Origin of the sequence: Neptunitalea lumnitzerae, assembly GCF_027924185.1 — a bacterium.
In the GTDB taxonomy this organism is placed as follows: domain Bacteria; phylum Bacteroidota; class Bacteroidia; order Flavobacteriales; family Flavobacteriaceae; genus Neptunitalea; species Neptunitalea lumnitzerae.
Window position 1 is genome coordinate 1,326,258 of sequence record NZ_BRVO01000001.1, and the last position, 57,671, is coordinate 1,383,928.

A 57,671-nucleotide genomic window follows, 5' to 3' on the forward strand; every position below is an offset into this window, starting at 1 on the left:
GGGCTGGTTTAGAGTTAAGCTACATGAAGGAGATAAACTCATATAATAAGGAACAGCTAGTTACTAAAGATGAGGAGATAGAATACCTTAAAAGCGAGTTGGCCAAGACACGCTCTATAGTTGGTAAACAAATACCTTTTGAAGATGTGTCTAAAGAGTTAAAAATTAACTACCCTGAATTGGCTAAAATAACCTATGCAAATGTAGTGGCTAATAACTTTACAAAATTAGATACCCTTACTGTGTTTTCTGTTGAGTTGCCAAAAGAAAAAGATGCTTCTGATAAGCTGAAGAAGATTGAGAATTTTCTAAAATTACGCTTAAAAGATAGTTTAATAAAAGTAGAAGCAGCGAATTAATTTCGCTCTTCTATATACATTTGTCTAACTTTTTTAAATAGCTCAGAAGAATACACAAAGTCGGTAACAGCTTCGTTATCTGTTTTAAAAATTTCTTTATTAGAACCTTCCCATTCTTTAAGTCCTTTTCTTAAGAATACAATTTTTTCACCTATTTCCATTACCGAATTCATATCGTGTGTGTTAATAACGGTAGTGATACCATATTCTGTGGTAATTTCGCTAATTAAGTTATCTATAACTATAGCTGTTTTAGGGTCTAGTCCAGAGTTAGGTTCATCACAGAACAAGTATCTTGGTCTATTTACAATTGCTCTGGCAATAGCAACACGTTTTTGCATACCTCCGGAAATTTCCGCAGGTAATTTTTTATTAGCATCAACAAGATTCACTCTTTTAAGAACAAAGTTTACACGCTCTAACATTTCTTCTTTCGATTGAGAAGTAAACATTCGTAACGGAAACATAACATTTTGTTCAACTGTCATGGAGTCAAAAAGAGCACTTCCTTGAAAAACCATCCCCATTTCTTGTCTTAATCCTATGCGCTCATCAACGCTCATTTTGTCATAAGGTCGGTCGTTATATGAGATAATGCCCTGATCAGGGGTATGCAGCCCTAATAAAGATTTTAGAAAAACGGTTTTACCAGATCCACTTTGACCAATGATTAAGTTGGTTTTACCACTTTCAAAGGTAGTTGATATTCCTTTTAGAATATGTGCATCATCAAACGACTTATGTAAATTTTCTACTGTAATCATATCTTATTATCCTAAAAGAAGTTGTGTAACTAAATAATTAAGAAGTATAATAGCTATACTTGTCCATACAAATGCTGTAGTACTAGATTTACCCACTTCAAGTGCTCCACCTTTCATAAAATATCCGTGGTATGAAGGTATAGTAGCTAAAATAAAAGCAAAAACAATTGATTTTATAAAAGCGTAGGTTACATGAAATGGAATAAAATCACTAGTGATTCCTTGTATAAAGTCGGCACTAGTAGAGTAGCCTCCGTATACAGATGCTGCCCATCCTCCTAAAATACCTAAAAACATACTGGTTGCCACCATAAACGGGAATAACATTAAAGCTACTAGTTTAGGAAAAACAAGATAGTTTATAGGGTTAATACCCATTACTTCTAACGCATCAATTTGTTCGGTTACACGCATGGTACCAATACTAGAAGTAATATATGAGCCCATTTTACCTGCCATAATTATGGAAGTAAAGGTAGGAGCAAATTCTAAAATTACCGATTGTCTAGTTGCAAAACCAACTAAATATCTAGGTATTAAAGGGTTGTCTATATTTAGAGCGGTTTGTATAGCAACAACACCACCAATGAAAAAAGAAATAAATATAACAATACCCATAGAGTCATATATGAGATCTTCAATCTCTTTGAAAATAAGATCTCTAGTAATAGACCACTTGGTGGGTTTGTAGAAAACATTCTTGATCATCAAGAAATAACTTCCAATAGCATGTAAATAGTTCATCCTGTAAAATTACAACCACTAAAGTAAAAAAAAATAACAGTTTATCTCTTTTAACCTTCTTTTAAAGTTTGAGAATGTTTAATGGCCTATTTTTGCTTAAAATTATATTAAAATGCAAAGAAGTTTTTTAACATTTTTACTTGTACTGGCTGCTGTAGTAGGGCAAGCACAAGAGGAAACCTACCAAAAACCCAAACTAGTGGTAGGTATTGTAGTAGATCAAATGCGTTATGACTATATACCCAGATTTTGGGACCGCTATGGAGAGGGTGGTTTTAAAAAATTAATAAATGAGGGTTTTAACTGTAAAAACAATCATTACAATTACGCGCCAACTAAAACAGGTCCAGGACATGCTTCTGTTTATACGGGTACTACCCCAGCTACGCACGGTATCATTGCTAATGACTGGTATGATAAGGAATTAAAGAAGTACGTTTATTGTGCGGAAGATGATAGTGTACAGCCTATAGGAACAAAAGATGCTTCACATAAAATGTCTCCTTGGAGAATGTTATCTTCTACAATGACAGATGAGTTAAAGCTTGCAACACAGGGTAGGGGTAAAGTAATAGGTATTTCTGTAAAAGACCGTGGAGCCATTTTACCAGCTGGACATGCTGCAGATGCGGCATATTGGTTTCAGGGTAAGGATGAGGGTGCTTGGATTACCAGTAGTTTTTATATGAATGAATTGCCTAAATGGGTAACAAAATTTAATAAGTCTAAAGCTGCTGCGGCTTATAAAAAGTCATGGAATACGCTATATGATATTGAAACATATACCGCTAGTGGGCCAGATGATACCGATTTTGAAGGTAAATTTTCTGGGGAAGAACGACCAGTTTTTCCTCATGATCTTAAAAAGTTGTGGTTGTTAAATAAAGGGTATGATATTATTAAAGCTACACCTTATGGTAACAGTATTACTGCAGACTTTGCTATTGCAGCTTTAGAAGGTGAACAATTAGGAACTGATGATATTACCGATTTCTTAGCAGTAAGTTTCTCTTCTACTGATTATGTAGGTCATAAATTTGGAGTAAACTCTGTAGAGGTAGAAGATACCTACCTTCGTTTAGATAAAGATTTAGAAAGATTACTAAAGGCTTTAGATGAAAAAGTGGGTAAAGGTAACTATACTGTTTTTCTAACAGCAGACCACGCGGCTGTACAACCTCCTTCTTATTTAAAAACTAGAAATATACCTGCTGGTTATATTGATGTGGCTGGAATAAAAGAGGGGATTAGTGAGTTTTTAGAAACACGTTTTAAATCTAAAAATCTTATTGAGAACGTGTCTAATGATCAGATATTTTTAAACGCAGATGAGTTAAAAAAATTAAACTTAACTGCAGAAGAAGTAGAGAAAGCTTTAGCACAAGAGCTTTTAAATTATGATGATGTTGCACAAACCTATACAGCAACAGAAATGAGAGCTTATAATTATACAGAAGGCATACCTTATAAATTGCAAAAAGGTTTTAACCATAAAAGATCAGGGAATGTAATTATAGTATTTAAGCCTGCATACATAAGCTATAGCCCAACGGGTTCTACACATGGTTCTCCGTATAACTATGATGCTAATGTACCTTTCTTATTATATGGTTTTGGTGTAAATCATGGTAGTACGTACGAAAGAACTGAAATTACAGATATTGCACCAACAATTTGCGCGCTATTAGGTATTTCATTTCCTAATGGGGCAATTGGTAACCCTGTTGTAAAAGCGCTTAAATAGGTTAAAAAGGGAGTATCTTTTTTAAGATTCCTTGGTAACGATATTTTCTAATAAAGGCACCTTCTTGGGGAGTAACCATGAAAGGTGTCTTTTTTTTATAGTGTTCTAAAAAGCCACTTATGTTATTTAAAAAGGCTCTAATGCTTCTTTTTTGTAATGCCATTTTTAAGGAGGCTATGCAGGTAAGTATAAACCCATATCTCATTTTGTACATGGCTTCTCCTTGCATTTTTATGGCTTTCTTGTTATAAGAGCCTCCTGTTGGTCTAAGGTGTTTCACATGTAAGGAAGCGATGGTTTTTATTTGGTATCCGTTATATTGAGCTAAAAGTTCATCTACGGTGTCCCATCCTATAGATTTTTTTAGTCCCCCAATTTTTTTAAAACATTCAACAGTGTACGATTTTATAGGACCTCTTACGTGTTTTTTATCTGCAATAGTTTCATAAACCCATTCCTCATAACTATTTTTAATATAACAGAGTCCGCTGCACATGCCTAGCTTTTTGTTTTTTTGGTAGGCGTCTGCAATTTGCTCTAAATAGTTTTCTGGAAAAATAATATCTGCATCAAACTTGCATACAACATCATATTGGGTTAAGTCTTCTCCTGCTAAACCAGCATAAAAGGCATTGATAACCTTAGTGCCCGGCATGTGTGCATCTTTACTTTTTAAATTAATTTTTTTAAAGTAAGTGTTTCGTTCAACAAAGTCATCAATTATGTTTTCAGTACCGTCTGAAGAGTTGTCGTTTACAACAATTATTTTCTTTGCAGAAAGCGTTTGTTGCTGTAAACTAAGGAGTGTTTTCTGTAAATACTCCGCTTCGTTGTGAGCTGGTATGATAATTAAAATACGCATTGCTGTATGTGTTTTTTTATACTTTAAATGTTAATTTTTAAGAATTGTTAAGCTAATTTTATGAAAATGTTGAGAAATATTTTCTAATTGCTATATTTATGATGTCAAAAACTCAAAGCAATGATGAAAAAATACTTATTTATTTTATCCTTATTATTTCTCTGTAAATCAGTTGTATATGGTTTTAATGTAAATAAAAAGGAATCTGAAAATCCAAAATTATTAAAATCGTTCGCTATTAACTCAAAAGGGAGTGATTTTTTTAGTAAAATAATTTTGAGTGAAAGAGATGACCTTAATAGCGTATTAGTAACAAAAAACAGTGATTTTGTTTGTTTTGATGTTACCAATATTGTAGTTGATGCATTAGACCAAACTACAGTTGATTTTTCTTGGACGGCAGGCGGTACAGAAACCGATTGGGAGTATGTTGTACAAGCTGCCGGTACAGGTGTGCCAACTGCAAGCGGAACTGCGGTAACTACACTTACGGTTAATGAAACAGGATTAACAGCGGCAACTGATTATGAGATTTATGTTAGAGCAGATTGCGGTGCTGGAGATTATGGTGCTTGGGTAGGGCCAGTAGCTTTTACTACGGCTTGTACTGATGTGTCTAATGTTACTGTGAATAGTTTAACCTTTGATTCTGTTACTTTTACCTGGACGAATGGAGGAGCAGAAAGTAATTGGGAGTTTGTGGTTCAGTCTCAAGGACAAGGGGTTCCAACTGTAAACGGTACGGCAACAGCTAATACGTTTGCTTCTGAAACAGGCTTAACACCAAATACAAACTATGAAATTTACGTAAGATCTGATTGTGGTAACGGAAATTACGGTGAATGGATAGGGCCTGTTGATTTTTTAACGCCTTGTGCTAATCCAACAATTCTTTCTGTAGATTATATAACAGATGAAGAAGCTACTGTATCTTGGGCGCCAGGAGCAAATGAGACCGATTGGGAAGTTTCTATGAATTTTTCAGGAATGGGAGTGCCTACTACCAATATTTTTCCTACATCGGGAGCTACAGAGTTGCAATTTTTTAATTTAATTCCTGAAACGGAGTATGATGTTTATATACGAGCTAATTGTGGTAATGGGAATTATAGTGAATGGATAGGGCCGTTTGTGTTTACTACCATGATAGAAACAGATTATGTAATAGATTGTAATGCGGGGCCGCTAACATTAGATTTTTGTTATCTGAATAACCAACAAATTATGTTTTCTTTTACTAATACCGAACCATTAACAGTGCTTGATTTAGCATTTAACTCTGGAATGGTAGAAGATATGGTAGATGAAATTAGAGTATTTGATAGTGATGGTACAACTTTATTATATTCAGGATATGGAAACTCAGGTGATTTGTCGGGGCTTGAATTCACGTCTACAGATTCAGAGATTTTTTTACTTATAACAACCAATGAAACCAACAGTTGTGATACTGGAGAGATAACAGACTCAATGAACTTTACGGTAAGCTGTAACACATGTACTATTTTTCAAGATCCTACTTTTGAGTTGTACAGTAATTGTTCAAATGGTCAATCTGGATTTTATGTAAACGTTTTGGTGCCAGATATGGGATTAGCTGATTCTTTAAGTATTACCGATAATCAAGGAACACCGGCGGTGCCTGTACCGGCAACAGGTGTATACCAAATAGGGCCTTATGATAATGGAGATAATGTTGTGGTTACGGTAGCTAATAGTAACAATGCCTTATGTTTTGTGGAAAGTAGTGTGTTTACACAGACAGAATGCCCGCCAATGAGCATTAGTTATACCCAGTATACCCATGAGGAATTAGTAGAAGAGGTTTTAATAAAAAACGATTGTGCTCAAATAAGTAACGTGAATGCCTCCACAGGGATTAATTTTGGAGAGGAGTTTAATGGGGTAGCCTATTTTTATGATGCCCCTGGTTTTAATTTTAACTCTGGGTTAGTGTTAGTTTCTGGTGATGCTAGTAAAGTGCCCGGACCTAATGGCGGTACGGCTAATTCTGATGGTACAATGGCAGGATGGCCTGGTGATCCTTATATGGATACATTAGCTTCTCAGGTTTTAGGGACTTCTACTAATACTTACAATGAGTCGTATATTGAGTTTGATTTTGTTCCTGTAGACAATTTTATAAGTTTTGACTTTGTTTTTGCATCTGAAGAATATGGTACTGATTTTGAGTGTCAATTTTCTGATGTTTTTGCCTTTATATTAACGGATCCGTCAGGGGTTTCTACCAATTTGGCTATCATACCAGGAACAACGCCTCCGCAACCCGTTTCAGTATTAAGTGTAAATGGTGGAGGTTTTACTACTCCCACTACCTGTGGAGCTGCTAACCCTGGGTATTTCGGTGGATATTATGGATCCGGAACTGGAGTTATTGATTTTAATGGCTATACACAAGTGTTTACAGCGCAATCTCCTGTAGTATCAGGAAACACATATCATATTAAATTGAGTGTGGTAGATGCTGGAGATGCTAATTATGATTCTGCTGTATTTTTAGGAGAAGGAACTTTTAATATAGGAAATGCTTTAGGGGAAGATCTTACTGTTATAGGTCAGACAGCTCCATGTAAAGATGAAGAAGTTGTGTTGGAAGTTGATAACGACCCTAATGCAACCTATGAGTGGTATTTTGAAGGTACATTAATACCAGGTGAAGATACCTATTCATACACGGTTACTTCTATAGAAAATGGAGGGCTTGGTGCTGGAACATATAGCGTATATGCAGCTTTAACAGTTACTTGTCCTATAGAAGATGAAATTTATATTGAGTTTGCAGAAGACCCTATAATTAATACTATTGATCCTTATGTGCTCTGTGAAAACGCTCCGGTTGATGGTTATGATATATTTGATTTGACAACTCTTGAAACTGAAATTTTAGGAGGGCAAACTAACATTGATATAACCTTTTATGAAACTGAGCAAGGTGCAATTGATGGTACTAATACAGATTTAATTCCTATACCAGATAACTACCCTAATATGGTACCTTATGAGCAAACTGTTTATATACGTTTAGAGAATACTGTTTTTGGATGTACTTCTGTAAACGAGGTGAGATTAATAGTTTCTCATGTGGGGGTTAATGAACCTGATGAAACTGTAGAGGTTTGTGATGAGGTTACACCAGGAGATGGTTATGAAGAGTTTGACTTAACCGAAATGGGCGACTATATTATGGGGGGGCAAACAGCGCCTGATTATCTGATTTCTTACTATACTAGTTTTACGGATGCTTTAAACGGTTTTGCTGCAGATCAGATAGCAACTCCTGAAGCCTTTACCAATACAGAACAATGGGGGCAAACTATTTATGTAAGAGTAGATGGTACAGCTCATGGTTGTAATGCTATAGTAGATTTTGATATAGTTGTAAATCCGTTGCCAGATGTAATAACACTTGACCCTTATTATGGTTGTGATTATGATGGTACAGGAATTGTGACTTATTATTTGAATGATAAGACCGATGAAATTTTAAATGGTCAAACGGGTATTAGTGTAACATTCTATGACTCTATGGACGATTTGGAAGATCAGATTAATGCATTGCCAAATGCCTATGTGAATTCTGAAGTTACACACGATATATATGTGCGCCTAGAGAACCCTGTAACGGGTTGTTATAATACCACGGTGCTTACTTTAATGAATATGGATGTTCCTGTAATGAATGCACCAACTACATTAACTTTTTGTGATGATGATAATGATGGTTTTGGTGAGTTTTATTTAGAGCAAACGGCTTTAGATGTAGTGCCTGCTGATGGTAATGATTATACTGTTACGTTTCACGTTACTCAATCAGATGCTGAAAATGATGTAAACGTATTTACAAGTCCATATGAAAACATAGTACAAGATAACCAGACTATATATGTACGTGTAGAGAATGATTTGACGGGTTGTTATGATGTAGATCCGCTACCGTTAATTGTAAATCCTACACCTGTAGTGCCTTTTGATTTGCCAGATATGGAAATTTGTGATGATCAGTTAGCTGATGGTAGAGCTGAGTTTGATTTAAGTGAGCAAAATGTAAATGTATACGGTTCTCAAAGCACGGCAGATTTTACTATTAGCTATTATGAGACTGAGATAGAAGCAGTAGATGCAGTAAATGCTATATCTACTAATTATTATGTGAATCAGGTTGCTTTTCTACAAACTATATATGTACGTTTAGAAGATAATGTAACTGGGTGTTTTACAGTACGTGATTTTGATTTAATAGTGAATCCTAATCCGGTTATTAACCCAAGTTATGATTACGACTTAGCTTTATGTGATGATTTTGGTCAACCAGGTGATCAGATCACTGAATTTGATTTAACAGTTAAGAATGATGAAATTACTGGTGGTGTAAACGGATATATTGTTAGTTATTATGAGACAGAAGCCGATGCAGAGGTAGGTGTAAATGCTATTGCAGATGATACAGCTTATGAGAATACTGTAAGTCCATATACCTTACATGTGAGAGTAGAGGATGCTAATACAGGTTGTTATAGCTTAACTACGTTAACGTTGAGAGTATTAAATAACCCATCACCACAAGAAGTTAATCCTGAATTGGAGGTTTGTGATGATGATTCTGATGGTGATAGCACCAACGGGCAAGCAGAGTTTGATTTAACCTTAAACGAGGAAGAATTATTAAATGGTGAGTTAGGGGTAACTGCAACGTACTATGAAACCTATCAAGATGCTTTTGACGGTACCAATGCAATACCAAATCCTGAGGCTTATTATAACACGGTTCAGTTTGCGCAAACCATTTATGTTGGTGTAACTAATGATGATACGGGTTGTTTAACTATTGTAACTATTGATATTAATGTGAATTCATTACCAGAGGTAACGGATGAGCCTACATATTTCCTTTGTGAGGTAGATAATGATGATGTGGAAACAATTCTGTTAACTGATATGGATAGCTTTGTATTAGATGAAGGTGATGCTACCGGTTTAGAAATTACCTATTATGAAACGGAAGCGAATGCAATAGATGATGAGGAAGAGTACGTGAATTCAACCATTACTATAAATGGCACCGAGCAAATTTATGCAAGAGTTGAAAATACCGATACTGGATGTTATAGCGTTGTAGGTTTCTTAATTGATATTGAACAAGCGCCTTTAGCCTTTACGCCAGACCCAATTGTATATTGTGAAAGCTTAGGAGCAGACGGATATTATAACAATGATGGAGTTGAGGTATTTAACTTAGAAGAGGTAATTGAAACCATTAGAGGTAGTCAAGACCCTGATACGTATCCTGTAGCTATCTACACAAGCTTAGCAGATGCAGAAGCAGGTATAAACGCTATTCCTACAGATGAGTTAAACCCATATACTAGCGGAACAGCTACCTTATATGCAGTGGTAACTAATGTAAATACAACATGTACTAATGGAGACCCTATAGTGATTGAATTAATAGTAGAGCCTATTCCTGAAATATCATTAGAAAATGCTGAAGGTATTATTTGTACCGATGCAACTAACAACCCTGTAATAGGGACTGATTTAGGAGCTGAGTATATCTACCAATGGAATACAGGAGAAACTACTCCTACCATTGAAATTACAGAAGCTGGGGAATACTATGTTACGGTTACAGATCCAACAACAATTAATCAGTGTGCTTATGAAAGTAACCATGTGTATTACGAAGAGGCTTCTTTACCAGCAGTAACACCAACCGTAGTACAATCTGAAATATTTGACGGACAGAATTCTGTACAGGTGACTGCTAATGGAGCTGGTGTATCTGAATACGGATATCAATTAGACAACGGCTCTATGCAATACTCAGGAACGTTTAACAACGTAGAACCAGGTATTCATACGGTTACTATAACAGAATTGAATGGTTGTGGTAGCCTAACATTAGAAGTGAGCGTAATAGACTATATGAAGTACTTTACACCAAACGGAGATGGTGTGAATGACACTTGGAGAGTAATAGGCTTAGAAAGCCAAGAAAACGCTCAGGTGTTTATTTTTGACCGCCAAGGTAAAATGGTAAAACAAATGAACGCTACTAGCGATGGGTGGAATGGTACTTTTAACGGTAATCTATTACCATCTAGTGATTACTGGTTTAAAGTGGTGTATACAGAACCATCAACAGGTGAAGTAAGAGAATTTAATAGTCACTTCTCGTTAAAACGATAGTGAGTTTATAAATCATAAAAAAGGGATGTTTTAATTAAAACATCCCTTTTTTTATATCCTGTATTTATTCGTAAGTTTTCAAAATTCAAGAAACTTTTTCTGCGTAGACAATATAATATCTATTGGTAAAAAGTCTTAAAAACGGTCGTATACCAATTTTTTTTACTGGGTTTGTCCATTTTTTAGAATCAATAATTTCCCATCCTGTTTTTTCTAAGAGCCAGTCTAACTGCCAGTCTTCAAACTCATGGTAATGTCTGTCCCATTTATCCGTTTTACTTTTATAAGCCGGGGAGAACCATAGTCTTAAAGGTATAGAAATAATAATTTTATTAGCCTTAATATTTTTTAAAAGTGTATATGGGTTTAGTAGATGCTCCAGTATTTCAAAAGCAGTAACCACATCACAATCACTATTTATTATCGGTGCTAAATTTTCATCTAAGTCTTCACCAGAGGTATTGGTTACTTTAAAGCCTTCTTCTTTCATAATTTTAGAAAAAGGATTCTCTACCCCCAAATCTAATAAGTTACTATTAGTAGGGACGTGTTTTTTTAAAAAGCGCAGGGTTTCATTATATCGCTTTTTAGGATAATATTTATACATAGTTAGTTTATGAGGTTTTATAAACTTATACTTTGTAGGTAATGGCATTAATATTCATTCCGGCACCTACGCTTGCGAATATAACAATATCTCCTTTATTGATGTCATGATTTTCTATTTTACCTTGCTTTACCATATCTAGTAGGGTAGGAATGGTTGCTACAGAGCTATTTCCTAATTTTTGTATGCACATAGGCATAATGTTTTCAGGAGGTAATTGTTTGTAAAGTTTGTAGAACCTTTTAATAATGGCTTCATCCATTTTTTCATTTGCTTGGTGGATGAATATTTTTTTTACATCATCAATTCCGTAGCCAGATTTGTCTAAGCACTCTTTCATGGCGTGAGGTACTTTAAGGCAGGCAAATTCGTATATTTTTCTACCGTTCATTTTAATATATCTGGTATCTCTGCAGGAGTCTTGGTTGAATGATGCGGCTAAGTTTAGATAGTAGGTTTCATTGTTGCTAGAGTAGGTAGCAGATTCATGAGATAGAATTCCACCTTCATCAGAGGAAGCTTCAATAATAGTTGCACCTGCACCATCTGAAAAAATCATGGAGTCTCTATCATGTTTATCTACCACTCTAGAGAGTGTTTCTGCACCAATGACTAAGCATTTTTTAGCCATACCAGCTTTTATAAAAGCCTGTGCTTGTATAACACCTTCTAACCATCCTGGGCACCCAAATATTAAATCGTAAGCTACACATTTAGGGTTTTGAATACCTAATGAATGTTTTACTCTTGCAGCAATGCTAGGTACCATGTCTGTTTGTACAGTGCCACTTTTTACATCGCCAAAATTATGTGCTACAATAATATAATCTAATGTTTCAGGGTCTATTTGTGCATTGTCAATAGCTTTTTCAGCAGCAAAATAGGCTAGGTCTGAAGTATGATGGTACGGCTTAGCATACCTTCTTTCGTAAATTCCCGTGATAGCTTTGAATTTTTCAATGATTACTTCATTTTCCTGATCGAATTTGGTTCCATCATTGTTTAAGAATTCATGATTATTAAACTCTTGGTTTAATTGTATTGTGGTAGGAATAAATGAACCTACACCTGAAATTTTGATATTCATAAGATCACAAATTTATACATCATCTAAAGGTAAAATAAATCAGTATTGTTAGCCTGTATTTTTAAGAAATGCTACGATGCCCAAATTAGTAAAATTATATAGGTATAAAAAAAAACGGGTTGCCAAATTTTTGGCAACCCGTATGAATAAAGATATTTTTTTAAAAAATTAATTACATGTACGATTCTATAGGAGCGCAAGTACAAATTAAATTACGATCTCCATACGCATCATCAACCCTTCTTACAGCTGGCCAAAATTTATTTTCGGCAATGTACGGTAGCGGGTAAGCAGCCTTTTCTCTTGTGTAAGGCAAGTCCCAAGTTTCAGCAGTTAACATCCCTAATGTGTGAGGTGCGTTTTTAAGTACATTGTTAGCGTCTTCTACAGAGGCTTCATCAATCTCTTTTCTAATAGAAATTAGTGCGTTACAGAAGGTGTCTAATTCAGCAAGATTTTCACTTTCTGTAGGTTCAATCATAATAGTACCTGCAACCGGGAAAGAAACCGTTGGTGCATGGAAACCATAATCAATTAAACGTTTTGCAATGTCAGTTACTTCAATACCATTCTTTTTAAATGGGCGGCAGTCAATAATCATTTCGTGTGCTGCTCTACCACATTCTCCCGTATAAAGTGTATTATAGTGACCTTCTAACTTGTTTTTAATATAGTTAGCATTTAAGATAGCGTGTTTAGTAGCGCTTGTAAGTCCTTCAGAGCCTAGCATTGTAATATATCCGTAAGATATTAAACATACCAAAGCACTTCCCCATGGAGCAGAAGATATAGCTGTAATAGCTTTTTCTCCACCTGTTTTAATAATTGGGTTACCTGGTAAAAACTCAGCTAAATGTGCAGCTACACAAATTGGTCCAACACCTGGTCCACCACCACCATGTGGTATTGCAAATGTTTTGTGTAAGTTTAAGTGGCAAACATCGGCACCAATAGTAGCAGGGTTTGTTAAGCCTACTTGTGCATTCATGTTTGCACCATCCATATATACTTGCCCGCCGTTATCATGGATAATCTTTGTAATTTCTTTAATAGAAGATTCAAAAACTCCGTGGGTAGAAGGGTAAGTAACCATTAAAGACGAAAGGTTGTCTTTGTGTAATTCAGCTTTAGCTTTTAAGTCTTCTACATCAATGTTTCCTTTATCGTCTGTTTTGGTAACAACTACTTTCATACCAGCCATTACAGCCGATGCAGGGTTAGTACCGTGTGCAGAAGCAGGAATTAAACAGATGTTTCTGTGGTGATCTCCGTTAGCTTCGTGATAAGCTTTAATTACCATAAGACCAGCGTACTCACCTTGAGCGCCAGAGTTTGGTTGTAAAGAGGTAGCAGCAAAACCAGTAATAACGTTTAACTGTTCTTCCAAACGTTTTAATATTTGCTGGTATCCTTCAGCTTGATTAATTGGTGCAAAAGGGTGAATATTTCCCCATTCTGCCCAGCTAATAGGTAGCATTTCAGAAGCTGCATTTAACTTCATAGTACAAGAACCAAGAGAAATCATTGAATGATTTAATGAAAGGTCTTTACGTTCTAGTTTTTTAATATAACGCATTAAAGCAGTTTCTGAGTGGTACTGATTAAATACGTCTAATGTTAAGAACTCAGAAGTTCTTTTATTGCTTTCAGGAATTGCACTCTCGGTAGTAAAGGCAGTTACTTTTTCTGTAGCAGTACCTTTTACCTCTGCAAATATTGCTATGATGTTATTTACATCTTCAATAGTTGTAGTTTCATTAAGTGCAATGCTTATATTGTTGTCGTCTATATAATAGAAGTTGATTTCTTTAGCTTCTGCTAGTGCTTTTACTTTAGCAGCATCTGCATTTACAACAAGCGTATCAAAGTATGATTTGTTTACAACTTCAATTCCTAACTTATCTAATTCAGTAGCTACTGTTGTAGTTGCATTATGTACATGGTTAGCAATATAGGTTAATCCTTTTGGGCCATGGTATACAGCGTACATACCTGCCATAACGGCTAATAAAACCTGAGCTGTACAGATATTAGAAGTAGCTTTATCTCTTTTAATATGTTGTTCACGCGTTTGTAGAGCCATACGTAAAGCACGGTTACCATCGGTGTCTTTAGTTACCCCAATAATACGTCCTGGTATGTTTCTTTTATAGGCTTCTTTAGTAGCAAAGAAAGCAGCGTGTGGTCCTCCGTATCCTAATGGAATACCAAAACGTTGGGTAGTACCTACTACTACGTCTGCGCCAAATTCGCCAGGAGGTGTTAATAAAACCAAACTTAAAATATCGGCAGCAACCGCAAATTTAATTTCATTTTCTTGTGCTTTTTTGGCAAAGGCACTATAGTCAAATACTTCCCCATATTTACCTGGGTATTGTAGTAAAGCACCATAAAAGTCTTTTGAGAAGTCAAACGTACGGTGGTCACCAATTACTAATTCAATACCTAATGGAAGTGCTCTAGTTTCTAATAAAGAAAGTGTTTGTGGTAAAATTTCTTCTGAAACAAAGAATTTGTTCACGTTTTCTTTTTTCTGAGCTCTGCTTCGTACCTCAAACAACATGGTCATAGCTTCAGCTGCAGCTGTACTTTCGTCAAGTAAAGAAGCATTAGCAAGTTCCATACCTGTTAAATCGGTAATCATTGTTTGGAAATTTAACAAGGCCTCTAATCTACCTTGTGCAATTTCTGCTTGGTATGGGGTGTATGCTGTGTACCATCCTGGGTTTTCTAAGATATTTCTTTTGATTACAGAAGGCGTAATACTCTCGTGATATCCTAAACCAATGAATGATCTAAAAATCTGGTTCTTTTTTGCAATACTGTGAAGATGATTCAAATACGCCTGTTCGCTCATGGCTTCAGGAAGGTCAAGGGGAGCGTTTAATTTAATGTCATCTGGAATAGTTTCATAGATCAATTGATCTAAGTTATCTACACCAATGGTAGTTAACATTTGATTTAGCTCGTTTTCATTCGGGCCAATGTGGCGCAGTGCAAAAGAATCTGTTCTCATCCGCTTTATGTAAATAATTGTATTGTTGAATTTTATGCGCGCAAAAGTACTGATTAAATTTTTTATTACAATATGCAGTGATATAAAGTTGTAAACTAAAAAATAGCCTAATGTGAATAAAATAATCGAGGTGTGTGGTTATAAATTGTAAGTGAACGTATAAAAAAAAAGAGGTGTGCTAAAATAATGATATTTTTGCCTTATGTGGCTTTTTAGAAAAATACTAAAGTTTTATATAGAGGCAAGTATTCATGTGGCAATATCTGTGGCATGTTTAACAGCATTAACGTTTGAAAAGTTTCAAATTCCTTTAGATATAGATTTATGTATAGTGGCTTTTTTGGCAACCATTTCTAGCTATAACTTTATGAAATATGCTACTAATGCCCAATCGTATTTTAGAGTACATGGGGTGTATTTAAAATTTATACAGGGCGTAAGTATTTTGTGTACTATAATTATGATAGTGCTCATGTTTTTCTTGAGCTTAAGAGTACTTATGGTATTGGCACTTTCCAGCGTTTTTACAGCTATTTATGCATTGCCATTGCTTCCTGGTAATAAGAGTTTTAGAAGTTTGCATGGTTTAAAAATATATATGGTAGGTTTTTGCTGGGCATTAATAACCGTAATAATACCTGTGGTAGATGACCATGAATCACTTTCTTTAGATGTATGGATTGAGTTTGTACAACGTTTTTTGGTGGTGGTAGTGCTTATTATACCGTTTGATATTAGAGATTTAAAAGACGATAGTTTAAGCTTAGGTACATTGCCACAGCAAATAGGGGTAAACAATGCAAAGCGTGTAGGGTATGCGGCTATGTTGTTGTTTTTAGGATTCACCTTTTTTAAAACAGACGTTCTAGTAAAAGAGGTAGTTGTGATGAGTGTTGTTACCTTACTAACCGTACTGGCCTTGTATTTTGCAAAAGAAAAACAACCTGAGTTCTACTGTGGTTTTTGGGTAGAGAGTATTCCTATTATTTGGTTTGTAGCCTATTTGCTACTACCTGCATTCTGAATCTCGGTATCAATTAAACTTTGAAGTTTTTGCTTCTCTTTGTTACAAATACATTTTACTTTCGACTTTTTTATAGCCTGAGTTAACGCTGTATTTTTTCTACTATATTCTTTGCACGATTTGCAAAATAGTAAATGAATATTAAGCTTTACTTTATCTGTGAAAGAAGCCTCTTGATATTGACTTTGGTCACAGATATAGCAATTTTTTTCGCAAATGGATAAAAATGAATTTTTCATGGATTTAATTTTTAAACCAGTTTTCTTGAAGGCAGTCAGCTAAACCTTTTCGGGCTCTATGAATGATTACCCATAGGTTAGACGAAGTCATGTTCAGTTCATTACAAATAGTTTCGGTGTCTAATCCTTCAATGGTTTTCATGGTAAACACCTGAGCTTGTTTTTTAGGTAGTTTGCTTAGGCAACTTTGAATAGCTAGCCCTAACTCTTCATTTTCCATAATCTCGTCAGCATTTAAACCATCTTCTTCTGCTCTTTCATCAATCCAGTTAGAAGATTCTTCACCATCATCTGTAGATAGTTGCATTCTAACTTCTGCTTTGGCTTTGTTAGAATTTATTTTTCGATAATGATCTATGATTTTTCGCTTTAATATGGAAAATAGCCAAGTGCGCTCGGCAGCTTCCCCTTTAAAATTAGGAATGGCTTTTAATGCAGCTAAAAAAGTATCTTGAACTATATCCTGAGCAATTTCTTCATCGTTTACTCTTACAATGGTGTAATTGTACAGATAATCTGCATGATTTTGAACCCATTGCTCAGGATGTAATTCGTTTAAAGGCATTTACTGTTTTTTATCAAAAATAGAGTATTTATTTTAAATAAAACAACTATTTAAATGGTAACGTTTTTATCCGTTATTTTCTTAGAAGTTGATTTTGCTTTTCTTTTTCCTCTAAAAAAGAAAAATAGATTTAAAAATAACATGCATCCTAAGTAAATTGAGAATTTGCCAATTTTAAAACTCAATTCTTCAATTAATAATTGATATGAATCGTTATGTAATTTTATTTTTAGAATGAGCAGAGCAAAACCAATATTTAAAAGGTAGAACCCGGTTTTAAAAAGTGTATTGGTAGCAGTGGAAATTTCTTCTCTTCCACTAAAAATATCGTTCATGTATACCAAGCTATTTTTAAATAAGGTTTTAGATACATAAATTGTTAACATGAATGCTATGGGGATGTAGATAAAATAGCCAATAATAATTTTTGATACTTCCATAATAATTAGAATTTGTTATTAATAAATTTGATGATAGTTAAAAGGTTGAGGTGATGTAATACACCAATAATTAAAAGTATTTGTGCTGTTTTTAAGGATACTACTTCCACCAAGTTGGTTAGGTTAATTATTGGTGGCCATTGAATTAATGTAGTTGCACAATAACCAATATTTAATAAGTAGTACCCTATAAGTAACAGTTGGTTTATTTTGAAGGATAATTGCTTGTTATTGCCGGTTAATGCAAGGGTAAAAGTTAAACCGTGTTTGTAACATAATTTACCAATCCTGTATATAATGATTGTGTTTACGGTGAAATAGATGATATGGGATAAAATTGCGTAGTTCATGCTAATAGGTTTTGTATAGCAGATTCTACAGTAGGATATTTGAATTCAAACCTTTCTTTCATAAGTCTCTCCGGATATACGTTTCTACTTTTAAGAATTAATTCTGTTTCGGTGCCAATTACTTTAGCTCCTAATTTTAATAATAGGGTAGGAGTGTTGATGCCTATCGAAATATTTGAATGTTTTCTTAAGTGTTGCATGAAATGATGATTAGAAATTGGAGTTGGCGCGGTAATATTGATAGCGCCTGTAAGTTGTTTTTTGAGTATAAATGCAATTGACCTAGCGAAGTCTATTTCATGAATCCAGCTTATCTTTTGTGCCCCATTACCTTGGTAACCACCAAGACCAAGATTTACAAGTTTTTTTAACATAGGAAAAGCACCTCCGTCATTTCCTAGAACAATGGATGTTCTAATAGAGGTTTTAAGCGTGTTGGATGTTTTGGTTTTGAAAAAAGCTTCTTCCCATGTTTTGGCTACCGTCATGGAAAAGTCGTTGCCTATATCTCCGTTTTTCTCAGTCATTAATTTGTTATGTGAATCTACATAAATAGTTGCTGTGGAGGCATTGATAAAGTGAATAGGAGGGGTTTTGCACATGAGAATGCCTTTGTTCAGAATTTCGGTGCTGTCTATTCTTGAGCTCATAATTGTGGCTTTATTTTTATTGGTGTATCTGCAGTTAACAGATTTTCCTGTGAGATTGATAAGGGCGTAAGCATTTTCTAGATGTTGTTGCCAGCTACCCATTTTTTTAGCATCCCAATTTATATAGGTAATATTGTTAATGGTTTTGCTTTGTTGCCTTGTAAGTATTATTATGTCGTAGGTTTCTTTGAAATAGTTAGATAGTACTTTCCCTAAAAAGCCTGTTCCGGCAGCAATAATTAATTTTCTTTTCATATTTTATTTTTTAAAATTTCAGAAAAAAATGAAACTATTGATTAAAAAAATTATGTTATAAGTTTTTTTAGCAGCTTGCCAAGCCAGTTATCATTGTATTCAGTTATTTTCTCTAAAGCATTATCGGCTTTTGCTACAAACTTATATAAACTGGTTGTTTGCTGTTTAAAATGTTTTTCTTTCGTTGTTTTATTTGCAGGTATAGAAGAAACCTCTTTTAAGACTTTAAGGGCTGGTTTAATCTCTCTTTTAGTTCTTTCTCTAGAGATTTTTATAGCCATTTCATCTAGATCTTTTTCGGCATAAAAGTACTCTCTTCGTTCTCCTTGCTTATAGTCTTTATAAACAATTCCCCAATCTATTAATGCACGTAAGTTCATGCTAGCATTTCCTCTTGAAATTTTCAACTCATCCATAATCTCTTCCATGGAAACAGACTCTGGAGAAATCATTAAGAATGCGTGTATTTGTGCCATTGTTTTATTAATGCCCCATTGAGAGCCCAAGGCACCCCAACTTTGTATAAATTTTTGTTTTGCATCTGAAAATTCCATACACCAAATGTAGTATAAGTTTTTGAATTTTCAAAAAAAAATGAAAGTTTAGGTAAGGATAAAGGCCGAAGTATTAAATTTCGGCCTTTTAATATTTATTTCTTCAATAAACCTGCTCTTCTTAATAAAGCTTCTGGGTTAGGTTCTGAACCTCTAAATTTTTTGTATAAATCCATTGGGTTTTCGGTACCTCCTTTAGATAAGACAAAAGTTAAAAATTTATCTGCTACCTCTTTATTGAAAATACCTTTCTCTAAGAATAATTCAAAAGCATCGGCATCTAATACTTCTGCCCATTTGTAGCTGTAATATCCAGAGGAATATCCTCCTTGGAAAATATGTGAGAACGATGTGCTCATACAGGTCTCTGGTGTATCCGGATACATTTTTGTGCTTTCAAAAGCAGCATTTTCATGTGTCTGAACATCGGTGATGTCTAATGGGTTAACTCCGTGCCAACTCATGTCTAATAAGCCAAAACTTAATTGTCTTATAGTTTGCATACCTTCCATAAAGGTGGCCGATTCTTTAATTTTTTCAACGTATTCCATAGGAATCACTTCGTTGGTTTCGTAGTGTTTTGCAAAAAGCTCTAAAGCGTCCTTTTCAAAGCACCAGTTTTCCATTACCTGACTAGGTAATTCTACAAAGTCCCAATAAACACTAGTTCCACTAAGGCTAGGGTAGGTAGTGTTAGCTAACATACCATGTAAGGCATGACCAAATTCATGGAATAAAGTAGTAACCTCATTAAAAGTTAATAAGGATGGTTTTGTAGCTGTAGGTCTGGTGAAATTGCACACAATAGAAATGTGTGGTCTACTGTTTTCTCCATTTTCTATATACTGACTCTTATAAGATGTCATCCAGGCTCCATTTCTTTTTCCTGGTCGTGGATGAAAATCGGTATAGAAAATAGCTACAAAAGTTCCTTCAGCATCGGTTACTTTATAGGTGGTAACTTCTTCATGGTATACATCAATATCCGTTATTTGCTCAAATTGTAAACCGTACAATTTATGCGCTACCTCAAATGCACCATTAACCACATTTTCTAATTTGAAATAAGGCTTAAGTTTCTCGTCATCTAGGTTGAAGAGTTGCTGTTTTAATTTTTCGCTATAAAAAGCACCATCCCATTTTTGTAGCGTATCTATACCATCTGTTTTTTTAGCAAAGTCGGTAAGCTTAGTAAATTCATCTTTAGCAGCAGGTAACGCTTTTTCTAACAATTCGTTTAAAAAGTTATTTACAGTTTCAGGAGTTTTTGCCATGCGCTCTTCTAATACAAAGTGCGCGTGTGTTTGGTACCCTAAAAGTTGAGCTCTTTGGTAGCGTAACTTGGCTATTTTTAAAACAATTTCTCTATTGTCCTTGTCATCTCCGTGAAATGCTTTACTACCAAAGGCTAAGCTAAGTTGTTTTCTTAGTTCTCGGTTTTCTGCATAGGTCATAAACGGAACGTAGCTAGGGTAGTCTAAGGTAAATAACCAACCTTCTTTTTCTTTAGCTTCTGCTAAGTTTTTGGCAGCTTCAACAGTACCTTCTGGCAATCCTTTTAAATCTTCTTCGTTAGTAATTAATAACTCAAAGCTTTGGGTGTCTGCTAGTACGTTTTCTCCAAATTGTAAACTTAATTTAGATAGCTCTTTGTCAATATCTCTTAAAGTATTCTTTTTATCTTCTGGTAAATTAGCACCGTTTCTAGAAAACCCTTTGTACTTTTTGTCTAGTAACATGGTTTGTTCAGGAGAAAGATCTAGATTGTCTTTAGACTCATATACCGTTTTAATACGCTCAAATAATTGCTCGTTCAATCTAATATCGTTACTAAATTCTGATAAAAGAGGAGATATTTCTTGTGCTTGTTTTTGAATAGTGTCATTAGTTTCTGCACTATTCAAATTAAAAAACATGCTTGTTAGTCTATCTAAATTGTATCCTGCATATTCTAACGCTTCTACAGTGTTTTCAAATGTTGGTTTCTCACTTGCTGTAGCAATAGCATCTATTTCCTTTTTGGTGTTTTCTATTTCTGTTTTAATGAGTGGCAGATAGTCCTCTGCTTTTATTTTAGAGAAAGGAGCCGTATTAAATTTTGTTTCAAATAATGACATGTTGATGTAATTTATCTGTTTAATATGTTTTTTGTCGAAATTTCTTAAAAAATAAATCGTGTTTTGCTAATGGTGTTAAAAATCCAGATATATTTGCTTCGATTACTACAGATTCTAATTGGTAAAACCTTTATTTATAGGAATTTTAAGTAATTAATAGCGATAAAGAAAGACCTCCTGTAAGGAGGTCTTTTTTTATGTATGTATTTTAAGAAATTCATGTAATTCAATCTTGCTTATAAGCTCAAATTTACAAAGAATTTGATTGTTAAATGCTAAAATTAGCTTAATGTATGATACTATAATACATATTATTGGTTTAGACTTTTAGCGCCTTCAATAACTTTTGTTTTAAGTCCTTCTTTATAAGCAATAATACGGTTAAGTACCGCTGCGTTAGAAGCTCCTATTATTTGTGCAGCAAGTATACCTGCATTTTTGGCTCCGTTTAATGCTACAGTTGCTACTGGTACACCACCAGGCATTTGTAAAATAGATAATACAGAATCCCATCCATCAATAGAATTACTGCTTTTTACAGGAACCCCAATTACAGGTAATGGAGACATAGATGCAACCATACCAGGTAAGTGAGCAGCACCACCAGCACCAGCAATAATTACTTGAATACCTCTGGTGTGAGCATTTTTACTAAAATCAAATAATTTCTCAGGAGTTCTGTGTGCCGAAACAATATCTACTTCAACCTCTAGTCCTAATTCTTTTAAAACATCTATAGCGTCTTGCATTACAGGTAGGTCACTAGTGCTACCCATTACAACGGCAATTTTACTCATGGTATTTAGTTTTGTGTACTTATTACTTTAATAGTGTTTTTAACTTCTTCTGCTATGCTTCTTGCTTTAGCTATATCTTCATTTACTATGGTAACGTGTCCCATTTTTCTAAAAGGACGTGTTTCTTTTTTACCATATATATGAGGAGTAACCCCAGACAACGCCATTATTTCTTCAATGTTTTCGTATTTCACATTACCAGTATGGCCTTCTGCACCTACAAGGTTAACCATAATACCAGCAACTTTACTGTGGGTATTTCCTAACGGTAAATTTAAAATAGCTCTTAGGTGCTGTTCAAATTGGTTTGTGTAGCTAGCTTCAATACTATAGTGTCCACTGTTATGTGGTCTTGGCGCTACTTCATTTACCAAAATTTCATCATCTTGGGTTTGAAACATTTCTACAGCTAATAGTCCTACATGCCCTATTGCTTTTGAAACTTCTACAGCCACTTGTTGTGCTTTTTGTGCTACTTCGTCAGATATTCTAGCAGGGCATATTACATACTCTACTTGGTTAGCTTCTGGGTGAAACTCCATTTCAACTACCGGGTAAGTAGCAACCTCTTCCTTAGGGTTTCTTGCAACAATAACAGCAAGTTCATTTTTAAAAGGAATCATTTCTTCTGCAATGCACTCTACATTAGGTAATCCCTCTAAATCTGTTACTTGTCTAATTACCTTAACACCGTTACCATCGTATCCAAATTGTGCGCTTTTCCAAACAAAAGGAAGTTTAACACCACCGTTTTCTATGGCGTCTTTAATTTCTGTGGTATAAGCAAAACGTGTAAATGGTGCTGTAGGGATGTTGTTATCTGTATAAAATAATTTTTGGGTAGCCTTGTTTTGTATAATGCGTAAGGTGTTAGAAGAAGGGTATACCTTAACGCCTTGTTTTTCTAAAGCTTCTAGCGCATCTACATTTACGTGTTCAATCTCAAAGGTAAGTACGTCTACATCTTTACCAAAGTTATACACGGTATCATAATCCATTAAATCACCTTGAGTAAAATCGTTACAGGCAATTTTACAAGGAGCCTCTGAGCTAGGGTCTATCACTTTGGTAAATATGTCATATTTACGTGTTTCGTATAAGATCATTTTACCTAATTGACCTCCGCCTAAAATACCTAGTTTAAAATCTGAAGAAAAATAATTCATTAGTTGTAAAAATGTATTTTTAAGATACTTAATAATTTGATTTTACAAAAATATCATATAAAATGTAAACAGCAGCTAAAAATAGTACAACTAAAATCAAAATACTATCTTTGTTGTACTGTTAAAACATTTGTATAGTGATACAATTACACGATAAGTTTTTTAAACCTTTTATTAGCTCACAGGAAATAAACGAAGCTATAGAAACAATGGCAACCCAAATAAGTAAAGACTTAGAAGGGGAAACACCCATTTTTGTAGCCATATTAAATGGCTCTTTTATGTTTGCTTCAGATTTTTTGAAAAAATATCCGGAAAATTGTGAAATTACCTTTTTGAAGTTAGCCTCTTATGAGGGTACCGAATCTACAGGTAAGGTAAAACAGTTGGTAGGGTTAAGTACTTCTTTAAAAAATAGATCGGTAGTTGTTCTAGAGGATATTATAGATACTGGAAATACAATTGTAGAGATTTCTAAGTTACTCAAAAATGAAGGAGTAAAAGATCTTAAGATTGCAACTTTATTTTATAAGCCAGAGGTGTATGATAAAGAGTTGCCAATAGATTATATTGGGTTAGAAATACCAAACAAGTTTATTGTTGGGTATGGGCTAGATTATGATGAGTTAGGAAGAAACTTACCGGAAGTGTATCAATTTTACAAACAAACAAAATAAACCATGATTAATCTAGTACTTTTTGGAAAGCCGGGAGCTGGTAAAGGAACACAAGCTACCATTTTAAAGGAAAAATATGAATTAGTGCACATTTCTACAGGAGATGTTTTCAGATTCAATATTAAGAACGAAACTAAGCTAGGAACACTTGCTAAGTCTTACATAGATAATGGAGAGTTAGTACCAGATGAGGTAACTATTAACATGTTAAGTGAAGAGGTGAAAAGTAATCCAGGAGCTAAAGGTTTTATTTTTGATGGATTTCCAAGAACTATAGCACAAGCTGAAGCACTTGATAAATTACTAGATTCTAATGCAATGTCTTTAGATGGTACAGTTGCTTTAGAGGCAGATGATGAGGTGCTTATTCAACGTTTACTTGAGCGTGGAAAAGTAAGTGGTAGATCTGATGATCAAGACGAAAGTAAAATTAGAAATCGTTTTGAGGAGTATAACGCTAAAACTTCTCCACTTATTAATTATTATAAAGAACAAGAAAAGTTTTACAGTGTAAATGGGATTGGTGATATTGAAGAAATTACCGAACGTTTAAGCGCTGTAATAGATAACTTAAAATAAAAGAACTGAATGACTGAAGGGAATTTTACTGATTATGTAAAAATTTTTGCTGAATCCGGTAATGGAGGAAAGGGATCTGTGCATCTACATAGAGAGAAGTATATAGATAAAGGAGGTCCTGATGGCGGTGATGGAGGACGAGGCGGCCACGTAATTGTGCGTGGTAATGAAAACCTTTGGACACTTATACATTTTAAATATCAAAAGCATTTTAAAGGTGGCCATGGTGAGCATGGAGGTAGTAGTAGAAGTACCGGAGCCGATGGTAAAGATACTTATTTAGATGTGCCGCTAGGTACCGTAATAAGAGACTTTGAAACCAAAGAAATACTTTTTGAAATTACCGAAAACGGAGAAGAAAAACTACTTCTAGAAGGAGGTAAAGGAGGATTAGGGAACTGGCATTTTAGAAGTTCTACCAATCAAACTCCACGATACGCCCAACCTGGAATACCGGGTAAGGACGGAGCCTTTTTGCTAGAATTAAAATTATTAGCAGATGTAGGATTAGTAGGTTTTCCTAATGCTGGGAAATCTACACTCCTTTCTGTAATAACATCTGCAAAACCTAAAATTGCAGATTATCCTTTTACTACTTTAAAGCCTAATTTAGGAATTGTTCAGTACAGAGATTTTCAATCGTTTGTAATTGCAGATATTCCTGGTATTATTGAGGGTGCAGCAGAAGGTAAAGGTTTAGGTCATTACTTTTTAAGACATATTGAACGAAATTCAACATTGTTGTTTCTTGTACCTGCAGATGCTAATGATATTGCTGAAGAGTATAATATTTTACTGAAGGAGTTGAGAGAGTATAACCCTGAATTGTTAGATAAAGAGCGTTTGGTGGTTATTTCTAAATCAGATCTTTTAGATGATGAGTTAAAAACGGAATTGAAGGCTGAATTAGATGAAACCTTAGAAGGTATTCCTTATATGTTTATTTCATCGGTGGCTCAGCAAAATATTCTAGAGTTAAAAGATAGGTTGTGGAAAATGCTCAATCCAACAACCGATTCAACACCATCATAATTTTAGTAAAGGAAGTAACAGTACGTATGTATCGATTATCAATTATCTTTTTTTTGTTTTTCTCGATACAATGTTTTTCTCAAAACAATCTTGATAAAGGAAGGTTGTTGCTTGAGCAAAAGGAGTATGTACAAGCAGAAACGTTTTTTTTAAACTACCTAGATGAGTATCCTGACAATTTAGAAGTTAGAGAATGCTTAGGAGATTTATATGGGTACCAAGAGCGTTGGGATAAAGCTATTGAATACTATAGGTATTTAGTAGAGCAGAAACCTAAGGTAGCTAACTACCATTATAAATATGGTGGGGTGCTTGGTATGAAGGCTTTACAAAATAAGCTAGCTGCTATTGGTTTGATAGATGATATTGAAGACCATTTTGTGAGCGCTGCTAAATTAGACAAAACTCACATTGATGCACGCTGGGCACTCGTGAAGTTTTATGTTGAATTACCGGGTATTTTAGGAGGTACAAAAGCCAAGGCTCATGCATATGCAGATGAGTTGTTGGCGCTATCTGCTGTAGATGGTTATTTGGCAAAAGGCTTCATCTATAAATCTTCTAAAGATTATAAAGATGCAGAGGAGAACTTACGGTCTGCGGTTAAAATAGGCGGGTCTGTAACTTGTTATAAAGAGTTAGTAGCTCTGTATCTTGAAGAAGAAAAATATCAAAGTGCATTGGCTTTACTCCAAGAGGCCTATGAGAAACATTCTTATAACAACTTTTTGTACGAAATAGGAAAAATTTCCGCAGAGCAAGAACTTCAAATTAGTGATGGCGAGCTTTGTTTAGAAAAGTATATAAAAAATTATCATTACAGTGATAGTTACCCATTAGAATGGGCTTATTTGAGGTTAGCTCAGTTAGCCAGATACAAGAATAAAAAAGATACAGCGTTAAGCTATATAGATAAATCGTTAGCTATACGAGCAGATTTTAGCTTAGCGAAAAAAGAACGAATAAAGATTTTAAAATTATAATACCATGCGCATTCATTTTATAGCAATAGGAGGTGCTGCTATGCATAACTTAGCTTTAGCACTTCATAATAAAGGATACCAAGTAACCGGAAGTGATGATGCAATTTTTGATCCGTCTAAATCAAGGTTAGCCGCAAAAGGATTATTACCAGAAACATTTGGGTGGTTTCCTGAAAAAATTACTACAGATTTAGATGCTATAATTTTAGGAATGCATGCAAAGCCAGACAACCCTGAATTGTTAAAGGCGCAGGAGCTAGGAGTTAAAATATATTCTTATCCTGAATTTTTGTACGAACAAAGTAAAGATAAAACAAGAGTTGTTATTGGTGGTAGCCATGGTAAAACAACTATTACCTCAATGATTTTACATGTGTTAAATTATCATGATATTGAGGTAGACTATATGGTGGGGGCTCAATTAGAAGGGTTTGATACTATGGTGCACCTAACAGGAGAGAATGACTTTATAGTACTAGAAGGAGATGAGTATTTAAGCTCTCCTATAGATAGACGACCAAAATTTCATTTATACCAACCTAATATTGCTTTGTTAAGTGGTATTGCTTGGGACCATATTAATGTGTTTCCTACTTATGAAAACTATGTAGAGCAGTTTAGCATTTTTGTAGATAGTATTGTTAATGGAGGTATTATAGTGTATAATGAGGAAGATGCTGAGGTTAAAAAAGTAGTTGAGGCTTCTGAAAACCCCATTAGAAAAAATCCTTATCAAACACCTGTGTACGAGGTTGCAGATGGCGAAACTCTTATAGATACGCCTGATGGGCTGTTACCAATAGAAATATTTGGTAAACACAATTTAAGTAATTTAAGTGGGGCTAAATGGGTTTGCCAACACATGGGGGTAGATGAAGAAGATTTTTATGAAGCTATTGCTAGTTTTAAAGGAGCTAGTAAGCGTATGGAAAAAATTGCTTCTAATGCTACCAGTGTTGCTTTTAAAGATTTTGCACACTCTCCTAGCAAAGTAAAAGCTACTACCAAAGCAGTTAAAGAGCAGTTTCCTACTAAAAAGTTAGTAGCTTGTTTAGAGTTGCATACCTATAGTAGTTTAAATGCTGAGTTTTTAAAGGAATACAAGGGTAGTTTAGCGTTGGCAGATGAGGCTGTTGTGTTTTATTCACCAGAAGCGGTTAAGATAAAAAGATTAGAAGAAGTTACATCATCTGATATTGAGCAGGCCTTTGTTAAAGAAGGGTTGACAATATTTACCAACCCTGATGCTTTTAAAGATTATTTATTTTCGAAAAAATTAGACCATACCGCTTTGCTTTTAATGAGTAGTGGTAACTATGGAGGATTAGATTTTAACGAAGTAAAAGAATTATTCTAATTAGTTATTGAACTGTGTGAAATGATGATCTAGATGTTTATAGGTCATCATTCCATATTGTTCTTTGGTAAACTTACCAAAGTATGGGTGTACCGGAAAACTCTCATTACTATCTTTTCTAGAGTGAATTTCTTCAATTAAAGTTTTTAGTTTTTCTTTTTCCACTAAAAATTCATCGGTGTTTGTCATGGTGAATTCTTTCGCTGTAGGAAGTCCTTTCTTCCAAGGCTTGTCGTTATATAAAGAGCTATTCATGCTTTTTAAGAGTAGTCCCATTAAAAAGTTAGGTTTTTTTAAGGTGGTTTTGCCTAAAGTAAGTTCTATAGGTTTTTGGCAATGCGCTAGCATTTGCGTTACATTCATTTTTCCCCAAATAGCTTTTTGGTCGGGTGATATTTTATCCAGTCGTTCTTTAATTTCTGAATAGGTTTCGTTTTCAAAAATTGATTTCATTTTACGGTTTTTAGCAATTGATGAAATGTACAAATTTTTATTTTTAAAAAGTGAAAGAAAAAACCGAAACATTCTCTATAAAAAACTGGTCTTTAGATGATAGACCAAGGGAGAAACTACTACAAAAGGGGAAAGATATACTGTCTGATGCTGAGCTAATTGCTATTTTAATAGGTAGTGGTAGCAGAAATGAGAGTGCTGTAGATTTATCTAAGCGCTTGTTGCACTCGGTAGATTTTTCCTTGAACGAACTAGGGAAGCTAACCGTGCAAGAGTTAACCAAATTTAAAGGGATTGGAGAGGCTAAAGCTATTACTATTATTGCGGCAGCAGAATTGGGTAGACGCAGAAAATCTGAAGAAGTGCGCGAAAAAGTTAAAATTACGAGCAGTAAATTAGCGTATCATGTGTTTCAGCCTATCATAGGAGAATTGCCACATGAGGAGTTTTGGGTGGCGTACCTAAACAATTCTAATAAAGTAATAGCTACTACACAATTAAGTAAGGGCGGCATAACTGGTACTTTGGTAGATGTAAGGTTGGTTTTTAAGCAAGCCTTAACTTGCGGGGCAACATCAATAATATTAGCACATAACCATCCGTCGGGTACCTTGCAACCAAGTGAAATGGATAAAAAATTAACTACTAAAATTTGTACTGCAGGAAATAGTTTAGATATTAAAGTTCTAGACCACCTTATTGTAACTGAAAAAACGTATTTTAGCTTTGCAGATGAGGGATTATTGTAGTTTATGTTTTTAGTATATACACACAAAATAACACCTAGGTTTACTTATATAATGAAGCATGTGTTTACGCATATGCTTGGTGTAGAAGTTAAGTTTACTACCAAAGTAGAGGATTTTATTGCCCACTCCGGACCAAAAATCACATACTGTAAGCAAGCATTACAAAACGAGTTTCATATTAAAAGTAATGATCTACTGTTTCAACAGGGGTTTGATGATGTTGAGGTTTCCGTGCAGCAGTGGGATGAGGTTGCATGCTTTTTTCCTACCAATGATAAAAGTGCAGTACCTTATGATATTTTTGCGGCTTCATTTTACTTATTAAGTCGTTATGAAGAGTATGTGCCTCATGTAAAAGATATGCATGGAAGGTATCCTGCAAAGGAAAGTTTAGCTTTTAAAAATAATTTCTTAGAAGTACCTGTAGTTGATATTTGGGTGCAACGTTTAAAGCAGGCCATTTTAAGAAGATTCCCAGAGGCTGTATTTCCTAAAAAAGAATTTTCTACCTTATCTATTATTGATGTGCCTTGCGCTTATACTTTTAAAAAGAAGGGTGTGGTACGCAGTATTGGTGGTAGTATTACCGACTTGTTTAATTTAAAGTTTGGTAGGGTGTTAGAGCGTTATAAGGTGCTTTTTAATATTACCCCAGACCCTAGCGATAATTTTGAAAAACTACTTTGGTTTAAGAAGAAGTATAATTTAGATACGCTATTTTTCTTTTTAGTGGGAGATTATGGAAGCTTTGATAAGAATATTTCTATCAATAATAAATCGTTTAGAGAGCTTATTAAATCGGTTGCAGATTATTCTGTGGTGTCTTTAATGGCTTCTTATGATTCTTTCGGAAATGTTGATGTGTTGCGTGAAGAGCGTAAACGCCTTATAGAAATAATTAATAGACCTATTAAAAGAGTACGGCTACGTTTGGCTAGATTGGAATTACCTGAAACCTATAAAGGTTTGGTAGACGCTGATTTTACAGAAGACTATACAATGGGCTATGTAAGGCAAGTAGGTTTTAGGGCAGGCACCTGTACGCCATTTAAGTTTTATGATTTAAGCCTAGAGATGCAAACTATTTTAAAGGTGCATCCAATTTGTATACATGATGATGCGTTAAGAGATTACGGAAAGGATAAGGCAGAAGCTGTTTTTTACAAATTATATGAAGCAGTGAAAGCAGTTAGGGGAGAGTTTATTGCTGTTTTTTCTAATGAGAGTATGGGGAATTATGGAAATGAAAGAGGGTTTAGAAAATTTTATTTTAAAGTGTTTAAGAAAATATGTACCGAGAAATAGTTACAGATGTTTTTTTTGATTTGGACCATACGTTATGGGATTTTGAAAAGAACTCTGCATTGACATATACCAAAATTTTTGACTTACATGATTTAACAATAGATGTAGATGCGTTTTTATCGTATTACATTCCTATTAATCATGATTGTTGGAAATTGTACCGTGAAGATAAAATTAGTAAAGAGAATTTACGGTATGTTAGACTTCAGGCTACGTTTGAGAAATTAGGAATGTCGGTTTCTGATGAGTTGATTAATTTGTTGGCAGATGAGTATATAAAGTACTTGTCTACTTTTAGTAATTTGTTTGATGGCACATTAGATATTTTAAATTATTTAAAGCCTAAGTATAAATTACATATTATAACCAATGGTTTTCAGGAAGTGCAAAATTTTAAGTTGAAGAATTCTATGATAGACCATTTCTTTGAATGTGTGGTAGATTCTGAGATGGTGGGTGTTAAAAAACCAAATCCGCTAATATTTGAGTATTCTTTAACCAAGGCTAAAGCAATACCCGAGAAATCAATAATGATTGGAGATAGCTATGAGGCGGATATTTTAGGTGCTCAAAAATTAGGAATGCATACTATTCATTTTAATAGCAACAATGAGCCTGAAGATGAACAGGGAATTACTATTTATAAACTGGAAGAAATTAAAAAATACCTATAATACAATGATAAAAAAAATAATGCTTTTGTTAGTTGCTGTACTTTCTAGTACATTGCTTTACAGCCAGAAAAGTGTAAATAATTATGCGTACGTAATTGTGCCAACTAAATTTGAGTTTTTAAAAACGGCTGATGAATATCAATTGAATAGTCTTTCAAAATTTTTGTTTGAAAAATATGGGTTTACAGTGTATATGGATAATGAGGTGCCAGAAGAGTTGTTACAGAACCCATGTAATGGGTTAAAAGCTGATGTGATTGATCATTCAGGTTTGTTTACTAGTAAATTAGTGGTAACACTAACAGACTGTATGGGAACTATAGTTTTTGAAAGTAAAGAAGGAAAAAGTAAAGACAAAAAATACAAAGTAGCATATAACGAGGCGGTACGTGAGGCTTTTGAAGATGTTGAAGCGTTGTCTTACGTTTATGATGGTAGTGCTGCAGAGGTAGCAACAGTACCGGTTGTTGAAACTGCGCCAGAAGTAAAAACTACCGCAGTTGTAGCTGTGGTACCTGAGGAGAAAACGGCACCCAATAAAGAGTTAGTAAATTCTGAAGCGAATAGTTGGATAGCTAAAACAAAGGATGGTCTTAATTATACTGTGTACAATAATGGCAATACTATAGTAATGGAATTGTTGTATACTGCTATTCCCGATGTGTACCTTATAAAAGGAAAGGATGCTTTACTATATAAAAATGATAAAGGCATCTGGTTAATTTCTGAAAATGATGGTGCTCAAATGAAAACTACCGGAGTAATGTATCTTACTTTTCAGTAAAGAAATACATTAGTAGTTATACTTGTCTTTCCATCTGTTTTTAAGAAACTCTCTAATTGACTTTTCTCGCTGATTAGTGCCAGGTTCATATAATGTAGAGCCAGATATTTCTTTAGGTAAGAAATCTTGCTCTACAAAGTTGTTAGGGTAATCATGAGCATATTTATACTCTTCTCCATAGCCTAATTGCTTCATAAGCTTTGTAGGGGCGTTTCTTAGGTGAAGGGGTACCGATAAATCTCCCAGTTGTTTTACTAGCTGTTGAGCATTTGCAATGGCTTTATAAGAAGTATTGCTTTTGGGTGATGTAGCTAAGTATACAGCACACTGACTTAAAATAATTCTACTTTCTGGGTATCCTATGGTGGTGACTGCCTGGAAAGTGTTATTTGCCATAATAAGAGCAGTTGGGTTGGCATTCCCAATATCTTCACTTGCAGAAATAATCATTCTACGGGCAATAAATTTAACATCTTCGCCACCTTCAATCATTCTTGCTAGCCAGTATACTGCACCGTTAGGGTCACTCCCTCTAATAGACTTTATAAAGGCAGATATAATGTCGTAATGTTGTTCGCCAGTTTTGTCGTAACGAACGGTGTTCTGTTGTACTTTAGAAAGTACCATATCGTTGGTTACCTCTATAGTATCACTAACTTCTGAATTGATTACCAATTCAAAAATATTTAAAAGTTTTCTACCATCACCCCCAGAAAGTCTAAGTAAAGAGTCGGTTTCTTTAAGTGTGATGTTCTTTTTTAATAGTACTTCGTCTGTGTCTATAGCTCTTTGTAGCATTTGTATTAGAGCATCCTTATCAAAAGCTTCTAATACATATACTTGGCATCTCGATATTAATGCAGGTATTACTTCAAAACTTGGATTTTCAGTAGTAGCTCCAATAAGGGTTACCCATCCTTTTTCTACAGCTGCTAGTAATGAGTCTTGCTGAGATTTACTAAACCTGTGTATCTCATCTATAAAAAGTATAGGGTTTTTGGCAGTAAACAATCCACCGCTTTGTTTGGCTTTGTCAATAACTTCTCTCACTTCTTTAACACCACTGTTAATAGCGCTTAGGGTGTAGAAGGGGCGTTTGCTTTCGTTAGCAATAATATTAGCTAATGTTGTTTTACCCGTGCCTGGTGGGCCCCATAAAATAAGTGAGGGTATTAGTCCCTTTTTTATTTGGTTGGTTAAGGTTCCGGTTGGGCCTACCAAATGTTGTTGGCTTATATATTCATCTAAAGATTTCGGACGTATGCGTTCTGCCAAAGGTTCATTCATACCACAAAAATACTTAATTTATATGACAATGTTTCTTAATTTGTGGTTTGGCTATTTTTTTGAGTTACGGTTTGTATGAAAGTAAAAAAGGATATCGTTTATAATTTTTATAATGGAGTAGTGTTATATCCGTTTTACTTGGTGATACTCATGTGGGTGGCCTTTTATGTGGATGTAGAACTAGGGCTAGATGCTTATAAGTATGGTGTTTTTCCGCGTGAAGCTAAAGGCTTGCTGGGGGTATTTTTAAGCCCATTTATACACGGGTCATTGGCGCATTTATATAGTAACACTTTACCTATCTTTTTTCTGGGTGCGGCGTTGTTTTATTTCTATCGTAAAATAAGCTGGAAGGTCTTGTTGCTTGGGTATGTTTTTACGGGTTTGGTTACTTGGGTAATCGGTAGGCCAAGCTATCATATAGGTATGAGTGGTGTAATCTACTTTTTAAGTAGTTTTATTTTTTTCAAGGGTATTATAGCCAAACACTATAGGTTAATAGCAGTGTCTCTAATTGTTGTTTTTGTTTATGGTGGTACTATTTGGTATGTGTTACCTGTTAAAGAAGAATTATCATGGGAAGGTCATTTAGCAGGTTTTCTTGTTGGTTTTGTAGTGGCACTGTTGGTAAAGGTGCCTAAGAGTAATGTGGTAAGTTACCAGTGGGAACAAACAGATTATATACCTGAACAAGATCCGTTCATGCGTCATTTTGATGCACAAGGGAATTTTGTCTCTGAAAGCGAACAGTTACGTAGGCTAGAAGAGGAGTTACAGCAAACACAATGGCAAAATATAGAGTATACCTATATCTACAAGGAGCATAAAAGTAACGAGAATGATGAGATGGAGTAATGCTTAAAAGCGTTGTCTCACCACCTCATATAAGAAAGCTCCACAAGCTACCGATACATTTAAAGAACCAATAGTACCATACATTGGTAATTTTGCTTTTTTATCTACTGCTTTTAAAATGGAAGGTGAAATACCTGTGCCTTCCGATCCCATTATAATAGCAGATGGTAGTGTAAAATCTACATCGTATATGGTGTCTTCTGTTTTTTCTGTAGCAGCTACCACTTGTATACCACTTCCTTGTAAATAGTAAAGGGCATCTTTTAAGTGGTCTACCTTGCAAATTGGTACGTTAAAGATGGCTCCGGCAGAAGTTTTTACCGTATCTGCAGTAATTGGTGCGCTCCCTTGTTTTTGTACAATAATACCATGTACACCAGTGCATTCTGCAGTTCTAATAATAGCCCCGAAGTTTCTAACATCAGAAAGTTGGTCTAGTAGTAAGAAGTTGGGTGTTTCTTCTTTTTCTATAACTTCTTGTACTAGAGCTTCAAAATCATGAAAAGCGATTGGCGAAATATTGGCAATAACCCCTTGGTGGTTTTTTTTAGAAAGTCGGTTTAACTTTTCTATAGGCACATAAGCAGTACTTATTTGGTGTTCTTTTAAAAGGCTGTTTAGTTCTTTAAACAAATCGCCTTGTAGCCCTTTTTGAATAAATACTTTGTCTACTGTTTCACCTGCGTTAATAGCTTCTATAATAGCACGTATGCCAAATATTTGATAATCATTTTTCATAGTTGCAAAAGTAAATAAAAAAAGGTTGCCAATTTGGCAACCTTTTTAATTTATATCAAAATAAGAATTTCTTATTTTTTAGAAAGCGCAGCTTTACGTTTAGCGTGTCCTTCTAAGAAGTTAGCAACTTTTGCATTAAAAACAACGTCACCAGTCATACCATCAGTAAGTGTATAGTTAGAACCACTAATAGTTAAAAGGTATACGTATTGATAACCAGAGTTGCCTTCCACATAACCACCATCTGTACTGTTCCAAACATCTGATAAATCAAGCGTAGTTTGAGTTTGGTTTACTTTAGTAACAGTTAACATTGCTGGGAAGTCCATAGGAGAAGCAAAAGTAGCATCATTAGTACTCCATAAAGAAGGTACTAAATAGTAAGTACCATCAGCTAATTCACCTTCAGTAATATATAAACCTTCAGGACAGCTAGAGTAAGAATAATCTATTATGTTAAATGAAGCATCATATAACTCTAAGTCAAAATCGATATCGCATAAGTCTTGTGTATCACCATCTGCATCTGTGTAAGTACCATCCCAAGAAAATTCAATATCAAGATCGTTCACAATATAGTCTTCTACGTTAATGGTGTAAGTAATAGTTTCACCTTCTACTGTACCCATTCTTGTGTAATATGAAGACATTACCATGTCAAAAGATTCACTTCCTTCAGGAACTACATCTAAAATAGCTTCTACTGGTACAGAAAATGTATCAGAGTAAGCTGGTATTTCTACAACATATCCCTCAGGTCCACCTGTGTGATAATCTTCGATGAACTCACCTTCACCAATCACAAAATCAGAAGTGAAATCGAAATCATCGGTAGCAGGTTTAAAAAGAACAAAGATAGAGCTAGCTATAGATTGGCTAACAGCTAATTCAATGGTAGCTTCAGAACCCTCGGTTATAGTTAATGTTGTTTCTCCAGTATTACTTACAACCGGCTTTTCGTTTAAAGAGAAATCGTGCTCATCATTACATGAAAACGTACTCACAGCTACTAAACCAGCGATAAGAAATTTAGAAAATATATTCAGTTTTTTCATAATCGTTTTAAACATTAAAGTTAAATTAATCTGCATATTCAAAAGTTAAATAGCTATAGTATGGTCCAGCTGATGCGCTTACAGCCATAAAGATAATAAATGTATCTTCATCTATTACGGCACCTTGTTGCGCTGTTAAATTATCATCAGTAGTAGTAACACCATATACTTCATTTGAATAGTAATCAAATAAGTTTTGTGTTGGTACTGTTAAGTCACCACAAACATCAGTAAACTCGAATCCCCATGTAGAGAATGATGGTTGATAATTTGCGCCTGGCATAAATGGTGGTGTTTCTGTAGTCATAAATGTGTTAACATCTACCATAGTAACATCATCATAATAAGATTGACCTACATATTGTGAGCTAGAGCTACCAAATGTAATTAAGTATTCTCCCTCTTGAATAGTTGAAATACAACCAACAAAAGTAATAGTTAAAGAAGAGTAAGCAGCAGCTACTACTGTATCTTCAGTATTAGTAGAAATATTAATTACTAATTCAGTTGGCATTTCTGAGTTAAATGCACCTGTGTGAATGTCTACAGGAAGTAAAACATAATCAGAACCAGCCTCTAAAACTACTTGGTTTGCAGCAAAGCTATATTCTACACCACTTTGAGCAGAAGAAGTTGGGTCTACACTAAGATCAAGCGTAATATCTTGGTCAAATGTTCCACCATCTTTACTACCTTTTAAAGATATTGGATAGTAATAGGTAACAACACCTTCGTCAGCAAAATAACTTAATGTAGAAGTAGCTTCATCAAACCCTACAATATAATCCATATTTTGAGTATACGGATCAACTTCGTCGTCTAGCAAACAGCTTGTCATACTTGCTGCTGCTAATAATCCTACTAAATAAAATTTTAATTTCTTCATTTTATATTGCTTTTTTGAGTTTAATTATCCCAGAAGATAAATGTGTTGAAAATGTCACTAGCACTTTGGCTTGGTACATTAGCAGAGTTTCCAGAATATTCACTGTTAGGGTATAACATTCTGTTTGGTCTTGCTGGTTGCTGAGCGATAGTAGATAATGGTACATCAGGGTAACCAGTTCTTGTATACTCAATCCATGATTCTAAACCGTGTAATCCGTTAAGAGCAATCCACTTTTGTGTCATGATTGCTTCCATTTTATCAGTGGTACCGTCCCATCCAATCTTGTTAACACCATTAGAAGCTGCAATGTAACTAGTTGCAGAAGCGTTAGTTAAACCAAGTTGTAAAAATGATGCTGTAATACCCGCTTGAAATAATGCTTGTGCATCTCCACTTATGTATCCTTTGTAAGCAGCTTCAGCTTGTAAAAAGTAGCTTTCAGCAGCTGTCATAAGGTATCCGTCTTGGGAAGGAGAAATAACTCTACCTGGTCCAATATTAGAAAGTGTATTTCCACTAGGAACATCATTATCTCCTTGAACAACACCTGTGTAAGTACCGTCTTCTAAAGTATAAAGAGCAGCAATTCTAGGGTCAGAAATACCAGTTGCAATACCATCTTCAGTAGAAGCTCCTTTTAAGAATTCTACTGCATAGTTAGCACCTACGTATAAAGTATAACCGTCAATAGCTCCACCCGCATCATAAAACAAATCATATAGTGGGTTAAGTTGGCTTGCTACATCAGCATACCCAGGGTTTACAGTTACGTCTGAAGAAATAAAAGATGCACCGTCAATACTTGCAAATTCACTGTTTGAATTTCCAGTAGATTCTTGTCTAACAAGAAGTCTTAACTTCATTGTGTTAGCAAATTCTAACCAACTATTAATATCTCCACCATAAACAGGGTCTGAAGATGCTTCTATATCAAGTGCTGAAGCAGGAGCATTTTCAAAAGTCTCAATAGCAGCAGTAACTTGCGCAATTAAATCTACATAGATAGCAGCATCATCATCGTAAGCAGGAGTTAAGTTATCCCCTAATTGATGTGCTTCAGAATAAGGTACATCTCCGTAAAGGTCAACAATATACTGGAAATAGTAAGCTCTCATTACTTTAGCAACAGCGCTATAGTAAGCGTATTGCTCATCCTCGTTGTTAGCCATAGCGGTAAGTGTAGCTGTATCTAAATAAAGATATCTCCAAATACCTGTATACATAGATGTTGTAAAGCTTAATGCAAATTCATCTTGAAATGCACCAGTATAGTTGGTAACATCACCAGCCCAAGTTTGCATCATTATATTACCTAACCTGTTAGCCGTTTGTGACATTACAATATGTGGTTCTGTAATAGCAGCTGATAGCTGTAATGGAGGAGTTCCTGTTTCTTGAGTTATATTATTAGGATCTGTGTTAACGTCCAAATAATTTTCACAAGAATAAGTACTACCAAGTGCAATAGCTAGTACTGCAATATTTTTAAATATTCTTTTCATAATTCCTTTTAATTAAAATATAACGTTTAAACCTAATCCGAAAGATCTAGTAGAAGGGTAGTTACCTGTAACTGCTAAACCAACAGCATTACCAGAAGTATTAGCAGATTCAGGATCTGAATATCCTCTATTTTCTTTAGGTAACCAAGTATATAAGTTTCTTGCGTTAGCAGAAATTGTGATATCAGAAATAAATGTATTTTCTAATAATTTACTTGGCACAGAGTATTTTAAGCTAATCTCTCTTAATTTAACGGCAGAAGCGTCTAATACGTTATTCTCGTCTACACCACCAACATAAGTACTGTAATATTGAGAATATGCTGATGCTGAATTACCTGCAGTAATGTTTGTATTAGGTACATAGTTACCAGAACCATCTTGGTAAACAGAGTTAGGAACAACAAATGATCCTCTGTTGTATGCACTTTCTACTAAGTGACCAGACCATGAAAGAGCATATTTAGTTTGGCTCCAGAAAACGTGTCCGGTTCTATAGTCCATTGTTGCAGATAAAGTGAAGTTTTTCCAAGATACAGTAGAATTTAAACCGTAAATATATTTTGGAGTAGTTCTACCAAAGTTTTTATTTCCAGATGCAATAATTGGGTTACCAGTAGTAGCATCAACAACTATGTGACCTTCTGGATCTCTTTCGTAAGCAGTACCTTGAAGTACTGGGAATTCTTCTCCTACCACAGCATAAATACCAGGTGCACTTGAAGATGAAATTAATACCTCGTTAGACTGATCTGTTACAGAAACAACATTTGTTTTGTTTGTAGAGAAAGATAAGTTTAATGCCCAATCTACTTGATCAGGAGATGAAGATTGGAATGGATTTAATCCTAAATCAATTTCAAAACCATTTACTTCAGTTTCTGCTAAGTTAACTGTTGCGTTAGATAAACCAGAAGCATATGAAGGTGTAATGTCAGTAATTAAGTCTGTAGTAGATGTGTAGAAATAAGCAGCATCTAAAGTTACTTTATCATGGAATAAACCTGCATTTAAACCAACTTCATAAGAGTCTGTAAACTCAGGAGTTAATAATGGGTCTGTTTGAGATTGGCTTAAAATGTAAGAGTTAGAATTGAATGGGTAACCAGTACCTTGAGATAAAGTAGCATTAATTTCATAAGGATTAATACTTGCGTTACCAACTTGTACGTAACTAGCAAAAACTTTTAAGAAATTAATAGCATCACTATTTTGTAAACCTTCAATAGCTTTTGTTGGTACAAAAGATAAACCTACAGAAGGGTAGAAGAAACTATTGTTACTTTGATCTAACACAGAAGTCCAGTCGTTTCTAGCAGTAGCGTTTAAGAAAAGGAAATCTTTATAACCTAAATCAAGGTTAGCATAAACAGCATATGAACGGCTGAAGAATTGATTATCAAATGTACCCATACCGCGTTCAGCGTCTGAACCATAAGTTACTCCATTTTCAAGGTTGCTAGTAGTGTAAATTCCAGGTACAGTTAAGTTTTGACCTCCAACTCTTGTTTGGAATCCAGTAGAGTATTGGTTATTTGCACCAATGTTAGCTTTCAAATTTAAATCATCTGTTAATTGATAATCAAAGTTTACAAGAAAATCTGTATAAAAATATCTTGTGTTGTAGCTATCTCTATAAAAACCAGAGTTTTGTGTTCTTTGGTTTCCTGTAATATCTACTACTGATTGAGGGTCAGCATAACCGTTTTGGTAATATAAAATATCTCTGCTGGCTAAACGTGCATTAGAACGAAGAATTACATCAATATGATCGTTAAATTCATATCCTATCTCACCAATAAAGTTAGAATACTCATCACGTCTTTCGTATCTATTATTATCTCTTAACCAATAAGGGTTAAAATAGTATCCGTTCCAGTGACCTTCGTTACCAGAGTTTTCAAATGCTTGAACAGGAATGTTAGAAGCAGTTTGTAATAAATCTGCGTATAGCGTAGAACGTGCGTAATCTGTACCTTTAGAAGTGTACGTAGCGTTTGCAGATAATTTCCATTTCCCTAAAGTTTTACCAGCTTTAAAGTTGAAAGTGTTTTGTTTTAAGTTGTCATTTTCTATAACAAACTCTCTTTGCTGATTTTGGAATGATAAGTTCGCATATCCTTCAGAATCACCGTAAGCAAGTTCTGCTTGATTTTGAGTAGTGATACCTGTTTGAAAGAATTCTTTAATGTTGTCATAACCTAAAGAAGAATAAGGTCTTGTGATGTAAGAACCATCTGCTTGTGGTAAACCAATAGTTGCCATTTGTCCGTCGAATTCAGGACCCCATCCACCATTTTCATACGTGTAGTTAGCCCATCCGTCTCCAGAAGACCATCCTTGTCCGTAACGAGTTTGTCTTTCAGGAAGGAAAGCAACTTGTTGGAAATCGATGTTAGAACGAACACTAATCGTCAATTTTCCTTCACCGCCATTAGATCCTTTTTTAGTTTCAACAACGATAACACCGTTAGAACCTGCTGAACCGTATAACGCAGCACCATTAGCACCTTTAATAACGTTTACGCTTGCAATACTGTTAGGGTCAATAGACTTTAAGAAGTTTAAGCTAGAGATAACCCCATCAATAACAACTAAAGCCTCGTTGTTTCCAGAAATAGAACGACCACCACGTAATACAACTCTAGTAGTTTCATTAACTCCAGAAGAAGTAGTAGTAATATTCAAACCAGAAACTTTACCAGTTAATGCTACAACAGCATCTGGTTGTCCCGCCTGAGTTAATTTTTCTGCTTTAACTACTTCTTGAGCAGCGGTAAGCTCTTCTTGCTTTCTTTTAATACCTAAAGCACCAGTAACAACAACTTCTCCTAGTTGTTCTGCATCCATTTGCATTGTTACATCAACTGTAGATGAACTACCTACTGGAGCTTCAAAAGATTTAAAACCGATGTAAGAGAAAACTAAAACATCACCTTCGGTAGCGGTGATAGAGTAATTTCCATCAAAATCAGTTTGTGTACCAGTACTTTTACCTTTCACCTGAACGGTCGTTCCAGGAAGCGGAAGACCATCTGGGTCAACAACAGTACCAGTGATTGTTTTTTCTTGTGCAAAACCAAGCTGCACAATTAACACTAATAATAGTGTTAAGAATCCACTAAACTTTGTTCTCATTTTTTAAAATTATTTGAATTAGCTGACGTCAAAAATCTTAAATAGTTGTTAATTATCCAATTTTTTGTTCAGAAAATTTAAATAATTAAACTTTTGTGAATTAGTTGTCGATAATTTTAAAAGAATGTAGAATAACTTAGATGTATTTTAGAATTGTTTAATTTTTCCGCAGTTTCATTTGTTAATCCAACGGCGTAATTTAGTTTAAATATGCTTGATTTATTGATAATTCCTATTCCAACTCCTAAGCTAAACAGGTTGTTTTTTAAAGAGTTGTTGGTGTCTTCGTAGTAGCAAAAGTCTGTTATGGAGTGTAGGTATAATTTTTTTGTGAGCATGTTTCTAAACTCTATATTGGTTATCGTGTAAAAATTACCTGAAAGTGAGTTTTCTTCAAAACCTCTAATGGAATTTATACCCCCAAATAAATATTGTTCATTTATTAAGTAATTGTTAGAAAATAAGCTTCGTGTAGTGTTTTTGGTGTATATTTTTGAGTTTTGTGTTATGTTAAATTGATAAAAACCTTCAAATTCTATTGTTGTTTGTGGTGTTTGGTTGTTGTCTAGTGTTCTTGTTCCGGTGGCAATTGTGGTGTTAAAGCCTTTTGTTTGTAAAAAAGGATGTTGGTTTTGATTATCTGTGAAGTTGTAGGTGATTCCGTATAGAGTAGTGGTGTAGTCTTCTATGTTGTTAATTTCTGCAGATCGTGTTCCGGTAGAAGTGTTATTTTGGTAAGTTAGTCCTAAGCTGTGTTTGCTGTTTATAGTGTATGAAGGTGATAGTTTTAAAAACGTGTTTGCGTAAGTAGAGTCTTGTCTAATGATTGAAAGGTTGGTGGTGATGGAAATAGGGGTGTTAAATAAGTATGGTGCTTTGCCTGTTAAATTAAATGTGCTTTGTTCTTCTCCGTTGTTTTTCCAGTAGATGTTTATTTCTTCTCCGTAGTTCAGGTTGTTGTTTAATTGGAGGTTGACGGTTCCGTTAAATTTTAATTTGTTGGTTTCTTCATCGGTGTTAAATCCAATATAGCCATCAAAGTAATTGCTGTTTGTTTTGGTTAAATATAGGTAAAGGGTAGTAGAGTCTTTTGAAAATAATACTTCGGGTGGTTTTTGTAATGATGTAAAACTAAGGTTGTTTAAAAGGTTTGCTTTTTCTTCTAGTTGTTGTTTGCTAAACGGTATTCCTGTTTTTAGTTTGGCGTAATGCTTTAGAAAGTTTTTAGGGAAATTGGTGTATTCTCTAATGGTTATAGAATCGAGTGTTCTTTTTTGTGCTTCCGTAAGTTTTAGGGTAGCGGAGAGTGTTCTGTTTTTAATATGTAGGTTGGTTAAGGATATTTGACTAAACGGACTGTTTAGTTGGTCTAAGGTTTTGGTAAGGTTGTTAAGTGTGCTGGTGAGTTCTTTAGGTTTTATATGTATTGTTTTTGGATGGTTTTTTAAACTAGGTATGTTGTTGGTTATAACAATGGAGTCAACTTTTTTTCTAGGGTTAATATAATAGGTGTAATTTTTATCATGTTGATGGAAAGAGTCAACGGTGTGGTTAAAAAAACCTTCATGGGTTAGGTTGGTTTTGAAGGTTTCTATTTCGTTGTGTACAGATTTTAAGTTAGCGTGTTCTAAATTGTAGGGTATTTTTAAGTTGTGGGTTTTAATTTCAGAGCTGTCTGTTAGTTGAATGGTTAGATGTAGGTTTTGACTATTGGCTTCTGTAAATGTTAAAATGCAAACAAAAAACAGTAGTATTGTGCAAAATATTTGATTGTTAAATGATTGCATTTTATAATTTTAGGTATAACGTAATTTTGGGTGTAAAGGTATGTGTTTTGAATTTGTATTTTGATTTGTTGGTTGTTTCAGTAATATTAAGAAATAATAAGGTTGTGAAAATTAATCAATTATGATTTGAATTATTGAAATATTTTTTTACCTTTGCCACCCTCTAAAAAGAGAGATTAGTAAAAATTAAATGTTTATTGTAAAGTAAATTATGCCAACAATTTCACAATTAGTACGAAAAGGAAGAGTCAGCATTACTAAGAAGAGTAAATCGGCTGCTTTGGATTCGTGCCCTCAAAGAAGAGGTGTTTGTACGCGTGTTTACACCACAACTCCTAAAAAACCGAACTCAGCGATGCGTAAAGTAGCGCGTGTTCGTTTAACTAACGGAAACGAGGTGAATGCTTACATCCCAGGTGAGGGTCACAACTTACAAGAGCACTCGATAGTATTAGTAAGAGGCGGAAGGGTAAAAGATTTACCAGGTGTTAGGTATCACATTGTTCGTGGTGCTTTAGATACAGCTGGTGTTCAAGGTAGAACGCAACGTAGATCAAAATACGGAGCAAAACGCCCAAAGGATAAAAAGTAATCATAACTTTTAATTAGAAGAAATGAGAAAAAGACAGGCGAAAAAAAGACCACTTTTACCAGATCCTAAGTTTAACGACCAGTTAGTTACACGTTTTGTGAATAACTTAATGTGGGACGGTAAGAAGTCGGTTGCTTTTAAAGTGTTCTATGATGCAATCGAGATTGTAGATCAGAAGAAAAACGACGACGAAAAAACTGCTTTAGAAATTTGGAAAGATGCGTTATCAAATGTGATGCCTCACGTTGAAGTGAGAAGTCGTAGAGTTGGTGGTGCTACATTTCAGATTCCTATGCAAATTAGACCAGATAGAAAAATTTCAATGGCCATGAAATGGTTAATCGGTTATGCGCGTAAGCGTAACGAGAAATCAATGGCTCAGAGATTAGCTTCAGAGATTTTAGCGGCTGCAAAAGAAGAAGGTGCTGCTGTTAAGAAAAGAGTTGATACGCATAAGATGGCTGAAGCTAACAAAGCATTCTCGCACTTTAGATTTTAATAAAATAAAACAATGGGAAGAGATTTAAAATACACTAGAAACATCGGGATTGCAGCGCATATTGATGCTGGAAAAACAACAACTACAGAGCGTATCCTGTTTTATGCCGGTGTAAGTCATAAAATTGGTGAAGTTCACGATGGTGCTGCTACTATGGACTGGATGGAGCAAGAGCAAGAGCGTGGTATTACCATTACTTCTGCTGCTACTACCTGTGAATGGCAGTTTCCAAGAGAGAACGGTGTTCCAACTGAGGATGCTAAAGGATATCAGTTTAATATTATTGATACTCCTGGTCACGTTGACTTTACTGTAGAGGTGAACCGTTCATTAAGAGTTCTTGATGGATTAGTTTTCTTATTTAGTGCTGTTGATGGGGTTGAGCCTCAGTCTGAAACTAACTGGAGATTAGCAGATAACTATAAGGTGCCTCGTATGGGGTTTGTTAACAAGATGGACCGTCAAGGGGCTAACTTCTTAAACGTGTGTAAGCAGGTTAAAGAGATGTTAGGTTCTAACGCTGTGCCAATTGTTTTACCTATTGGTGATGAAGCTGATTTTAAAGGTGTGGTTGATTTAGTTAAAAACCGCGCAATTGTATGGCACGATGATAACTTCGGTTCTACTTTTGATGTAGTAGATATCCCTGCTGAAATGGCAGACGAGGTTTCTGAATATAGAGCTTTCTTAATTGAAGCAGTTGCTGAATATGATGAAACTTTAATGGAGAAATTCTTCGAAGATGAGAACTCTATTACTGAAGATGAAATTCATGCTGCTTTAAGAGCTGCTGTTATGGATATGGCTATCATTCCTATGACTTGTGGTTCTTCATTCAAAAACAAAGGTGTTCAGTTCTTATTAGATGCTGTTTGTAGATACTTACCTTCTCCAATAGATAAGGATGATATCATTGGTGTGAATCCTGATACTGACGAGCAAGTAAGTCGTAAGCCATCTGTAGATGAGCCTTTTGCTGCATTAGCATTTAAAATTGCTACTGACCCATTCGTAGGTCGTTTAGCATTCTTCCGTGCTTATTCAGGGCATTTAGATGCTGGTTCTTATGTGTTAAACAACCGTTCTGGTAAAAAAGAGCGTATTTCACGTATTTACCAAATGCACTCTAACAAGCAGAATGCGATTGATTTTATTGAAGCTGGAGATATTGGAGCTGCTGTAGGTTTTAAAGATATTAAAACCGGTGACACTTTATCTGACGAGAAACATCCAATTGTTTTAGAAAGTATGGAATTCCCTGATCCTGTAATTGGTATCGCGGTTGAGCCTAAAACTAAGGCAGATGTTGATAAGTTAGGTATGGCACTAGCTAAGTTAGCTGAAGAAGATCCAACTTTCCAAGTTAAAACTGATGAGGCTTCAGGACAGACTATTATTTCTGGAATGGGTGAGCTTCACTTAGATATTATTGTTGACCGTTTAAGACGTGAGTTTAAGGTAGAGGTTAACCAAGGTCAGCCACAGGTTGAGTACAAAGAAGCTCTTACGGCTACTGCAGATCACAGAGAGGTTTATAAGAAACAATCTGGTGGACGTGGTAAGTTTGCTGATATTGTATTTACAATGGAGCCTGCTGAAGAAGGTGCTAAACCAGGTCTTGTGTTTGTAAACGAAGTAAAAGGTGGTAACGTGCCTAAGGAATATGTTCCAAACGTTGAAAAAGGATTTAAAGAGGCTATGAAAAATGGTCCTTTAGCTGGATTTGAAATGGACGCGATGAAAGTTACTTTAAAAGATGGATCTTTCCACCCTGTGGATTCTGATGGTCTTTCTTTCGAATTAGCTGCGAAAATGGGTTATAAAGCTGCTGCTAAATCTGCAAAAGCTGTTATTATGGAGCCTATCATGAAACTGGAAGTTATTACTCCAGAAGAAAACATGGGTGATATCGTAGGTGACCTTAACCGTCGTCGTGGACAGGTGAATAGTATGGATGATAGAAATGGTGCTAAGTCTATTAAAGCTTTAGTTCCTCTATCTGAAATGTTTGGTTATGTAACTTCCTTAAGAACATTATCTTCTGGTAGAGCAACTTCAACAATGGAATTTTCTCACTATGCTGAAACTCCTTCAAATATTTCTGAAGAAGTTATTAAGGCAGCTAAAGGTGTAGAAGCTTAAATTTTAAGAAATGAGTCAAAAAATAAGAATAAAGTTAAAGTCTTACGATCATAATTTAGTAGACAAGTCTGCTGAGAAGATTGTTAAAACGGTAAAAACTACCGGAGCAGTTGTAACAGGACCAATTCCGTTACCTACTCACAAAAAGATCTTTACAGTTTTACGTTCTCCACACGTAAATAAAAAATCTAGAGAGCAGTTTCAATTAAGCTCTTATAAAAGATTATTAGATATCTACAGTTCTTCTTCAAAAACGATTGATGCGTTAATGAAGTTAGAATTACCAAGTGGGGTTGAAGTAGAGATTAAGGTATAAGTACCTTCTAGAAGAAAGGAATTTCTTCTAAACATGTCCTGAGCTTAGTGCAAGGGAAAAACGGAAAAAAATACATTCAGGGTTAAATGTATTTGACCCTGAATTTTTTTAATAACAATGTTTAATTAATAATAACTATGTCTGGGTTAATTGGTAAAAAAATCGGAATGACCAGCATCTTTGATGAAAATGGAAAGAATATTCCATGTACAGTAATTCAAGCTGGTCCATGCGTAGTTACCCAAGTCAGAACCACTGAGGTTGACGGGTATGAGGCTCTTCAACTTGGTTTCGATGACAAAGAGGAAAAACGTGCTAACAAAGCTGAATTAGGTCACGCTAAAAAAGCTGGTGTTGCTCCTCAAAAGAAAGTTGTTGAATTCCAAGGTTTCGAAGAAGGTTTTAAATTAGGTGATGCTATCACTGTAGAGCATTTTGCTGAAGGAGAATTTGTTGATGTATCTGCTACCTCTAAAGGTAAAGGATTCCAAGGTGTTGTTAAAAGACACGGATTTGGTGGTGTAGGTCAAGCTACTCACGGTCAACATAACCGTTTAAGAGCTCCTGGTTCTGTGGGTGCGTCGTCGTATCCATCTCGTGTATTTAAAGGTATGCGTATGGCAGGTAGAACTGGCGGAAGTAAAGTGACAGTACAAAACTTAAGAGTATTAAAAGTGGTTGCGGACAAAAATCTTTTAGTTGTTAAAGGATGTGTGCCAGGTCACAAGAATGCTTATGTAATCATTGAGAAGTAATGGAAGTAGCAGTATTAAATAGTAATGGAAAAGAAACAGGTAGAAAGGTTGAACTTTCTAATGCTGTTTTTGGTATAGAGCCTAATAACCATGCTGTTTACTTAGATGTAAAACAGTATTTGGCAAACCAACGCCAAGGTACTCACAAAGCTAAAGAAAGAGCTGAGATTGCGGGTAGTACTCGTAAAATCAAGAAGCAAAAGGGTACTGGTACTGCAAGAGCAGGTAGTATTAAATCTCCTGTATTTGTTGGTGGTGGTAGAATTTTTGGTCCAAGACCAAAAGATTATACTCAAAAGCTTACAAAAGGATTAAAGAAAGTTGCAAGAAGATCAGCTTTATCTTTAAAGGCAAAAGAGCAAGCTATAGTAGTTTTAGAAGATTTAAGTTTTGAAACTCCAAGCACAAAAGATTTTGCTAATGTTTTGAAAGCTTTACAGTTAGATGGAAAAAAATCTTTAATTGTGTTGGGAGAGTCAAATAAAAACGTATATTTGTCGTCACGCAATTTAAAAGGGTCTGAAGTTATAACTACCTCAGAATTAAACACTTACAAGATTGTAAATGCAAATAATGTAGTGTTTGTAGAGGGAGCTTTAGAAGGAATTGAGTCGAATTTGAGTAAATAAGTAACGAAATGAGTGTGTTAATTAAACCAATTATTACGGAAAAAGTTACTGCTGATAGCGAGGTAAATAATCGTTATGGTTTCTACGTAGCTACAGGTGCTAACAAAGTAGAGATTAAAAAAGCAGTAGAGGCTACATACGGGGTTACTGTAGAAAAGGTTCGTACAATGAATTATGGCCCTGAAAGAAAAACTCGTTACACAAAAACCGGAATTCAGCACGGTAAAACCAATGCTGTAAAGAAGGCAATTGTACAAGTGGCAGAAGGTGATACTATCGATTTTTATAGTAATATATAAGTAAAGACGAAAAATGTCAGTTAGAAAATTAAAACCGATCACTCCAGGACAGCGTTTTAGAGTAGTAAACGAATTTGACGCGATTACTACTGATAAGCCGGAGAAATCTTTGATAGCTCCGTTAAAAAAGTCGGGAGGTAGAAACAGTCAAGGAAAAATGACCATGCGCTATATTGGTGGTGGTCATAAGAGAAAGTATCGTATTATTGATTTTAAAAGAAGCAAAACTGGAGTTGAGGCTACAGTTGTTTCTATTCAGTACGATCCTAACAGAACTGCTTTCATTGCATTAGTAGAGTATACTGATGGTGAGAAAAGTTATGTGATAGCACAAAATGGTTTACAAGTTGGGCAAACTATCGTTTCTGGTTCAGGATCAGCTCCTGAAATTGGTAACGCAATGCCTTTAAGTGATATTCCGTTAGGTACTATTATTTCATGCGTAGAGTTACGCCCAGGTCAAGGTGCTGTTATGGCGCGTTCTGCTGGTGCTTTTGCTCAGTTAATGGCAAAAGACGGTAAGTATGCGACTATTAAGTTGCCTTCTGGAGAAACTCGTATGGTTTTAGCAGACTGTTTTGCAACAGTTGGAGTTGTGTCTAACTCAGATCATCAGTTAGTTGTTAGTGGTAAAGCTGGTAGAAGCAGATGGTTAGGTAGAAGACCAAGAACTAGACCAGTAGTTATGAACCCTGTAGATCACCCAATGGGTGGTGGTGAAGGTAGAGCTTCAGGAGGTCACCCAAGATCTAGAAAAGGTTTACCAGCTAAAGGATTTAGAACTCGTGCTAAAGCTAAGGCAAGTAATAAGTATATTGTAGAACGTAGAAAGAAATAAAACAGTAAGAAATGGCACGTTCACTTAAAAAAGGACCTTTTGTACATTACAGTTTAGAGAAAAAAGTACAAGCTAATATAGAGTCAGGTAAGAAAACAGTTATCAAGACTTGGTCTAGAGCATCAATGATTACTCCAGATTTCGTAGGTCAAACTATAGCTGTTCATAATGGTAAGCAATTTGTTCCTGTTTATGTTACTGAAAACATGGTAGGACACAAATTGGGTGAATTTTCTCCAACAAGATCTTTTAGAGGTCACGCTGGGGCAAAAAATAAAGGAAAAAAATAAAGTAAGCCATGGGAGTTCGTAAACATAACAAAGCACAGCAAATCAAAGAAGCTAAAAAGAGTTTAGCATTTGCTAAGTTGAATAACTGCCCTACTTCTCCTCGTAAAATGAGAATCGTTGCTGATCTTGTTAGAGGACAAAAAGTAGAAAAGGCGCTTGCTATATTGAAATTCAATAGTAAAGACGCATCTCGCAGCTTAGAAAAATTAGTTTTGTCTGCTATCGCAAACTGGCAAGCTAAGAATGAAGAAGCAAGCTTAGAGGACGCAGATTTATTCATTAAAGAGATAAGAGTAGACGGTGGTACGATGTTGAAAAGATTACGTCCTGCACCACAAGGTCGTGCTCATAGAATTAGAAAACGTTCCAACCACGTAACAGTTGTGCTTGGATCTAATAATAACACTCAAAGCTAAGATAGAGAAATGGGACAAAAGACAAATCCAATCGGAAATCGCCTAGGAATTATCAGAGGATGGGAATCTAACTGGTACGGAGGTAATGATTACGGTGATAAGTTAGCTGAAGATGATAAGATCAGAAAGTATGTTCACGCTCGTCTATCTAAAGCTAGTGTTTCTCGAGTAATTATCGAAAGAACTTTGAAACTTGTAACCGTTACTATCACTACGGCTCGTCCAGGTATCATTATTGGTAAAGGCGGTCAAGAGGTAGACAAGTTAAAAGAAGAGCTTAAGAAGATTACCGAAAAAGAGGTTCAGATTAACATTTTTGAAATTAAAAGACCAGAGCTTGATGCGAACTTAGTTGCTGCAAGTATTGCTCGTCAGATCGAAAACAGAATTTCGTACAGAAGAGCAATTAAAATGGCTATTGCTGCTGCAATTCGTATGAACGCAGAAGGGATTAAAATCCAAATTTCTGGTCGTTTGAATGGTGCTGAAATGGCACGTTCTGAATCTTACAAAGAAGGTAGAATTCCTCTATCGACTTTTAGAGCTGACATTGATTACGCACTTGATGAAGCGCATACTACTTATGGTAGATTGGGTATCAAAGTGTGGATTATGAAAGGCGAAGTGTACGGTAAAAGAGAATTGTCTCCGCTTGTAGGTATGTCCAAAAAACAAGGAGGTAAGAGCGGTGGAAACAACTCAGGACAAAGAAAATCTCGCCGTAGAAAGTAATTTTTTAAAGAAAAGTAAAAATGTTACAGCCAAAAAGAACCAAATTTAGAAAACAGCAGAAAGGCCGTATGAAAGGAATCTCTCAAAGAGGTTTCGAACTTTCAAACGGTATGTTTGGTATTAAATCATTGGATTCTTCATTCATAACTTCACGTCAAATCGAGGCGGCTCGTGTTGCTGCAACTCGTTATATGAAAAGAGAAGGACAATTATGGATTAAGATATTTCCAGATAAACCTATCACTAAAAAGCCTCTAGAGGTACGTATGGGTAAAGGTAAAGGTGCTCCAGAATATTGGGCAGCTGTTGTAAAACCGGGTAGAATTATGTTTGAAGTAGGTGGAGTGCCTATGGATGTGGCTAAAGAAGCTTTACGCCTTGCAGCTCAAAAACTGCCTGTGAGAACGAAGTTTGTTGTAGCAAGAGATTATTCAGCTTAATTTTTTAAACTATGAAACAGTCAGAAATCAAAGAATTATCTGTTACCGAGTTACAAGAGAAACTTGGTGAGTACAAGAAAAATTATGCAGATTTAAAAATGGCTCATGCTATTACACCGTTAGAAAATCCACTTCAATTAAGAAGTGTAAGAAGAACAGTGGCAAGATTAGCTACAGAGCTCACTAAAAGAGAATTACAATAATTCTATTCTGCTATATGATGGAAAATAGAAATTTAAGAAAAGAAAGAGTAGGGGTTGTTACCAGTAATAAAATGGAGAAATCTATTGTGGTTTCAGAAGTTAAACGTGTAAAACACCCTATGTACGGTAAGTTCGTGTTAAAAACTAAAAAATACGTTGCACACGACGAAAAGAACGATTGCAATATTGGTGATACTGTGAAAATTATGGAGACTCGTCCATTAAGTAAAACCAAATGTTGGAGATTAGTTGAAATCCTTGAAAGAGCGAAGTAATTATGGTACAGTCAGAATCTAGATTAAAAGTAGCAGACAATACTGGAGCTAAAGAAGTTTTAGCTATCCGTATTTTAGGTGGTACAAAAAGAAGATATGCATCTGTTGGAGACAAAATAGTTGTAACAGTTAAAGATGCAACTCCTAACGGTAACGTTAAAAAAGGACAAGTATCTACTGCTGTAGTTGTACGTACCAAGAAAGAGGTAAGAAGACCTGATGGTTCTTATATCCGTTTCGATGATAATGCTTGTGTTTTATTAAACCCTGCAGGAGAAATGAGAGGAACACGTGTATTTGGTCCTGTTGCCAGAGAACTTCGTGATAAACAATTTATGAAGATTGTATCATTGGCACCTGAGGTGCTTTAATACTATTGTATAGAAATGATAAAGCTTAAAATAAAATCAGGAGATACTGTTAAAGTAATTGCTGGAGACCACAAAGGTACAGAAGGTAAAGTGCTTAAAGTTGATCGTGAAAAAAACAAAGCGATTGTTGAGGGAGTAAACATGGTGTCTAAGCATACAAAGCCTAGCGCTACTAATCCTCAAGGTGGAATCGTAGAGAAAGAAGCTCCAATTCATATTTCTAACCTTGCTTTGTTAGATCCTAAGTCTAACGAAACTACAAGAGTTGGATATGAAGTAAGAGATGGTGAAAAAGTAAGATTTTCAAAAAAATCTAAAGAAGTATTATAATTATGGCTTACATTCCAAGACTAAAACAAGAGTATAAGGAGCGCGTAGTTTCTGCTCTTACAGAAGAATTCGGATATAAGAACGTAATGCAAGTGCCAGTTCTTGAGAAGATTGTAGTTAGCCGTGGTGTAGGTGCAGCTGTTGCTGATAAAAAGTTAATCGACTATGCAGTAGACGAGTTAACAAGAATTACAGGACAAAAAGCAGTATCTACTATTTCTAAGAAAGACGTTGCAACTTTTAAATTACGTAAAGGGATGCCAATTGGGGCTAAAGTTACTTTACGTGGAGAAAGAATGTACGAATTTTTAGATAGATTAATTACTTCTGCTTTACCAAGGGTAAGAGATTTTCAAGGGATTAACGCTACTGGTTTTGATGGTAGAGGTAACTATAACTTAGGTGTTACAGAGCAAATTATCTTCCCTGAAATCAATATTGATAAAATTCATAAGATTTCTGGTATGGATATAACTTTTGTTACGTCTGCAGAAACCGATAAAGAAGCTAAATCACTATTAACTGAACTAGGTTTACCTTTTAAAAAGAATTAAGTATGGCTAAAGAATCAATGAAAGCCCGTGAGGTTAAAAGACAGAAATTGGTAGAGAAGTATGCTGAAAAACGTAAAGCTTTAAAAGAAGCTGGAGATTATGAGGCATTACAGAAATTACCAAAAAATTCTTCTCCTGTTCGTTTACACAACCGTTGTAAATTAACTGGAAGACCAAAAGGGTATATGCGTACTTTTGGTATCTCTCGTGTAACATTCAGAGAGATGGCTAACAACGGGTTAATACCTGGAGTTAAAAAAGCAAGCTGGTAAGATAGATTATAAATTGGTAGTAAGTTCATAAAATTATTTGAAAACTATTACCGCAAATTAATACAGATGTATACAGATCCTATTGCAGATTATTTAACAAGAATTAGAAACGCTAATAGCGCAGGACACAGAGTGGTAGAGATACCAGCATCAAACCTTAAAAAGGAAATAACTAAAATTTTATTCGATCAAGGATATATTTTAAGTTATAAATTTGATGACAGTTCTGTACAGGGTACTATTAAGATAGCTTTAAAATATAATAAAGCTACTAAAGAGCCTGTAATTAAAAAGATAGAGCGTGTAAGTAAGCCAGGTTTACGTAAGTATGCTGGTAAATCAGAATTACCAAGAGTTTTAAATGGTTTAGGTATTGCTGTTGTGTCTACTTCTCATGGAGTTATGACAAGTAAGCAAGCTAAGCTTGAGAATGTTGGTGGTGAAGTTTTGTGTTACGTTTACTAAAATTTAAAGACAAGAAGAAATGTCAAGAATAGGTAAAAGTCCAATTACAGTACCTGCAGGTGTTACAGTTACCATTGATGGTGATGTTGTAACAGTAAAAGGGAAGTTAGGCGAATTAACTCAAGAAGTTAAAGACATTGCTGTAAAGCAAGAGGATGGACAATTAGTATTAGAAACTACTGATGAAACTAAAGCTCAAAAAGCCAAGCACGGTTTGTACAGAGCTTTAATCAATAACATGGTTTTAGGTGTATCAGAAGGTTTTACTAAAGAATTAGAATTAGTTGGGGTAGGTTACAGAGCTAGTAACCAAGGTCAGAAATTAGACCTTGCCTTAGGATTCTCTCACAACATTGTTATGGAGTTAGCTCCAGAAGTAAAAGTTGAGACAGTTTCTGAAAAAGGTAAAAACCCTATCGTGAAATTGACTTCACATGATAAGCAACTTGTAGGACAAGTAGCGGCTAAGATCCGTTCGTTCCGTAAGCCAGAGCCATATAAAGGTAAAGGTGTTAAGTTTGTTGGAGAAGTAATAAGAAGAAAAGCAGGTAAATCAGCTTAATAATTAGCAATATGGCATTATCAAAGACTGAAAGAAGACAACGTATTAAGAACAGAATCAGAAAAGTGGTTAGCGGATCTGCTGAGAAACCAAGATTGGCTGTTTTTAGAAGTAATAATGAGATCTATGCTCAATTAATAGATGATGTAAATGGTAAAACCATTACTGCTGCATCTTCAAGAGATAAAGATATCAGTTCTGTAAAAGCAACGAAAAGCGAAAAGGCTGCACTAGTAGGTAAGTCTATTGCTACGAAGGCTTTAGAAGCAGGTGTAAACACAATTTCCTTTGATAGAGGTGGGTATTTATACCATGGTAGAGTTAAATCATTAGCCGAAGGAGCTAGAGAAGCAGGACTAAAATTCTAAGAAATTATGTATCAGAATTATAAAAACGTAGAACTAGTTAAACCTAGCGGACTTGAATTAAAAGATCGTTTAGTAGGTGTGCAAAGAGTTACCAAAGTAACCAAAGGTGGTAGAGCATTCGGTTTTTCTGCAATTGTTGTTGTAGGAGATGAGAATGGTGTAGTAGGACACGGTTTAGGTAAATCTAAAGAAGTTGCAGACGCTATCTCTAAAGCGGTTGAAGATGCTAAAAAGAACTTAGTAAGAATTCCTTTAAATAAAGGTACTTTACCACACGAGCAAAAAGGTAAATACGGTGGGGCAAGAGTTTATATTCAACCTGCTTCTCACGGTACCGGAGTAATTGCTGGTGGTGCATTACGTGCAGTATTAGAAGCTGTTGGGGTACATGATGTATTATCTAAATCTCAAGGTTCTTCTAACCCTCACAACGTAGTAAAAGCAACTTTTGATGCTTTATTACAATTAAGAGATGCACGTACTATTGCTACTGAAAGAGGAGTATCTTTAGAAAAAGTTTTTAAAGGATAAATCAAGGAGAAAATGGCAAAGATTAAAGTTACACAGGTAAAAAGTAAAATTAAGCGTCCTGAGAATCAAAAAAGAACGCTTGAGGCACTTGGCCTAACACGTATTGGTCAAGTAGTGGAACATGAGGCTACTCCGAGTATCCTTGGTATGGTAAATAAAGTTAAACACTTAGTTTCTGTTCAAGAAGCTTAATAATAGATAGTGTATTATGAGTTTAAGTAACTTACAACCGGCGAAAGGTTCAGTTCATAAAGACGGAAAAAGAGTTGGTAGAGGTCAGGGATCCGGAAAAGGAGGAACTGCTACCAGAGGTCATAAAGGAGCTAAATCTCGTTCAGGTTATTCTAAAAAGATTGGTTTTGAAGGAGGACAGATGCCACTTCAAAGACGTGTTCCTAAATTTGGTTTTACAAATATTAACCGTAAGGAGTACGTAGGTATCAATTTAGGTAAATTACAAGAAATGGTTGATAAAGGTGTTGTTACAGACACTGTTGATTTAGATATTATTGTAGCTAATGGTTTGGCAAAGAAAACTGAGTTAGTTAAAATCCTTGGAGGAGGAGAATTAAAATCTAATCTAAAAGTAACCGTTCATAAATTTACTGCTAGTGCAAAAGCTGCTATTGAAGCTGCTGGAGGTGAAGCTGTAAGTTTATAACCAATAATTAACCATGAAGAAATTTATAGAGACATTAACCAATATCTGGAAGATTGATGAATTACGTAACAGAGTCGTACTTACACTAAGTTTATTATTAGTGTATAGGTTAGGTTCTCACGTGGCCCTTCCGGGTATTGACACTGGACAATTATCTGAGCTTACTCAAAAAACCAGTGGTGGAGGATTGTTAGATATTCTTAATGCTTTTACAGGTGGTGCGTTTGCAAAAGCTTCTGTATTTGCATTAGGAATTATGCCGTATATCTCGGCTTCAATTGTAGTTCAATTAATGGGACTTGCAATTCCTTACCTTCAGAAATTACAAAATGAAGGAGAAAGTGGAAGAAAGACCATCAACCAAATTACTAGATGGTTAACCATCGGTATTTGTATTGTTCAGGCGCCAGCTTATTTATGGGGTTTAAAACAATTAGGTGTTCCAGAAACTGCTTTCGTTAAAGGGCAAGGATTAGACTTTATTATTCCTTCTGTAATCATTTTAGTTACTGGTACAATTTTTGCTATGTGGCTTGGTGAGAAAATTACAGATAGAGGTATTGGTAATGGGATCTCTTTATTGATCATGGTAGGTATTATTGCCAGATTGCCTCAAGCTTTCTTACAGGAAGTTTCCTCTAGAGTCTCAGAAAACAATGGAGGATGGATGGTGATCCTTATTGAAGTTATTATGTGGTTTGTAGTGATATTACTTAGTATAATGCTGGTAATGGCCGTAAGGCAAATTGGTGTACAGTACGCCAGAAGAACTGCAACCGGAGGATACGAAGAAAAAGATGCTTTAGGTGGAGCACGTCAATTTATTCCGCTTAAGTTAAATGCCTCTGGGGTAATGCCAATTATCTTTGCTCAGGCTATTATGTTTGTACCGTCTGCATTAGCAGGGTTATCTGATTCAGAAACTGCACAAAGCATTCAAGTGGAGTTCAGTAATATGTTCGGATTTTGGTATAATTTAGTTTTTGCATTGTTAATTATTACCTTTACATACTTTTATACTGCTATCACAGTGCCTACTAATAAAATGGCTGATGATCTTAAGAGAAGTCAAGGTTTCATTCCTGGTGTAAGACCAGGTACTGAAACAGCTGATTACTTAGACAAAATTATGTCTTTAATCACCTTCCCAGGATCGTTGTTCTTAGTGTGTTTAGCTGTATTACCTGCAATTGCTTACAATGTTGGTATTCAACAAGGTTGGGCATTGTTTTACGGTGGTACATCTTTACTAATTATGGTAGGTGTTGCTATTGATACTATGCAACAAGTAAATTCATACTTGTTAAATAGACATTATGATGGCTTAATGAAAACTGGTAAAAACAGAAAAGTATCAGCATAATTATGGCAAAACAGTCGGCAATAGAACAAGACGGAACCATTATTGAAGCATTGTCTAATGCAATGTTTAGAGTTGAGTTAGAAAATGGTCATGTGGTGACTGCACATATCTCTGGTAAAATGCGTATGCATTATATTAAATTATTACCAGGTGATAAGGTGAAGTTAGAAATGAGTCCATATGATCTTACAAAAGCAAGAATTACTTATAGATATTAAATAGTAGTTAGATGAAAGTAAGAGCATCACTAAAAAAGAGAAGTCCCGAGTGCAAAATTGTGCGTCGTAAGGGGAGATTGTACGTAATTAACAAAAAGAATCCTAGATTTAAACAAAGACAAGGATAATTATGGCTAGAATCGCAGGTGTAGATATACC

At 35.1% G+C, this 57,671-nt stretch carries 62 protein-coding genes and 1 pseudogene (2 of these 63 cut by a window edge); 41 read left to right on the top strand and 22 right to left on the bottom strand.

Annotated elements, in window-relative coordinates; all coding sequences use genetic code 11:
* Positions 1-359: the final stretch of a DUF389 domain-containing protein gene (locus tag Y10_RS05815; RefSeq protein WP_281764422.1), read on the top strand. Its footprint begins 1,096 nt before the window's first position; only the last 359 of its 1,455 coding nucleotides appear in the window; its start codon lies beyond the left edge, outside the window; the stop codon is at positions 357-359.
* Here Y10_RS05815 and Y10_RS05820 read toward each other — a convergent pair.
* Together Y10_RS05820 and Y10_RS05825 are read right to left on the bottom strand one after the other, a co-directional pair.
* Entirely contained in the window at positions 356-1,123 is a 768-nt protein-coding gene (locus Y10_RS05820) for an ABC transporter ATP-binding protein (RefSeq protein WP_281764423.1), read from the bottom strand. The two genes, Y10_RS05815 and Y10_RS05820, sit on opposite strands and share 4 nt — an antisense overlap.
* Before the next feature lie 6 nt (positions 1,124-1,129).
* Positions 1,130-1,867, bottom strand: coding sequence for an MlaE family ABC transporter permease (locus tag Y10_RS05825; RefSeq protein ID WP_281764424.1), 738 nt, complete (start codon positions 1,865-1,867; stop codon positions 1,130-1,132).
* A gap of 112 nt (positions 1,868-1,979) precedes the next feature.
* On the opposite strand from Y10_RS05825, the gene pafA reads away from it, so the two are divergent.
* Complete coding sequence (gene pafA, locus Y10_RS05830) at positions 1,980-3,611, top strand: alkaline phosphatase PafA (RefSeq protein ID WP_281764425.1); 1,632 nt, start codon at positions 1,980-1,982, stop codon at positions 3,609-3,611.
* A 1-nt stretch (position 3,612) separates the two neighbouring features.
* Here the strand turns inward: pafA and Y10_RS05835 are convergent, their stop codons facing one another.
* The gene (locus tag Y10_RS05835; protein ID WP_281764426.1) at positions 3,613-4,473 is read right to left on the bottom strand and encodes a glycosyltransferase; all 861 of its coding nucleotides are present in this window, start codon (positions 4,471-4,473) and stop codon (positions 3,613-3,615) included.
* 120 nt (positions 4,474-4,593) lie between these two features.
* Here Y10_RS05835 and Y10_RS05840 point away from each other — a divergent pair, with 120 nt between their 5' ends.
* On the top strand, positions 4,594-10,680 hold the full coding sequence (locus Y10_RS05840) for a choice-of-anchor L domain-containing protein (protein ID WP_281764427.1): 6,087 nt from the start codon (positions 4,594-4,596) through the stop codon (positions 10,678-10,680).
* Between the two features lie 85 nt (positions 10,681-10,765).
* Here the strand turns inward: Y10_RS05840 and Y10_RS05845 are convergent, their stop codons facing one another.
* From Y10_RS05845 to gcvP, 3 genes are all read right to left on the bottom strand, one after another.
* Entirely contained in the window at positions 10,766-11,287 is a 522-nt protein-coding gene (locus tag Y10_RS05845; protein WP_281764428.1) for a methyltransferase domain-containing protein, read from the bottom strand.
* Between the two features lie 25 nt (positions 11,288-11,312).
* On the bottom strand, positions 11,313-12,374 hold the full coding sequence (locus Y10_RS05850; protein ID WP_281764429.1) for a 3-oxoacyl-ACP synthase III family protein: 1,062 nt from the start codon (positions 12,372-12,374) through the stop codon (positions 11,313-11,315).
* Positions 12,375-12,546: 172 nt separating this feature from the next.
* Positions 12,547-15,390 carry an aminomethyl-transferring glycine dehydrogenase gene (gene gcvP, locus Y10_RS05855; protein ID WP_281764430.1) on the bottom strand — a complete coding sequence of 948 codons (2,844 nt, stop codon included), beginning with the start codon at positions 15,388-15,390 and terminating at the stop codon, positions 12,547-12,549.
* A gap of 202 nt (positions 15,391-15,592) precedes the next feature.
* Here gcvP and Y10_RS05860 point away from each other — a divergent pair, with 202 nt between their 5' ends.
* Positions 15,593-16,414: a UbiA prenyltransferase family protein gene (locus Y10_RS05860; protein ID WP_281764431.1), complete on the top strand. Its 822-nt coding sequence runs from the start codon at positions 15,593-15,595 to the stop codon at positions 16,412-16,414.
* Here Y10_RS05860 and Y10_RS05865 read toward each other — a convergent pair.
* From Y10_RS05865 to Y10_RS05900, 8 genes are all read right to left on the bottom strand, one after another.
* Positions 16,390-16,653, bottom strand: coding sequence for a glycine dehydrogenase (locus Y10_RS05865; RefSeq protein WP_281764432.1), 264 nt, complete (start codon positions 16,651-16,653; stop codon positions 16,390-16,392). The genes Y10_RS05860 and Y10_RS05865 overlap by 25 nt on opposite strands.
* A gap of 4 nt (positions 16,654-16,657) precedes the next feature.
* Positions 16,658-17,218, bottom strand: a complete 561-nt coding sequence (locus tag Y10_RS05870) for a sigma-70 family RNA polymerase sigma factor (protein WP_281764433.1) — start codon at positions 17,216-17,218, stop codon at positions 16,658-16,660.
* A 50-nt stretch (positions 17,219-17,268) separates the two neighbouring features.
* On the bottom strand, positions 17,269-17,658 hold the full coding sequence (locus Y10_RS05875; protein ID WP_281764434.1) for a hypothetical protein: 390 nt from the start codon (positions 17,656-17,658) through the stop codon (positions 17,269-17,271).
* A 346-nt stretch (positions 17,659-18,004) separates the two neighbouring features.
* Positions 18,005-18,913, bottom strand: coding sequence for a TIGR01777 family oxidoreductase (locus tag Y10_RS05880; RefSeq protein ID WP_281764435.1), 909 nt, complete (start codon positions 18,911-18,913; stop codon positions 18,005-18,007).
* Positions 18,914-18,963: 50 nt separating this feature from the next.
* Positions 18,964-19,467: a GbsR/MarR family transcriptional regulator gene (locus tag Y10_RS05885; RefSeq protein WP_281764436.1), complete on the bottom strand. Its 504-nt coding sequence runs from the start codon at positions 19,465-19,467 to the stop codon at positions 18,964-18,966.
* A gap of 95 nt (positions 19,468-19,562) precedes the next feature.
* A complete protein-coding gene (locus tag Y10_RS05890; RefSeq protein WP_281764437.1) occupies positions 19,563-21,584 on the bottom strand; it encodes a M3 family metallopeptidase in 2,022 nt (673 codons plus the stop codon).
* A gap of 311 nt (positions 21,585-21,895) precedes the next feature.
* Positions 21,896-22,381: a 5-(carboxyamino)imidazole ribonucleotide mutase gene (gene purE / locus Y10_RS05895; RefSeq protein WP_281764438.1), complete on the bottom strand. Its 486-nt coding sequence runs from the start codon at positions 22,379-22,381 to the stop codon at positions 21,896-21,898.
* Positions 22,382-22,386: 5 nt separating this feature from the next.
* On the bottom strand, positions 22,387-23,547 hold the full coding sequence (locus tag Y10_RS05900; RefSeq protein ID WP_281764439.1) for a 5-(carboxyamino)imidazole ribonucleotide synthase: 1,161 nt from the start codon (positions 23,545-23,547) through the stop codon (positions 22,387-22,389).
* A gap of 137 nt (positions 23,548-23,684) precedes the next feature.
* On the opposite strand from Y10_RS05900, the pseudogene Y10_RS05905 reads away from it, so the two are divergent.
* The 4 genes and pseudogenes from Y10_RS05905 to Y10_RS05920 all read left to right on the top strand — a co-directional run bounded on the left by Y10_RS05905 (position 23,685) and on the right by Y10_RS05920 (position 28,175).
* A pseudogene (locus tag Y10_RS05905) lies at positions 23,685-24,803 on the top strand (adenylate kinase).
* A 9-nt stretch (positions 24,804-24,812) separates the two neighbouring features.
* A complete protein-coding gene (obgE, locus tag Y10_RS05910) occupies positions 24,813-25,835 on the top strand; it encodes a GTPase ObgE (RefSeq protein WP_281764440.1) in 1,023 nt (340 codons plus the stop codon).
* On the top strand, positions 25,793-26,818 hold the full coding sequence (locus tag Y10_RS05915) for a tetratricopeptide repeat protein (RefSeq protein WP_281764441.1): 1,026 nt from the start codon (positions 25,793-25,795) through the stop codon (positions 26,816-26,818). The genes obgE and Y10_RS05915 overlap by 43 nt, the downstream gene beginning before the upstream one ends.
* Before the next feature lie 4 nt (positions 26,819-26,822).
* Positions 26,823-28,175: a UDP-N-acetylmuramate--L-alanine ligase gene (locus Y10_RS05920; protein ID WP_281764442.1), complete on the top strand. Its 1,353-nt coding sequence runs from the start codon at positions 26,823-26,825 to the stop codon at positions 28,173-28,175.
* Here Y10_RS05920 and Y10_RS05925 read toward each other — a convergent pair whose 3' ends face one another.
* Positions 28,176-28,628 carry a DUF1569 domain-containing protein gene (locus Y10_RS05925; protein ID WP_281764443.1) on the bottom strand — a complete coding sequence of 151 codons (453 nt, stop codon included), beginning with the start codon at positions 28,626-28,628 and terminating at the stop codon, positions 28,176-28,178.
* A 50-nt stretch (positions 28,629-28,678) separates the two neighbouring features.
* Here Y10_RS05925 and radC point away from each other — a divergent pair, with 50 nt between their 5' ends.
* Genes radC through Y10_RS05945 form a run of 4 tightly spaced genes read left to right on the top strand, consistent with a single transcriptional unit; the run spans position 28,679 to position 32,140 of the window.
* The gene (gene radC, locus Y10_RS05930; RefSeq protein WP_281764444.1) at positions 28,679-29,377 is read left to right on the top strand and encodes a RadC family protein; all 699 of its coding nucleotides are present in this window, start codon (positions 28,679-28,681) and stop codon (positions 29,375-29,377) included.
* Positions 29,378-29,428: 51 nt separating this feature from the next.
* Entirely contained in the window at positions 29,429-30,682 is a 1,254-nt protein-coding gene (locus tag Y10_RS05935; RefSeq protein ID WP_281764445.1) for a polysaccharide deacetylase family protein, read from the top strand.
* Positions 30,667-31,356, top strand: coding sequence for a YjjG family noncanonical pyrimidine nucleotidase (locus Y10_RS05940; RefSeq protein WP_281764446.1), 690 nt, complete (start codon positions 30,667-30,669; stop codon positions 31,354-31,356). Before Y10_RS05935 ends, Y10_RS05940 begins: the two co-directional genes overlap by 16 nt.
* Positions 31,357-31,360: 4 nt before the next feature.
* Entirely contained in the window at positions 31,361-32,140 is a 780-nt protein-coding gene (locus Y10_RS05945) for a hypothetical protein (RefSeq protein WP_281764447.1), read from the top strand.
* A 9-nt stretch (positions 32,141-32,149) separates the two neighbouring features.
* Here Y10_RS05945 and Y10_RS05950 read toward each other — a convergent pair whose 3' ends face one another.
* Positions 32,150-33,427 carry a replication-associated recombination protein A gene (locus tag Y10_RS05950; protein WP_281764448.1) on the bottom strand — a complete coding sequence of 426 codons (1,278 nt, stop codon included), beginning with the start codon at positions 33,425-33,427 and terminating at the stop codon, positions 32,150-32,152.
* Between the two features lie 75 nt (positions 33,428-33,502).
* On the opposite strand from Y10_RS05950, the gene Y10_RS05955 reads away from it, so the two are divergent.
* Positions 33,503-34,282, top strand: a complete 780-nt coding sequence (locus Y10_RS05955) for a rhomboid family intramembrane serine protease (protein WP_281764449.1) — start codon at positions 33,503-33,505, stop codon at positions 34,280-34,282.
* Between the two features lie 3 nt (positions 34,283-34,285).
* Here Y10_RS05955 and rlmB read toward each other — a convergent pair whose 3' ends face one another.
* The 6 genes from rlmB to Y10_RS05985 form a co-directional block, all read right to left on the bottom strand.
* On the bottom strand, positions 34,286-35,020 hold the full coding sequence (gene rlmB / locus Y10_RS05960; protein WP_281764450.1) for a 23S rRNA (guanosine(2251)-2'-O)-methyltransferase RlmB: 735 nt from the start codon (positions 35,018-35,020) through the stop codon (positions 34,286-34,288).
* A 71-nt stretch (positions 35,021-35,091) separates the two neighbouring features.
* Positions 35,092-36,075, bottom strand: a complete 984-nt coding sequence (locus Y10_RS05965) for a hypothetical protein (RefSeq protein WP_281764451.1) — start codon at positions 36,073-36,075, stop codon at positions 35,092-35,094.
* 25 nt (positions 36,076-36,100) lie between these two features.
* The gene (locus Y10_RS05970; RefSeq protein WP_281764452.1) at positions 36,101-36,961 is read right to left on the bottom strand and encodes a hypothetical protein; all 861 of its coding nucleotides are present in this window, start codon (positions 36,959-36,961) and stop codon (positions 36,101-36,103) included.
* Positions 36,962-36,981: 20 nt separating this feature from the next.
* Positions 36,982-38,466 carry a SusD/RagB family nutrient-binding outer membrane lipoprotein gene (locus Y10_RS05975; protein ID WP_281764453.1) on the bottom strand — a complete coding sequence of 495 codons (1,485 nt, stop codon included), beginning with the start codon at positions 38,464-38,466 and terminating at the stop codon, positions 36,982-36,984.
* Between the two features lie 12 nt (positions 38,467-38,478).
* Positions 38,479-41,604 (bottom strand): SusC/RagA family TonB-linked outer membrane protein, encoded by a 3,126-nt coding sequence (locus Y10_RS05980; protein ID WP_281764454.1) that lies wholly within the window; start codon positions 41,602-41,604, stop codon positions 38,479-38,481.
* A gap of 116 nt (positions 41,605-41,720) precedes the next feature.
* Complete coding sequence (locus Y10_RS05985; protein WP_281764455.1) at positions 41,721-43,391, bottom strand: BamA/TamA family outer membrane protein; 1,671 nt, start codon at positions 43,389-43,391, stop codon at positions 41,721-41,723.
* A gap of 211 nt (positions 43,392-43,602) precedes the next feature.
* Here Y10_RS05985 and rpsL point away from each other — a divergent pair, with 211 nt between their 5' ends.
* The 28 genes from rpsL to rpsM all read left to right on the top strand — a co-directional run.
* Complete coding sequence (gene rpsL, locus Y10_RS05990) at positions 43,603-43,983, top strand: 30S ribosomal protein S12 (protein ID WP_281755156.1); 381 nt, start codon at positions 43,603-43,605, stop codon at positions 43,981-43,983.
* A 22-nt stretch (positions 43,984-44,005) separates the two neighbouring features.
* Positions 44,006-44,482: a 30S ribosomal protein S7 gene (gene rpsG / locus Y10_RS05995; RefSeq protein WP_281764456.1), complete on the top strand. Its 477-nt coding sequence runs from the start codon at positions 44,006-44,008 to the stop codon at positions 44,480-44,482.
* 12 nt (positions 44,483-44,494) lie between these two features.
* Complete coding sequence (gene fusA, locus Y10_RS06000) at positions 44,495-46,624, top strand: elongation factor G (RefSeq protein ID WP_281764457.1); 2,130 nt, start codon at positions 44,495-44,497, stop codon at positions 46,622-46,624.
* Positions 46,625-46,634: 10 nt separating this feature from the next.
* On the top strand, positions 46,635-46,940 hold the full coding sequence (gene rpsJ, locus Y10_RS06005; protein ID WP_007094989.1) for a 30S ribosomal protein S10: 306 nt from the start codon (positions 46,635-46,637) through the stop codon (positions 46,938-46,940).
* Between the two features lie 137 nt (positions 46,941-47,077).
* Positions 47,078-47,695, top strand: a complete 618-nt coding sequence (gene rplC / locus Y10_RS06010) for a 50S ribosomal protein L3 (RefSeq protein ID WP_281764458.1) — start codon at positions 47,078-47,080, stop codon at positions 47,693-47,695.
* Positions 47,695-48,324 carry a 50S ribosomal protein L4 gene (gene rplD, locus Y10_RS06015; protein WP_281764459.1) on the top strand — a complete coding sequence of 210 codons (630 nt, stop codon included), beginning with the start codon at positions 47,695-47,697 and terminating at the stop codon, positions 48,322-48,324. Before rplC ends, rplD begins: the two co-directional genes overlap by 1 nt.
* An 8-nt stretch (positions 48,325-48,332) precedes the next feature.
* Positions 48,333-48,623 carry a 50S ribosomal protein L23 gene (gene rplW, locus Y10_RS06020; RefSeq protein ID WP_281764460.1) on the top strand — a complete coding sequence of 97 codons (291 nt, stop codon included), beginning with the start codon at positions 48,333-48,335 and terminating at the stop codon, positions 48,621-48,623.
* Positions 48,624-48,636: 13 nt separating this feature from the next.
* Complete coding sequence (gene rplB / locus Y10_RS06025; RefSeq protein ID WP_281764461.1) at positions 48,637-49,461, top strand: 50S ribosomal protein L2; 825 nt, start codon at positions 48,637-48,639, stop codon at positions 49,459-49,461.
* Positions 49,462-49,472: 11 nt separating this feature from the next.
* Entirely contained in the window at positions 49,473-49,751 is a 279-nt protein-coding gene (rpsS, locus tag Y10_RS06030) for a 30S ribosomal protein S19 (protein ID WP_093022972.1), read from the top strand.
* A gap of 8 nt (positions 49,752-49,759) precedes the next feature.
* Positions 49,760-50,167: a 50S ribosomal protein L22 gene (rplV, locus tag Y10_RS06035; protein WP_281764462.1), complete on the top strand. Its 408-nt coding sequence runs from the start codon at positions 49,760-49,762 to the stop codon at positions 50,165-50,167.
* A 9-nt stretch (positions 50,168-50,176) separates the two neighbouring features.
* Complete coding sequence (gene rpsC, locus Y10_RS06040; RefSeq protein WP_281764463.1) at positions 50,177-50,899, top strand: 30S ribosomal protein S3; 723 nt, start codon at positions 50,177-50,179, stop codon at positions 50,897-50,899.
* Positions 50,900-50,919: 20 nt separating this feature from the next.
* Entirely contained in the window at positions 50,920-51,339 is a 420-nt protein-coding gene (gene rplP / locus Y10_RS06045) for a 50S ribosomal protein L16 (protein ID WP_281764464.1), read from the top strand.
* Between the two features lie 11 nt (positions 51,340-51,350).
* Positions 51,351-51,542, top strand: a complete 192-nt coding sequence (gene rpmC, locus Y10_RS06050; RefSeq protein ID WP_281764465.1) for a 50S ribosomal protein L29 — start codon at positions 51,351-51,353, stop codon at positions 51,540-51,542.
* Between the two features lie 17 nt (positions 51,543-51,559).
* Positions 51,560-51,817 carry a 30S ribosomal protein S17 gene (gene rpsQ, locus Y10_RS06055; RefSeq protein WP_281755263.1) on the top strand — a complete coding sequence of 86 codons (258 nt, stop codon included), beginning with the start codon at positions 51,560-51,562 and terminating at the stop codon, positions 51,815-51,817.
* Positions 51,818-51,819: 2 nt separating this feature from the next.
* The gene (gene rplN / locus Y10_RS06060; protein ID WP_281764466.1) at positions 51,820-52,188 is read left to right on the top strand and encodes a 50S ribosomal protein L14; all 369 of its coding nucleotides are present in this window, start codon (positions 51,820-51,822) and stop codon (positions 52,186-52,188) included.
* Positions 52,189-52,203: 15 nt separating this feature from the next.
* Positions 52,204-52,518: a 50S ribosomal protein L24 gene (gene rplX / locus Y10_RS06065; protein ID WP_281764467.1), complete on the top strand. Its 315-nt coding sequence runs from the start codon at positions 52,204-52,206 to the stop codon at positions 52,516-52,518.
* A gap of 2 nt (positions 52,519-52,520) precedes the next feature.
* Positions 52,521-53,072, top strand: coding sequence for a 50S ribosomal protein L5 (gene rplE / locus Y10_RS06070; protein WP_281764468.1), 552 nt, complete (start codon positions 52,521-52,523; stop codon positions 53,070-53,072).
* A gap of 2 nt (positions 53,073-53,074) precedes the next feature.
* Positions 53,075-53,344 carry a 30S ribosomal protein S14 gene (gene rpsN, locus Y10_RS06075; protein ID WP_281764469.1) on the top strand — a complete coding sequence of 90 codons (270 nt, stop codon included), beginning with the start codon at positions 53,075-53,077 and terminating at the stop codon, positions 53,342-53,344.
* A 66-nt stretch (positions 53,345-53,410) separates the two neighbouring features.
* Positions 53,411-53,809, top strand: a complete 399-nt coding sequence (gene rpsH, locus Y10_RS06080; protein WP_281764470.1) for a 30S ribosomal protein S8 — start codon at positions 53,411-53,413, stop codon at positions 53,807-53,809.
* A 19-nt stretch (positions 53,810-53,828) separates the two neighbouring features.
* Positions 53,829-54,371, top strand: a complete 543-nt coding sequence (gene rplF / locus Y10_RS06085; protein ID WP_281764471.1) for a 50S ribosomal protein L6 — start codon at positions 53,829-53,831, stop codon at positions 54,369-54,371.
* Between the two features lie 11 nt (positions 54,372-54,382).
* Positions 54,383-54,739: a 50S ribosomal protein L18 gene (gene rplR / locus Y10_RS06090; protein WP_281764472.1), complete on the top strand. Its 357-nt coding sequence runs from the start codon at positions 54,383-54,385 to the stop codon at positions 54,737-54,739.
* A 6-nt stretch (positions 54,740-54,745) separates the two neighbouring features.
* Positions 54,746-55,270 (top strand): 30S ribosomal protein S5, encoded by a 525-nt coding sequence (rpsE, locus tag Y10_RS06095; RefSeq protein WP_281764473.1) that lies wholly within the window; start codon positions 54,746-54,748, stop codon positions 55,268-55,270.
* Positions 55,271-55,282: 12 nt separating this feature from the next.
* Positions 55,283-55,462: a 50S ribosomal protein L30 gene (gene rpmD, locus Y10_RS06100; RefSeq protein ID WP_281764474.1), complete on the top strand. Its 180-nt coding sequence runs from the start codon at positions 55,283-55,285 to the stop codon at positions 55,460-55,462.
* A gap of 16 nt (positions 55,463-55,478) precedes the next feature.
* A complete protein-coding gene (gene rplO / locus Y10_RS06105; RefSeq protein ID WP_281764475.1) occupies positions 55,479-55,931 on the top strand; it encodes a 50S ribosomal protein L15 in 453 nt (150 codons plus the stop codon).
* Positions 55,932-55,944: 13 nt separating this feature from the next.
* Complete coding sequence (gene secY, locus Y10_RS06110; RefSeq protein WP_281764476.1) at positions 55,945-57,294, top strand: preprotein translocase subunit SecY; 1,350 nt, start codon at positions 55,945-55,947, stop codon at positions 57,292-57,294.
* 2 nt (positions 57,295-57,296) lie between these two features.
* The gene (infA, locus tag Y10_RS06115) at positions 57,297-57,512 is read left to right on the top strand and encodes a translation initiation factor IF-1 (protein WP_008239515.1); all 216 of its coding nucleotides are present in this window, start codon (positions 57,297-57,299) and stop codon (positions 57,510-57,512) included.
* An 11-nt stretch (positions 57,513-57,523) separates the two neighbouring features.
* Positions 57,524-57,640, top strand: coding sequence for a type B 50S ribosomal protein L36 (gene ykgO, locus Y10_RS06120; protein ID WP_074978891.1), 117 nt, complete (start codon positions 57,524-57,526; stop codon positions 57,638-57,640).
* Positions 57,641-57,642: 2 nt separating this feature from the next.
* Positions 57,643-57,671 carry the beginning of a 30S ribosomal protein S13 gene (gene rpsM, locus Y10_RS06125; protein ID WP_281764477.1) on the top strand. Its footprint extends 346 nt past the window's final position, so only the first 29 of its 375 coding nucleotides appear in the window; it begins with the start codon at positions 57,643-57,645; its stop codon lies beyond the right edge, outside the window.

Coding starts and splice junctions, on each gene's coding strand:
- Y10_RS05820 (WP_281764423.1), bottom strand. CDS start 1,123: ATGATTACAGTAGAAAATTTACATAAGTCGTTTGATGATGCACATATT.
- Y10_RS05825 (WP_281764424.1), bottom strand. CDS start 1,867: ATGAACTATTTACATGCTATTGGAAGTTATTTCTTGATGATCAAGAAT.
- pafA (WP_281764425.1), top strand. CDS start 1,980: ATGCAAAGAAGTTTTTTAACATTTTTACTTGTACTGGCTGCTGTAGTA.
- Y10_RS05835 (WP_281764426.1), bottom strand. CDS start 4,473: ATGCGTATTTTAATTATCATACCAGCTCACAACGAAGCGGAGTATTTA.
- Y10_RS05840 (WP_281764427.1), top strand. CDS start 4,594: ATGATGAAAAAATACTTATTTATTTTATCCTTATTATTTCTCTGTAAA.
- Y10_RS05845 (WP_281764428.1), bottom strand. CDS start 11,287: ATGTATAAATATTATCCTAAAAAGCGATATAATGAAACCCTGCGCTTT.
- Y10_RS05850 (WP_281764429.1), bottom strand. CDS start 12,374: ATGAATATCAAAATTTCAGGTGTAGGTTCATTTATTCCTACCACAATA.
- gcvP (WP_281764430.1), bottom strand. CDS start 15,390: ATGAGAACAGATTCTTTTGCACTGCGCCACATTGGCCCGAATGAAAAC.
- Y10_RS05860 (WP_281764431.1), top strand. CDS start 15,593: ATGTGGCTTTTTAGAAAAATACTAAAGTTTTATATAGAGGCAAGTATT.
- Y10_RS05865 (WP_281764432.1), bottom strand. CDS start 16,653: ATGAAAAATTCATTTTTATCCATTTGCGAAAAAAATTGCTATATCTGT.
- Y10_RS05870 (WP_281764433.1), bottom strand. CDS start 17,218: ATGCCTTTAAACGAATTACATCCTGAGCAATGGGTTCAAAATCATGCA.
- Y10_RS05875 (WP_281764434.1), bottom strand. CDS start 17,658: ATGGAAGTATCAAAAATTATTATTGGCTATTTTATCTACATCCCCATA.
- Y10_RS05880 (WP_281764435.1), bottom strand. CDS start 18,913: ATGAAAAGAAAATTAATTATTGCTGCCGGAACAGGCTTTTTAGGGAAA.
- Y10_RS05885 (WP_281764436.1), bottom strand. CDS start 19,467: ATGGAATTTTCAGATGCAAAACAAAAATTTATACAAAGTTGGGGTGCC.
- Y10_RS05890 (WP_281764437.1), bottom strand. CDS start 21,584: ATGTCATTATTTGAAACAAAATTTAATACGGCTCCTTTCTCTAAAATA.
- purE (WP_281764438.1), bottom strand. CDS start 22,381: ATGAGTAAAATTGCCGTTGTAATGGGTAGCACTAGTGACCTACCTGTA.
- Y10_RS05900 (WP_281764439.1), bottom strand. CDS start 23,547: ATGAATTATTTTTCTTCAGATTTTAAACTAGGTATTTTAGGCGGAGGT.
- obgE (WP_281764440.1), top strand. CDS start 24,813: ATGACTGAAGGGAATTTTACTGATTATGTAAAAATTTTTGCTGAATCC.
- Y10_RS05920 (WP_281764442.1), top strand. CDS start 26,823: ATGCGCATTCATTTTATAGCAATAGGAGGTGCTGCTATGCATAACTTA.
- Y10_RS05925 (WP_281764443.1), bottom strand. CDS start 28,628: ATGAAATCAATTTTTGAAAACGAAACCTATTCAGAAATTAAAGAACGA.
- Y10_RS05935 (WP_281764445.1), top strand. CDS start 29,429: ATGAAGCATGTGTTTACGCATATGCTTGGTGTAGAAGTTAAGTTTACT.
- Y10_RS05940 (WP_281764446.1), top strand. CDS start 30,667: ATGTACCGAGAAATAGTTACAGATGTTTTTTTTGATTTGGACCATACG.
- Y10_RS05945 (WP_281764447.1), top strand. CDS start 31,361: ATGATAAAAAAAATAATGCTTTTGTTAGTTGCTGTACTTTCTAGTACA.
- Y10_RS05950 (WP_281764448.1), bottom strand. CDS start 33,427: ATGAATGAACCTTTGGCAGAACGCATACGTCCGAAATCTTTAGATGAA.
- Y10_RS05955 (WP_281764449.1), top strand. CDS start 33,503: ATGAAAGTAAAAAAGGATATCGTTTATAATTTTTATAATGGAGTAGTG.
- rlmB (WP_281764450.1), bottom strand. CDS start 35,020: ATGAAAAATGATTATCAAATATTTGGCATACGTGCTATTATAGAAGCT.
- Y10_RS05965 (WP_281764451.1), bottom strand. CDS start 36,075: ATGAAAAAACTGAATATATTTTCTAAATTTCTTATCGCTGGTTTAGTA.
- Y10_RS05970 (WP_281764452.1), bottom strand. CDS start 36,961: ATGAAGAAATTAAAATTTTATTTAGTAGGATTATTAGCAGCAGCAAGT.
- Y10_RS05975 (WP_281764453.1), bottom strand. CDS start 38,466: ATGAAAAGAATATTTAAAAATATTGCAGTACTAGCTATTGCACTTGGT.
- Y10_RS05980 (WP_281764454.1), bottom strand. CDS start 41,604: ATGAGAACAAAGTTTAGTGGATTCTTAACACTATTATTAGTGTTAATT.
- Y10_RS05985 (WP_281764455.1), bottom strand. CDS start 43,391: ATGCAATCATTTAACAATCAAATATTTTGCACAATACTACTGTTTTTT.
- rpsL (WP_281755156.1), top strand. CDS start 43,603: ATGCCAACAATTTCACAATTAGTACGAAAAGGAAGAGTCAGCATTACT.
- rpsG (WP_281764456.1), top strand. CDS start 44,006: ATGAGAAAAAGACAGGCGAAAAAAAGACCACTTTTACCAGATCCTAAG.
- fusA (WP_281764457.1), top strand. CDS start 44,495: ATGGGAAGAGATTTAAAATACACTAGAAACATCGGGATTGCAGCGCAT.
- rpsJ (WP_007094989.1), top strand. CDS start 46,635: ATGAGTCAAAAAATAAGAATAAAGTTAAAGTCTTACGATCATAATTTA.
- rplC (WP_281764458.1), top strand. CDS start 47,078: ATGTCTGGGTTAATTGGTAAAAAAATCGGAATGACCAGCATCTTTGAT.
- rplD (WP_281764459.1), top strand. CDS start 47,695: ATGGAAGTAGCAGTATTAAATAGTAATGGAAAAGAAACAGGTAGAAAG.
- rplW (WP_281764460.1), top strand. CDS start 48,333: ATGAGTGTGTTAATTAAACCAATTATTACGGAAAAAGTTACTGCTGAT.
- rplB (WP_281764461.1), top strand. CDS start 48,637: ATGTCAGTTAGAAAATTAAAACCGATCACTCCAGGACAGCGTTTTAGA.
- rpsS (WP_093022972.1), top strand. CDS start 49,473: ATGGCACGTTCACTTAAAAAAGGACCTTTTGTACATTACAGTTTAGAG.
- rplV (WP_281764462.1), top strand. CDS start 49,760: ATGGGAGTTCGTAAACATAACAAAGCACAGCAAATCAAAGAAGCTAAA.
- rpsC (WP_281764463.1), top strand. CDS start 50,177: ATGGGACAAAAGACAAATCCAATCGGAAATCGCCTAGGAATTATCAGA.
- rplP (WP_281764464.1), top strand. CDS start 50,920: ATGTTACAGCCAAAAAGAACCAAATTTAGAAAACAGCAGAAAGGCCGT.
- rpmC (WP_281764465.1), top strand. CDS start 51,351: ATGAAACAGTCAGAAATCAAAGAATTATCTGTTACCGAGTTACAAGAG.
- rpsQ (WP_281755263.1), top strand. CDS start 51,560: ATGGAAAATAGAAATTTAAGAAAAGAAAGAGTAGGGGTTGTTACCAGT.
- rplN (WP_281764466.1), top strand. CDS start 51,820: ATGGTACAGTCAGAATCTAGATTAAAAGTAGCAGACAATACTGGAGCT.
- rplX (WP_281764467.1), top strand. CDS start 52,204: ATGATAAAGCTTAAAATAAAATCAGGAGATACTGTTAAAGTAATTGCT.
- rplE (WP_281764468.1), top strand. CDS start 52,521: ATGGCTTACATTCCAAGACTAAAACAAGAGTATAAGGAGCGCGTAGTT.
- rpsN (WP_281764469.1), top strand. CDS start 53,075: ATGGCTAAAGAATCAATGAAAGCCCGTGAGGTTAAAAGACAGAAATTG.
- rpsH (WP_281764470.1), top strand. CDS start 53,411: ATGTATACAGATCCTATTGCAGATTATTTAACAAGAATTAGAAACGCT.
- rplF (WP_281764471.1), top strand. CDS start 53,829: ATGTCAAGAATAGGTAAAAGTCCAATTACAGTACCTGCAGGTGTTACA.
- rplR (WP_281764472.1), top strand. CDS start 54,383: ATGGCATTATCAAAGACTGAAAGAAGACAACGTATTAAGAACAGAATC.
- rpsE (WP_281764473.1), top strand. CDS start 54,746: ATGTATCAGAATTATAAAAACGTAGAACTAGTTAAACCTAGCGGACTT.
- rpmD (WP_281764474.1), top strand. CDS start 55,283: ATGGCAAAGATTAAAGTTACACAGGTAAAAAGTAAAATTAAGCGTCCT.
- rplO (WP_281764475.1), top strand. CDS start 55,479: ATGAGTTTAAGTAACTTACAACCGGCGAAAGGTTCAGTTCATAAAGAC.
- secY (WP_281764476.1), top strand. CDS start 55,945: ATGAAGAAATTTATAGAGACATTAACCAATATCTGGAAGATTGATGAA.
- infA (WP_008239515.1), top strand. CDS start 57,297: ATGGCAAAACAGTCGGCAATAGAACAAGACGGAACCATTATTGAAGCA.
- ykgO (WP_074978891.1), top strand. CDS start 57,524: ATGAAAGTAAGAGCATCACTAAAAAAGAGAAGTCCCGAGTGCAAAATT.